At 71.5% G+C, this 57,671-nt stretch carries 43 protein-coding genes and 1 other RNA gene (2 of these 44 running past the window's edge); 21 read left to right on the forward strand and 23 right to left on the reverse strand.

From position 1 onward, the window contains the following. From SY2F82_RS05155 to SY2F82_RS05170, 4 genes are all read right to left on the reverse strand, one after another. A protein-coding gene (locus tag SY2F82_RS05155; protein ID WP_200417687.1) for an acyltransferase crosses the window boundary here: on the reverse strand, window positions 1-1,202 show its 5' portion. 97 nt of this gene lie to the left of the window's left edge; only the first 1,202 of its 1,299 coding nucleotides appear in the window; it begins with the start codon at window positions 1,200-1,202; its stop codon lies beyond the left edge, outside the window. Continuing rightward, complete coding sequence (locus SY2F82_RS05160; RefSeq protein WP_200417688.1) at window positions 1,199-3,391, reverse strand: glycosyltransferase; 2,193 nt, start codon at window positions 3,389-3,391, stop codon at window positions 1,199-1,201. Before SY2F82_RS05160 ends, SY2F82_RS05155 begins: the two co-directional genes overlap by 4 nt. Next, a complete protein-coding gene (locus tag SY2F82_RS05165) occupies window positions 3,391-4,557 on the reverse strand; it encodes a hypothetical protein (protein ID WP_200417689.1) in 1,167 nt (388 codons plus the stop codon). The genes SY2F82_RS05160 and SY2F82_RS05165 overlap by 1 nt, the downstream gene beginning before the upstream one ends. Window positions 4,558-4,807: 250 nt before the next feature. Further along, window positions 4,808-5,776 carry a LysR family transcriptional regulator gene (locus SY2F82_RS05170; RefSeq protein ID WP_200417690.1) on the reverse strand — a complete coding sequence of 323 codons (969 nt, stop codon included), beginning with the start codon at window positions 5,774-5,776 and terminating at the stop codon, window positions 4,808-4,810. Between the two features lie 84 nt (window positions 5,777-5,860). On the opposite strand from SY2F82_RS05170, the gene SY2F82_RS05175 reads away from it, so the two are divergent. The 7 genes from SY2F82_RS05175 to SY2F82_RS05205 all read left to right on the forward strand — a co-directional run bounded on the left by SY2F82_RS05175 (window position 5,861) and on the right by SY2F82_RS05205 (window position 16,696). After that, entirely contained in the window at window positions 5,861-7,171 is a 1,311-nt protein-coding gene (locus SY2F82_RS05175; protein ID WP_200417691.1) for an MFS transporter, read from the forward strand. Window positions 7,172-7,289: 118 nt separating this feature from the next. Further along, a complete protein-coding gene (locus SY2F82_RS05180) occupies window positions 7,290-8,585 on the forward strand; it encodes an ABC transporter substrate-binding protein (RefSeq protein ID WP_200417692.1) in 1,296 nt (431 codons plus the stop codon). Beyond that, window positions 8,582-9,550: a carbohydrate ABC transporter permease gene (locus SY2F82_RS05185; protein WP_200417693.1), complete on the forward strand. Its 969-nt coding sequence runs from the start codon at window positions 8,582-8,584 to the stop codon at window positions 9,548-9,550. The genes SY2F82_RS05180 and SY2F82_RS05185 overlap by 4 nt, the downstream gene beginning before the upstream one ends. Continuing rightward, the gene (locus tag SY2F82_RS05190; protein ID WP_200417694.1) at window positions 9,547-10,404 is read left to right on the forward strand and encodes a carbohydrate ABC transporter permease; all 858 of its coding nucleotides are present in this window, start codon (window positions 9,547-9,549) and stop codon (window positions 10,402-10,404) included. The genes SY2F82_RS05185 and SY2F82_RS05190 overlap by 4 nt, the downstream gene beginning before the upstream one ends. Before the next feature lie 9 nt (window positions 10,405-10,413). Then, window positions 10,414-12,672: an alpha-xylosidase gene (gene yicI / locus SY2F82_RS05195; RefSeq protein ID WP_200417695.1), complete on the forward strand. Its 2,259-nt coding sequence runs from the start codon at window positions 10,414-10,416 to the stop codon at window positions 12,670-12,672. Between the two features lie 31 nt (window positions 12,673-12,703). Beyond that, on the forward strand, window positions 12,704-13,714 hold the full coding sequence (locus SY2F82_RS05200) for a LacI family DNA-binding transcriptional regulator (RefSeq protein ID WP_200417696.1): 1,011 nt from the start codon (window positions 12,704-12,706) through the stop codon (window positions 13,712-13,714). Window positions 13,715-13,795: 81 nt separating this feature from the next. After that, complete coding sequence (locus SY2F82_RS05205; protein WP_200417697.1) at window positions 13,796-16,696, forward strand: glycoside hydrolase family 3 protein; 2,901 nt, start codon at window positions 13,796-13,798, stop codon at window positions 16,694-16,696. Window positions 16,697-16,746: 50 nt separating this feature from the next. Here SY2F82_RS05205 and SY2F82_RS05210 read toward each other — a convergent pair whose 3' ends face one another. From SY2F82_RS05210 to SY2F82_RS39655, 4 genes are all read right to left on the reverse strand, one after another. Beyond that, entirely contained in the window at window positions 16,747-17,967 is a 1,221-nt protein-coding gene (locus SY2F82_RS05210) for a hypothetical protein (RefSeq protein WP_200417698.1), read from the reverse strand. Between the two features lie 263 nt (window positions 17,968-18,230). After that, window positions 18,231-18,431 carry a DUF397 domain-containing protein gene (locus tag SY2F82_RS05215; protein ID WP_200417699.1) on the reverse strand — a complete coding sequence of 67 codons (201 nt, stop codon included), beginning with the start codon at window positions 18,429-18,431 and terminating at the stop codon, window positions 18,231-18,233. Continuing rightward, window positions 18,428-18,838 (reverse strand): Scr1 family TA system antitoxin-like transcriptional regulator, encoded by a 411-nt coding sequence (locus tag SY2F82_RS39650; protein ID WP_308437745.1) that lies wholly within the window; start codon window positions 18,836-18,838, stop codon window positions 18,428-18,430. Before SY2F82_RS39650 ends, SY2F82_RS05215 begins: the two co-directional genes overlap by 4 nt. Then, window positions 18,753-19,229 (reverse strand): Scr1 family TA system antitoxin-like transcriptional regulator, encoded by a 477-nt coding sequence (locus SY2F82_RS39655; RefSeq protein ID WP_308437746.1) that lies wholly within the window; start codon window positions 19,227-19,229, stop codon window positions 18,753-18,755. Before SY2F82_RS39655 ends, SY2F82_RS39650 begins: the two co-directional genes overlap by 86 nt. A 141-nt stretch (window positions 19,230-19,370) precedes the next feature. Here SY2F82_RS39655 and SY2F82_RS05225 point away from each other — a divergent pair, with 141 nt between their 5' ends. After that, window positions 19,371-19,814 (forward strand): ATP-binding protein, encoded by a 444-nt coding sequence (locus SY2F82_RS05225; protein WP_200417700.1) that lies wholly within the window; start codon window positions 19,371-19,373, stop codon window positions 19,812-19,814. Here the strand turns inward: SY2F82_RS05225 and SY2F82_RS05230 are convergent. The 6 genes from SY2F82_RS05230 to ftsE all read right to left on the reverse strand — a co-directional run bounded on the left by SY2F82_RS05230 (window position 19,781) and on the right by ftsE (window position 25,117). Next, window positions 19,781-20,761, reverse strand: a complete 981-nt coding sequence (locus SY2F82_RS05230; protein WP_200417701.1) for a PHB depolymerase family esterase — start codon at window positions 20,759-20,761, stop codon at window positions 19,781-19,783. The two genes, SY2F82_RS05225 and SY2F82_RS05230, sit on opposite strands and share 34 nt — an antisense overlap. Before the next feature lie 342 nt (window positions 20,762-21,103). Then, window positions 21,104-21,503, reverse strand: a transfer-messenger RNA (tmRNA) gene (ssrA, locus tag SY2F82_RS05235). Window positions 21,504-21,704: 201 nt separating this feature from the next. Beyond that, window positions 21,705-22,184, reverse strand: coding sequence for an SsrA-binding protein SmpB (gene smpB, locus SY2F82_RS05240; protein WP_200417702.1), 480 nt, complete (start codon window positions 22,182-22,184; stop codon window positions 21,705-21,707). 69 nt (window positions 22,185-22,253) lie between these two features. Beyond that, on the reverse strand, window positions 22,254-23,414 hold the full coding sequence (locus SY2F82_RS05245; RefSeq protein ID WP_200417703.1) for a S41 family peptidase: 1,161 nt from the start codon (window positions 23,412-23,414) through the stop codon (window positions 22,254-22,256). A gap of 67 nt (window positions 23,415-23,481) precedes the next feature. Then, window positions 23,482-24,399, reverse strand: a complete 918-nt coding sequence (ftsX, locus tag SY2F82_RS05250; RefSeq protein WP_200417704.1) for a permease-like cell division protein FtsX — start codon at window positions 24,397-24,399, stop codon at window positions 23,482-23,484. Window positions 24,400-24,427: 28 nt separating this feature from the next. Continuing rightward, window positions 24,428-25,117: a cell division ATP-binding protein FtsE gene (gene ftsE / locus SY2F82_RS05255; protein WP_103841080.1), complete on the reverse strand. Its 690-nt coding sequence runs from the start codon at window positions 25,115-25,117 to the stop codon at window positions 24,428-24,430. A 264-nt stretch (window positions 25,118-25,381) separates the two neighbouring features. On the opposite strand from ftsE, the gene SY2F82_RS05260 reads away from it, so the two are divergent. Beyond that, complete coding sequence (locus SY2F82_RS05260; protein WP_200417705.1) at window positions 25,382-25,573, forward strand: hypothetical protein; 192 nt, start codon at window positions 25,382-25,384, stop codon at window positions 25,571-25,573. Between the two features lie 104 nt (window positions 25,574-25,677). Here the strand turns inward: SY2F82_RS05260 and SY2F82_RS05265 are convergent, their stop codons facing one another. From SY2F82_RS05265 to SY2F82_RS05280, 4 genes are all read right to left on the reverse strand, one after another. After that, window positions 25,678-26,343 carry a hypothetical protein gene (locus SY2F82_RS05265; RefSeq protein ID WP_200417706.1) on the reverse strand — a complete coding sequence of 222 codons (666 nt, stop codon included), beginning with the start codon at window positions 26,341-26,343 and terminating at the stop codon, window positions 25,678-25,680. 345 nt (window positions 26,344-26,688) lie between these two features. Then, window positions 26,689-27,795, reverse strand: coding sequence for a peptide chain release factor 2 (gene prfB, locus SY2F82_RS05270; protein WP_103841086.1), 1,107 nt, complete (start codon window positions 27,793-27,795; stop codon window positions 26,689-26,691). Window positions 27,796-28,272: 477 nt separating this feature from the next. Then, the gene (locus SY2F82_RS05275; RefSeq protein WP_200417707.1) at window positions 28,273-29,502 is read right to left on the reverse strand and encodes a serine/threonine-protein kinase; all 1,230 of its coding nucleotides are present in this window, start codon (window positions 29,500-29,502) and stop codon (window positions 28,273-28,275) included. 160 nt (window positions 29,503-29,662) lie between these two features. Beyond that, window positions 29,663-31,321, reverse strand: coding sequence for a serine/threonine-protein kinase (locus SY2F82_RS05280; protein ID WP_200417708.1), 1,659 nt, complete (start codon window positions 31,319-31,321; stop codon window positions 29,663-29,665). A gap of 559 nt (window positions 31,322-31,880) precedes the next feature. On the opposite strand from SY2F82_RS05280, the gene SY2F82_RS05285 reads away from it, so the two are divergent. The 7 genes from SY2F82_RS05285 to SY2F82_RS05315 all read left to right on the forward strand — a co-directional run bounded on the left by SY2F82_RS05285 (window position 31,881) and on the right by SY2F82_RS05315 (window position 45,885). Beyond that, window positions 31,881-35,144, forward strand: coding sequence for an FtsK/SpoIIIE domain-containing protein (locus tag SY2F82_RS05285; protein WP_200417709.1), 3,264 nt, complete (start codon window positions 31,881-31,883; stop codon window positions 35,142-35,144). Window positions 35,145-35,331: 187 nt separating this feature from the next. Then, a complete protein-coding gene (locus tag SY2F82_RS05290) occupies window positions 35,332-36,723 on the forward strand; it encodes an ABC transporter substrate-binding protein (RefSeq protein ID WP_200417710.1) in 1,392 nt (463 codons plus the stop codon). Window positions 36,724-36,730: 7 nt separating this feature from the next. Next, window positions 36,731-38,074 carry a carbohydrate ABC transporter permease gene (locus SY2F82_RS05295; RefSeq protein WP_200417711.1) on the forward strand — a complete coding sequence of 448 codons (1,344 nt, stop codon included), beginning with the start codon at window positions 36,731-36,733 and terminating at the stop codon, window positions 38,072-38,074. Next, a complete protein-coding gene (locus SY2F82_RS05300; RefSeq protein ID WP_200417712.1) occupies window positions 38,071-38,979 on the forward strand; it encodes a carbohydrate ABC transporter permease in 909 nt (302 codons plus the stop codon). The genes SY2F82_RS05295 and SY2F82_RS05300 overlap by 4 nt, the downstream gene beginning before the upstream one ends. Before the next feature lie 167 nt (window positions 38,980-39,146). Next, a complete protein-coding gene (locus tag SY2F82_RS05305; RefSeq protein WP_200417713.1) occupies window positions 39,147-41,402 on the forward strand; it encodes a bifunctional glycosyltransferase family 2 protein/CDP-glycerol:glycerophosphate glycerophosphotransferase in 2,256 nt (751 codons plus the stop codon). Window positions 41,403-41,479: 77 nt separating this feature from the next. Further along, on the forward strand, window positions 41,480-43,672 hold the full coding sequence (locus tag SY2F82_RS05310; RefSeq protein ID WP_200417714.1) for a bifunctional glycosyltransferase family 2 protein/CDP-glycerol:glycerophosphate glycerophosphotransferase: 2,193 nt from the start codon (window positions 41,480-41,482) through the stop codon (window positions 43,670-43,672). Window positions 43,673-43,677: 5 nt separating this feature from the next. Beyond that, the gene (locus SY2F82_RS05315) at window positions 43,678-45,885 is read left to right on the forward strand and encodes a bifunctional glycosyltransferase family 2 protein/CDP-glycerol:glycerophosphate glycerophosphotransferase (protein ID WP_200417715.1); all 2,208 of its coding nucleotides are present in this window, start codon (window positions 43,678-43,680) and stop codon (window positions 45,883-45,885) included. Between the two features lie 57 nt (window positions 45,886-45,942). Here SY2F82_RS05315 and SY2F82_RS05320 read toward each other — a convergent pair whose 3' ends face one another. Next, window positions 45,943-46,356: an organic hydroperoxide resistance protein gene (locus SY2F82_RS05320; RefSeq protein WP_200417716.1), complete on the reverse strand. Its 414-nt coding sequence runs from the start codon at window positions 46,354-46,356 to the stop codon at window positions 45,943-45,945. 130 nt (window positions 46,357-46,486) lie between these two features. Between SY2F82_RS05320 and SY2F82_RS05325 the strand changes: the two genes are divergently transcribed. Then, entirely contained in the window at window positions 46,487-46,987 is a 501-nt protein-coding gene (locus SY2F82_RS05325; RefSeq protein ID WP_200417717.1) for a MarR family winged helix-turn-helix transcriptional regulator, read from the forward strand. A 77-nt stretch (window positions 46,988-47,064) separates the two neighbouring features. On the opposite strand, the gene SY2F82_RS05330 is transcribed toward SY2F82_RS05325, so the two are convergent. After that, window positions 47,065-48,582 (reverse strand): glycosyltransferase family 39 protein, encoded by a 1,518-nt coding sequence (locus tag SY2F82_RS05330; RefSeq protein ID WP_236041148.1) that lies wholly within the window; start codon window positions 48,580-48,582, stop codon window positions 47,065-47,067. A 106-nt stretch (window positions 48,583-48,688) separates the two neighbouring features. Here SY2F82_RS05330 and SY2F82_RS05335 point away from each other — a divergent pair, with 106 nt between their 5' ends. From SY2F82_RS05335 to galE, 3 genes are all read left to right on the forward strand, one after another. Continuing rightward, the gene (locus SY2F82_RS05335) at window positions 48,689-50,020 is read left to right on the forward strand and encodes a glycosyltransferase family 87 protein (RefSeq protein ID WP_200417718.1); all 1,332 of its coding nucleotides are present in this window, start codon (window positions 48,689-48,691) and stop codon (window positions 50,018-50,020) included. A 53-nt stretch (window positions 50,021-50,073) separates the two neighbouring features. Further along, window positions 50,074-51,678, forward strand: coding sequence for a glycosyltransferase family A protein (locus tag SY2F82_RS05340; protein WP_200417819.1), 1,605 nt, complete (start codon window positions 50,074-50,076; stop codon window positions 51,676-51,678). 82 nt (window positions 51,679-51,760) lie between these two features. Then, a complete protein-coding gene (galE, locus tag SY2F82_RS05345; RefSeq protein WP_200417719.1) occupies window positions 51,761-52,741 on the forward strand; it encodes a UDP-glucose 4-epimerase GalE in 981 nt (326 codons plus the stop codon). Window positions 52,742-52,786: 45 nt separating this feature from the next. On the opposite strand, the gene SY2F82_RS05350 is transcribed toward galE, so the two are convergent. After that, window positions 52,787-53,719 carry an oxidoreductase gene (locus SY2F82_RS05350; RefSeq protein WP_200417720.1) on the reverse strand — a complete coding sequence of 311 codons (933 nt, stop codon included), beginning with the start codon at window positions 53,717-53,719 and terminating at the stop codon, window positions 52,787-52,789. Between the two features lie 82 nt (window positions 53,720-53,801). Here SY2F82_RS05350 and SY2F82_RS05355 point away from each other — a divergent pair, with 82 nt between their 5' ends. Then, window positions 53,802-54,398, forward strand: a complete 597-nt coding sequence (locus SY2F82_RS05355) for a TetR/AcrR family transcriptional regulator (RefSeq protein ID WP_200417721.1) — start codon at window positions 53,802-53,804, stop codon at window positions 54,396-54,398. A 137-nt stretch (window positions 54,399-54,535) separates the two neighbouring features. Here the strand turns inward: SY2F82_RS05355 and SY2F82_RS05360 are convergent, their stop codons facing one another. Together SY2F82_RS05360 and SY2F82_RS05365 are read right to left on the reverse strand one after the other, a co-directional pair. Next, window positions 54,536-57,331, reverse strand: a complete 2,796-nt coding sequence (locus tag SY2F82_RS05360; protein ID WP_236041150.1) for an N-acetylmuramoyl-L-alanine amidase — start codon at window positions 57,329-57,331, stop codon at window positions 54,536-54,538. 283 nt (window positions 57,332-57,614) lie between these two features. Beyond that, window positions 57,615-57,671, reverse strand: the 3' end of a protein-coding gene (locus SY2F82_RS05365; protein WP_374707122.1) for a TetR/AcrR family transcriptional regulator. Its footprint extends 570 nt past the window's final position; only the last 57 of its 627 coding nucleotides appear in the window; the start codon falls outside the window, past its right edge; its stop codon occupies window positions 57,615-57,617.

A 57,671-nucleotide genomic window follows, 5' to 3' on the forward strand; every position in this document is an offset into this window, starting at 1 on the left:
AGCCTCGGGCTCCGCTTGGCCGCCCAGTCCTCGATCCAGCCGAACGCCACGATCGCCAGGCCGATCAGCGGCCAGATCAGGACGAACGTCCAGAGCGTGTACGTCGCGTCCAGCTCCGCCACCGCGCTGTCGCCCTTCAGGAAAGGGAGCTCGTAGAGCTGGTCCAGGATCGGGACGGCGGCCGTGATCAGCATGTTGTGCCACAGGTAGATCGTGACCGCCCGGTTGTTGGACAGGGTCACCAGCTTGTCCCAGCGGCGCAGCCGGCCCGGGAGTTCCCGCCAGGACGGGGAGTACTGGAGGAGGATGACGACGAACCCGAAGGACCAGGTCGCCTGGGCCAGCGGGATGTCGTTCAGATCCCAGCCGTCGGGGCCCTGGTGGCCCGACGCCCACCACAGGCCGAACGCCATGAGCAGGGCCGAGCAGGAGACGGCGACATGGCGGGGGACGCGGGCCAGAAGACCCTGGTGGTGGGCGAAGCCGAGGACCCAGCAGCCGCCGTAGACCGCGAAGTCCGTCACCGCGTTGCCCGTCTCGCCGGGGATCGTGACCAGCCCCGTGCCGACGACCGCCGTCAGGCCCAGCGGTGCCAGCAGCGTCGGCCAGGGCGCCCGCCGGAACGCCCACAGGAGCAGCGGCGAGGCCACCACGAACCACAGGTAGGCGCGCAGGTACCACAACGGCTCCGCCGCCTGCACCGCCCAGGTGTCCTCCAGCAGGCCGGACTCGGCGCCCAGGTGCGAGGGAAAGGGCGGGGCGCCGACCGGGATCACATAGTCGACCAGGCCGAGCAGGCCCCAGATGCCGCCGCCGTCCCGGTCCTTCAGCGGGTTCCAGCCGCCCGCGAACATCAGCGTCAGGACCACCGCGCTGAACGCCCACAGCGGCGGCAGCAGCCTGCGCACCCGGCTCCTGATCACGCTCGGCGCCGGGCGGCTCAGGGAGCGGGCCATCAGGGAGCCCGCCAGGGCGAACATCACGCCCATCGACGGGAAGAGCACGGTCAGCCAGGCCCAGCCGAAGAGGTGGTAGACCACGACCCGGACCAGGGCCAGGGAACGCAGCAGGTCCAGGTAGCGGTCGCGGCCCGGTGTGCGGGCTTCGGGGCTCTTCTTCTCCGCCTCCCGCCGCCGCGGGATCCCGTACGTCGACGTCGGCTCCGGGCCCGCGCCCGTGCCGGTGGTGTGGCCGCGGGTCATGCCACGGGCCTCCGTTCACTGTGCGGCCGCGGGTGCGGCACGGGGCCGCCCGGCGCCTCCACGACACCGGTGCGCCGCAGCTTCTGCCAGCGCAGCCGGCCGCCGGTGAGCGCCGTGATCCAGGACTGGAGCAGCACGACGTACATGAGCTGGCGGTAGAGGATCTGCTGCAGGGGCAGCGAGAGCAGGTGGGTCATGCGTTCGCGGTCGAGACGGAAGGCGTACGCCGCGCAGGTGGCCTGGATCGCCAGGACGCCCAGCCACGCCGCGACCGTCTTCTGCGTCGGGCCGAACACCACGCCGTACAGCAGGAAGACGTCGATGAGCGGGGCCAGCAGCGGGGCCACCACCATGAACAGGGAGACCAGGGGAAGGCCCACACGGCCGAAGCGCCCGGACGGGCCGCGCTCCAGCAACGCCCCCCGGTGCTTCCAGATCGCCTGCATGGTGCCGTACGACCAGCGGTAGCGCTGGGACCACAGCTGCTGGACCGTCTCCGGGGCCTCCGTCCAGGCTCGGGCGTTCTCGGCGTACACCACCCGCCAGCCGTCGCGGTGCAGCGCCATGGTGATGTCGGTGTCCTCGGCGAGCGTGTCGTCGCTCATGCCGCCCACCCGTTCCAGCGCGGACCTGCGGAACGCCCCGACCGCGCCGGGGATCGTCGGCATGCAGCGCAGGATGTCGTACATGCGGCGGTCGAGGTTGAAGCCCATCACGTACTCGATGTGCTGCCAGGCGCCGATGAGGGAGTTCTTGTTGCCGACCTTCGCGTTGCCCGCCACCGCGCCGACGCGCGGGTCGGCGAAGGGCTGGACCAGTTCCCGGACGGTCGCCGGTTCGAAGACCGTGTCGCCGTCCATCATGACGACCAAGTCGTAACGGGCGTTGGCCACACCGCGGTTGAGGGCGGCCGGCTTGCCCGCGTTGAGCTGCCGCACGACACGCACGTCGGGCAGGCCCATCGCCTCCACGATCCGGGCCGTGCCGTCGGTCGAGCCGTCGTCGACGACGACCACCTCGATGGGGTGCTCGCTCGCCGTCAGGGAGCGGACGGTGTTCTCGATGCACTTGGCCTCGTTGTACGCGGGCACCAGCACCGACACCGGTTCGGTGACCGGCGGGCCCCAGCGGAAGCCACGGCGGCGCACCCGGCGCGCGTGGACGCCGGAGAGCAGGAGCATCAGCACGAAGCGGCCGATGACGAGGCTGCCGACCACCGCGAGGCAGACCACCAGGACGTCGGTGACCTTCTCCGAGGCCTGGACCAGGAAGATCCACGCCTTGCCCTTCCACGCGTCGACGCCGGTGACCGGCGTCAGCGCGCTGGGCGCGCCGAGCGCCTCGGTGAGGTTCTGGAACCGGTAGCCCTCGGCCTGGAGTCCGGGCAGGAACCGGTCCAGCGCCTGCACCGTCTGGTGGCGGTCGCCGCCGGAGTCGTGCATCAGAACGATCGCGCCCTTGCCGCCGTGCGGGGTGGCACGGCGGATGATCTCGGCGACGCCGGGCTTCTGCCAGTCCTCGCTGTCGGTGTCGTTGACGACGGTGATGTAGCCGCGGCCGCCGATGTACTCGGTCACCGGCCAGGACTTGTCGTCCATGGCGTCGGCGAAGGAGGAGTACGGCGGCCGGAAGAGGGAGGTGCGCACACCGGCCGCGCCGCTGATCGCGAGCTGGTTCGTGGACAGCTCCCAGTCGATGCGGCGCTTCGACTGGTAGGACAGGTCGGGGTGGTTGAAGGTGTGCAGGCCCACCTCGTGACCCTCCGCCACCATGCGGGCGACGAGGTCGGGGTAGCGCGAGGCCATGGTGCCGGTGACGAAGAAGACCGCGTGCGCGTGGTGCTTCTTCAGCACGTCGAGGACCTTGGGCGTCCAGGTGGGGTCGGGGCCGTCGTCGAAGGTCAGGACGAGGCGGTGGTCCGGCAGACGCATGGTGCTGGTGCGGCCGCTGCGGGTGTCGATGACCGGGCCGCCGTCCAGGATCTTCTCCGGGACGTGGCCGGTGGCCGCCTCGGGCCGGATGCGGTGGTCGGCGAGGATCTCGCTGTGCACGAAGCCGCGCAGCATCAGCATCGTCACCAGGGCGACGAGGAGGAGCGTGGGCAGCAGCAGGCGCATGGGCACGCGGCGGCGCCGGGCGCCGTCGCGGGCGCCGGTCGCGGCGCCGGGACGGCGGGTGCGGGATGCCATCAGAGGACGTACTCCGGGGAGCGGAAGGGCGAGGAGGAGCCGGCGGCGTCCTCGGCGACGGGCATGGGCGTGCGCCGGCCCTCGGCCACCGGCATCGGCGTGCCCGGGCCGTGGGCGACGCTGCCCGTGCCCGGGCCCGTGCTGCCGCCGTCCGGGCTCGGCGACGGGTCGGGCGAGGGGTTGCCGCCCGCCGGGGGGCTCGCGGCCGGCGGGATGGAGACGGGCACCGACGGGCGCAGGCTCGGTCGGGTCACGCCGGACCCCGGGTTCCCGGCGGTGCGCGTCGCGGACGGCCCGGGATCGGCGGAGGTGCCCGGCCGTCGGGGGCTCGCGGAGGCATCGGGCGCGCCGGTGCTGAGGCCCGGCGACGGTGTCGTGGCGTCGCTCGCCGACGCGGTCACGCCCGGGGCGGGGCTGCCCGACACGGACGGCTGCGCGGACCGGGAGGGCAGCGGCGAGCTGTCGACCTCGCTCGCCGGCGCGTCCTCCTGCTCCCTCGGCACCGGCAGCCAGGGCGCGGCGGAGCTGCCGGACAGGAGGGTGGCGACGATGACGGCGGCGTAGGCGGCGCAGGCGACACCGATGGCGATGCCGATACGGCGCAGCCGGCGCCCGCGCCGTCCGGACTCGTCCACGAAGACCGGGCCCTCGGAGCCGTCCCGGCCGCCGGGCTCCCCGCGCTGCCCGGGTCCGGCCCCGAGTCGCCAACCGGTGCTGTCGAGCTGGACGGTCACCTCGTGCGGGTCGTGGGCGTGCTCGGTGTCGGCCGAGCCGTGCCAGGCGTCCCGGCGGGCGGCACCGCCGCGCTGTGCGGGAATGCCCTGGGCCCCGGCCGCGTCCGACAGGCCCGCGCGACCGGCGGCCCCGGGAGGAAACCCGCTCCGGCCGACGCCCGGAAGACGCACGTCGGCACCGGCCTTGAGAAAGGCCTCGGCTTCGGTGACGCCCGGGCGTCCCGCGTGCCTCGCGGCCCTGGGCAGAACCTCGGTCTCGGTGACCTCCGGCAGGCCCGCGCGCCGCACGGCCCTCGGAAGGAGTTCCGTCTCGGTGAGGTCCGGCAGGCCCGCGCCCGCGCCCGCACCGGATCGCGGCAGGACCTCGGTCGCGTCCATGCCCGTCAGGCCCGCACCCGCGCGCAGCGTCCCCGTTCCACCGAACTCCGCCAAGGAACGGATGTCATTCCCGCCGACTGGGACTTCTCGGGTCGCCGATGCGGCATCGGGCCATTCCGGTTGGGCGCCTTCCCGCCACTTTTCCACGCGCGCACATCCCCCCACGGGACAGTTCCGGGCGCGCCCACGACCCGGGCCCCCGTCGACCGGACCAGGCCCCCGACCTGGTCCGAGCGCCCCCTTTACCAAGTCCTTGCCCGGGCCATGAATGTAGCGCATGTGGGGGATGTGTGGTTCCGATGCGCTAATTCCGGGTACTCATGGCCTCCGCGTCATTGGCTGGAATCCATCCATCCATGGGCCGCCGCAGCCATCCCTCCGCGGCGGCGACCTCGGCCGAGGCCTGTCGAAGCGCATCGAGCCCCGGATGTGTCAGCCCTTGTCGCCACACCAGCGAGACGGGCGAGAGCGGTACGGGATCGACGAGCGGACGCCGCACCGTCCCGGGCAGCGCGGGGAAGTCCACCACGGCGAGAATCGGATGGCCCGTCCTCGCCATGATCCGCTGGAACTCCTCGTCCCCGACGGCCAGCGGGATCGGAGGCGCGACCCGGATGTCCCGCCCGTCGAACAGGCGGTGCGCGAGGTCGGTCCACTCCGGCGTGCGCGGGTTCCCGGCGCCCGCGTACACCGTCTCCCCGGCAAGCGCGGCCAGCGGCACCGCCTCCAGCGACACCAGACGGTGGTCCTCGGGCAGGACGACCGCCATCGGCTCGTACCGCACGGGCTGCTGGTCGAGCCCGGCCCGCAGCGCCGGGGGAAGGCCCGCGAACCGGCCGAACGACGCGTCCAGCCGGCCCGCCAACACTTCGGCCGCGGCATGCGTGAGACCGCTCTCGTAGCGGGCCATCAACTCCAGGTCGGGGACGAGCGCACGGGCCCGGTGCAGCACCCGGCGCCCGGTGACCAGCCCCGGGGAGTTCAGGTCCACCAGCAGCGGCCGTGCCTGCCCGAAGGCGGCGAGGAGGTCGTCCTGCGCGTCCAGCACCCGGCGCGCGTACGGCAGCAGGCGCTCGCCGTCGGGGGTCAGCGTGACCTGCCGTGTCGTACGCACGAACAGTTCGGTGCCCAACTCCCGCTCCAGCCTGCGGATGTCCCGGCTCAACGCCTGCTGGGCGACGTACAGGCGGGTCGCGGCGCGGGTGAAGTGCAGTTCCTCCGCGACGGCGAGGAACGCGCGGAGCAGGCGGGGGTCGACGGCGGCAGCGGGCATCCGGCGAACTTACAACCCGGGTGCGTCAATCGCCACGGAGTAAGTGTTGGACCGCAGGTCACGGGCCGGGCGACGCTTCCCTGCATGCCGCAGCCCTCCTCCCGCAGACCGCCCCTGCTCACCGTCACCCAGGACACCCTGGTCGCCGCCGACTTCACCCCGCGCACCGCCGGCCGGGCACCCGCCCCGCGCAACCCCTACCGCCGGCTGTTCACCCACCCCGGCACCCGCGCCTTCACGATCGGGAACCTCATCGCCCGGCTCCCCATCGGCATGTTCAGCGTGAGCTCGGTCATCATGATCGCCGGCTCGCGGGGCTCGTACGCCCTCGCCGGTGCGGTCACCGCCACCGGCCTCGTGGCCACGGCCGCGGTCGCGCCCTGGGTGGCACGCCTCGTCGACCGTCACGGCCAGGCCCGGGTCGCCCTGCCCGCCACGCTGTTCGCGCTGCTCGGGAGCCTCGCACTGGTCCTGTGCGTGCACTACGACGCCCCCGACTGGACCCTGCTCGCCGCCCAGGCGGCCACCGCCACCACCCCGAACATCGGCGGCCTGTCCCGCGCCCGCTGGGCCCACCTGTTCCGGAACGCCCCGGACGCCCTGCACACGGCGAACTCGTTCGAACAGGCCGCCGACGAGCTGTGCTACCTGCTCGGCCCGGTGCTCGCCGCCTTCCTCTGCACCCGGCTCTTCCCGGAGGCCGGCACTCTGGCCGGCGTCTTCCTGCTGCTCACCGGCATGTTGATCTTCACCAGCCGGCGCGCCACTGAACCGCCGCCGAGCCGCCGCCCGGGCACCCGGCCCCCGCTGCGCGCCCCCGGCATGCCCCCGCTCCTGCTCGGCCTGCTGGCCACCGGCGCGGTCTTCGGCGCGATGGAGGTCGTCACGGTGGCGTTCGCGGACGCACAGGGTCACAAGGCGGCTGCCGGCCCGGTCCTCGCCCTGCAGGCCGCCGGTTCGTGCGCCGCCGGACTGCTCTACGGCGCGCTGCGGCCCGCCGGTCCCGCCGACCGCCGCTACGCGTGGTGCCTCGCGGCGATGACGGCCCTCATGACCCTGCCCCTGCTCGCGGCGCGCACCACCGATTCCCTCGTCGCCCTCGCGCCCGCCCTGCTGCTCGCGGGCATGGCCACCGCCCCGACGATGGTCACGGCGATGGTGCTGGTCCAGCGGCGCACCCCCGAGGGCCGTTCGAACGAGGGCATGACCCTCGCCGTGACGGCTCTGCTCGGGGGCGTGGCCTGCGGTTCCGCCATCGGCGGCTGGGCGGTGGAACACCTGTCTCCGACCGCCGGTTTCGCCCTCCCCACGACCGCCTCGGGCCTCGCCCTGGCGATCGCCCTCGGACAGAGGGCGGTCGAAGGAATCCGCACCGATTCGTGCGCCCCCCATTGACGCGCTCCCGACGCCCACATAGCTTCCCCCGTCGAAGCGCTTCGACATCCCTCGTCGAAACGCTTCGATGAACCCTGTGTGAGGCTCCGATACCCATCCGACTCCCCGGAGGCACTGGATGTTGACAGCACGACGGCGTGTGGTGGCGGCGGCTGCGGTGGTCCTGTCCGGATCCCTGCTCCTGGCCTCCTGCGGTGGCTCGGACAGCGGCTCTTCCGACGGCAAGACGCTGAAACTGTGGCACTACGAGGGCCCGGACAGCGCGATGGGCGCCGCCTGGAACGAGGCCATCAAGGAGTTCGAGGCCAAGCACCCGGGTGTGAAGGTGAAGTTCGAGGAGAAGGGCTTCGAGCAGATCCAGAAGACCGCGCCCATGGTGCTCAACTCCTCCGACGCACCCGACATCATGGAGTACAACAAGGGCAACGCGACGGCGGGCCTGCTGTCCAAGCAGGGACTTCTCACCGATCTGACCGCCGAGGTCACCAAGCGCGGCTGGGACAAGAAGCTCAGCGCGGGCGTGAAGACCACGAGCCAGTACGACGCCAACGGCGTCATGGGCTCCGGCAAATGGTACGGAGTGCCCAATTACGCCGAGTACACCATGGTCTTCTACAACAAGGACCTGCTCAAGAAGTACGGGATCGCCGAGCCGAAGACGTTCGACGACCTGACCGCCGCGATGGACAAGTTCGTCGCCAAGGGCATCACCCCGCTCGCCAACTCCGGCGCCGAGTACATGGCCCAGCAGTACCTCTACCAACTCGCGCTGTCGAAGGCCGACCGCTCCTGGGTCGACAGTTACGAGCTGTACAAGGGCAAGACCGACTTCCACGACGCGGCCTGGACGTACGGCGCGACCACCTTCGCCGACTGGGTGAAGAAGGGCTACATCAGCAAGACGTCCAGCGGTACCAAGGCCGAGGACGCGGGTGTCGCCTTCATCCAGGGCAAGAACCCGATCCTGTTCAGCGGAAGCTGGTGGTACGGCCGCTTCAAGACGGAGAACAAGTTCGACTGGGGCACCATGCTCTGGCCCGGCTCCAACCTCACCCTCGGGTCCGGCGGCAACCTCTGGGTCGTGCCCAAGGGCGCCAAGAACAAGGACCTCGCCTACGACTTCATCGACATCACCATGTCGCCGAAGATCCAGAACCTGCTGGGCAACAAGGGCGGCGTCCCGCTCGCGGCCGACCCGAACGCCATCACCGACCCGCAGTCCAAGACCCTCATCGCGAACTTCAACACGCTCTCCCAGCGCGACGGCCTCGCCTTCTACCCCGACTGGCCCGTCCCCGGCTTCTACGACACCCTCGTCTCCGAGACGCAGAAGCTGATCACGGGCAGCGAGCAGCCGGACGCCTATCTCAGCGCGCTGCAGAAGGCGTACGACCAGGGCGCGCCGAAGCAATGACGATCACCGTCGAACGGGGCGCGCAGGCCGTCGGCGAGCGCCCGCACACCGGCCCCCGCCGCCCCCGCTCCCAGACCTCCTACGCGCTCTTCCTGCTCCCCGGCGTGCTCGCCTTCCTCGCCGTGATCATCGTCCCGTTCCTGATGAACACGGGCGTCAGCTTCACCGAGTGGAGCGGCATCGGCTCGCCGAAGTGGACCGGGCTCGACAACTACCGCCGACTGCTGGACGACAGCGAGTTCTGGGCGTCGTTCCGGCACAGCCTGTTCATGGTCGTCGCCATGGCGGTCGTCCCGACGATGATCGGACTGGTCCTCGCGGCCGCGCTGTTCGACTACATCGGCAAGCACTTCGGCAGCAAGCCGGCCGCCGTGCTGCGCGCCTGCTTCTACCTACCGCAGGTACTGCCGATCGCGGTGGCGGGCATCGTCTGGAGCTGGATCCTCGCCCCCGACAACGGCTCCCTGAACGCGCTGCTGAAGGCGGTCGGTCTCGGCTCCTGGCAGCAGGACTGGCTCGGCGACCCGGACATCGCCCTCTACAGCGTCATGGGGGTGATGGTGTGGGTGCAGCTCGGTTTCCCGCTGGTGGTCTTCATGGCGGGGCTCCAGCGCGTCGACCCGCAGTTGTACGAGGCGGCCGAACTGGACGGCGCCGGCTGGTGGCGCCGCTTCTGGCACATCACACTGCCGCAGATCAGGCCGGAGATCTATGTGGTGCTCACCTGGTGCACGGTCGCGGCGCTGAAGGTGTTCGGGGCGGTGTACGTGCTGACGAAGGGCGGCCCCGGCGGGGCGACCGACGTCCCGTCCTACTTCTCCTTCACCACCTTCTTCGAGAAGACGCAGGCCGGGTACGGCGCCGCGATCTCCACCGTCCTCACCGTGATCATCCTGCTCCTCGCCATGGTGGGCCTGAAGCTCCAGACCCGCGCCGAGGACGCCGAGGAAGGGGCCCGCGCATGACCGCCGTACGCACCGAGGTCCGCACGCGGCCCCGCACGGCCCTCAGCCGCTACCCCGTCCTCGTCGCCCTGTGCATCGCGGCCCTGTTCATGGTGCTGCCGTTCCTGATCGTCGCCGTCAACGCCGTGAAGTCCCCCGCCGAGTACTCCCAGCACGGCCCGCTGAGCCTGCCGAAGGGCCTGTACCTGGACGGTCTGAAGGACTTCTGGGAGCGCGTCGACTACGGCCGGAAGCTCCTCAACTCCGTCCTCATCAGCGGCTCGGTGGCCGTCCTGGCGGCGGTCCTGTCCGTGCTGAACGCGTACGCGATCGGCATCGGCCGCATCAAGGGACGCACCTGGGTGCTGGCCTTCTTCGTGCTCGCCAACGTGCTGCCGCAGGAGGCGCTGGTCTACCCGCTGTACTACCTGAGCAAGCAGGCCGGCCTCTACGACACCCGGCTGAGCGTGATCATCGTCTTCACGGTGATCCAGGCCGCCTTCGGCACCTATCTGCTCTCCTCGGTCCTCGGGCAGTTCCCGCGCGAGATCATCGAGGCCGCCCGGATCGACGGGGCGAACAAGTGGCAGGTGCTGTGGCGGATCGTGGTCCCGGTGAGCCGGCCCACGATCGGGGTGCTGCTCGTCTTCTTCTTCATCTGGACGTGGAACGAGTTCCTGCTGCCCCTGGTCATGCTGATCTCCAACGACAACCAGACGGTGTCGGTGGCGCTCGGCGTCCTGCAGGGCCAGCGCCTGATGGACGCCACGATGACCAACGCGGCCGCCCTGTTGGGCGTGTTGCCCGCCATCGTCTTCTTCCTCGTCTTCCAGCGGACTCTCACCCGCGGCATCGCCGTGGGTGCCGTCAAGTAGGGGGCACGCTTGAAGTTCACCGACGGCTACTGGCTGCTGCGCGAAGGCGTCACCGCAGCCCACCCGGTGCAGGTCCTGGACGTGACCACGCCCCCGGGAGCCCTGGAGATCCACGCCCCGACCCAGCCCATCCGCCACCGCGGCGACCTGCTGAAGGGACCGGTCGTGACGATCAGCGCGCACGCGCCGATGCCGGACGTCATCGGCCTCACCTTCACGCACTTCGAGGGCGAGCAGCCCCGGGGGCCGAGGTTCGAGATCCGGCATGACGAGGACTTCGTGCCGCACGCCGAGTACGACGAGGAGACCGCCACTCTCACCGCGGGTGCCCTGTCCGTCCGGGTCGCCCGCACCGGCCCCTGGCACGTCGACTTCCTCGCCCACGGCCGCACCCTCACCACCAGCGGCCCCAAGAACATGGGCATCATGCGCGACGCCTCCGGCGCCCACTACCTGCGCGAACAGCTGGGCCTCGGGGTCGGCACGTCGGTCTACGGCCTCGGTGAACGCTTCGGGCCGCTGGTGAAGAACGGCCAGGTCGTCGACATCTGGAACGCGGACGGCGGCACCGCCACCGAACAGGCCTACAAGAACGTCCCGTTCTTCCTGACGGACGCGGGCTTCGGCGTCTTCGTCGACCACCCGGGCAAGGTGTCCTTCGAGGTCGGCTCGGAGGCGGTGTCACGGGTCCAGTTCAGCGTGGAGAGCCAGCAGTTGACGTACTACGTCATCTACGGGCCGACCCCGAAGGACATCCTGCGCAAGTACACCGCCCTCACCGGCCGCCCGGCCCTGCCGCCCGCCTGGTCGTTCGGCCTGTGGCTGTCGACCTCCTTCACCACCTCCTACGACGAGGACACCGTCACCTCCTTCATCGACGGCATGAAGGAACGCGAACTGCCGCTGTCGGTCTTCCACTTCGACTGCTTCTGGATGCGCGAGTTCAACTGGTGCGACTTCCAGTGGGACCCGCGGGTCTTCCCCGACCCGGAGGGCATGCTGTCCCGCCTGAAGGAGCGCGGGCTGCGGGTGTGCGTGTGGATCAACCCCTACATCGCGCAGCGCTCCCCCCTCTTCGCGGAGGGCAAGGCCCTGGGCCATCTGCTGAAGAAGCCGGACGGCAGCGTGTGGCAGTGGGACCTGTGGCAGCCCGGGATGGCGCTGGTCGACTTCACCAGCCCGGACGCCCGCGACTGGTACGCCGCCAAGCTGGAGGCGCTGCTCGCCCAGGGCGTCGACTGCTTCAAGACCGACTTCGGGGAGCGCATCCCGGTCGACGTGGCCTACGCGGACGGCTCGGACCCGGAGCGGATGCACAACTACTACACGTACCTCTACAACCGGACCGTCTTCGAGGTGCTGCGCAAGCACCGCGGTGAGCAGGAGGCCGTGGTCTTCGCCCGCTCGGCGACCGCGGGCAGCCAGAAGTTCCCCGTGCACTGGGGCGGCGACTGCGAGGCCACGTACGAGTCGATGGCCGAGTCGCTGCGCGGCGGGCTCAGCCTCGGTCTGTCGGGCTTCGGGTTCTGGAGCCATGACATCGGCGGCTTCGAGGGCACGCCGACCCCGGCGCTGTTCAAGCGGTGGCTGGCCTTCGGGCTGCTGTCCTCGCACAGCCGGCTGCACGGCAGTTCCTCCTACCGGGTGCCGTGGCTGTTCGACGAGGAGTCCGTGGACGTGCTGCGGCACTTCACCCGGCTCAAGCTGCGCCTGATGCCGTATCTGTACGAGGCCGCGCGCACCGCCCAAGCCGAAGGCGTGCCGGTGATGCGGGCGATGGTGCTGGAGTTCCCGGACGACCCCGGCTGCGCGCACCTGGAACGGCAGTACATGCTCGGCCCGGACCTGCTGGTCGCGCCGGTCTTCAGCGACGAGGGGGACGTCTCCTACTACGTGCCCGAGGGCACGTGGACCGACTACCTGACCGGGAGGACGGTGACCGGGCCGCGCTGGGTGCGGGAGCGGCACGGGTTCTCCAGCGTTCCGCTGCTGGTCAGGCCGGGTGCGGTGATCCCGGTCGGCGCGGTGGAGGACCGCCCCGACTATCCGTACGCCGACGGGGTCACCCTGCGCGCGTTCCGGCTGGAGCAGGGCGCGCAGGTGACGGTGCCGGTCGGGGACGTGACCTTCACCGTCGTACGCGAGGGGAAGACGCTGCGGGCCTCCTGCAGTGATCCCCGGACGCCCTGGGCCCTGGCGAGCGGGAAGCGGACCGCCCGTGCGGCGGCGGGCACCGGGTTCCTCTCGCTGGAGCTGGAGTCGGAGTGATGGTTCCTCCCCCCACAGGAGCTGGACTGACATGGTGAAGATCACGGACGTGGCCCGGCACGCGGGGGTCTCCCCCAGCACCGTCTCCTACGCCCTCAGCGGCAAGCGCCCCATCTCCGAGGAGACCCGGCTGCGCATCGAGGAGGCCATCCGCGAGCTGGGCTACCGACCGCACGCCGGCGCCCGCGCGCTGGCCAGCAGCCGGTCCAACGTGCTGGCGCTGGTGATGCCGCTGCGCTCCGGGATCAACGTCCCGGTGGTCATGCAGTTCGCGGTGTCCGTCGTCACGGCCGCGCGCCGGCACGACCACGACGTGCTGCTGCTCACCCAGGAGGAGGGCGAGGACGGGCTGCGGCGCGTGGCGGACACGGCGCTGGTGGACGCGCTGATCGTGATGGACGTCCAGTTGCACGATCCGCGGCTGCCGCTGCTGCGGGCCCTGGACCGGCCGTCCGTACTGATCGGGTTCCCTGCCTCCGCACAGGGGCTGACCTGCATCGACCTCGACTTCATGGCGGCGGGCGAACTGTGCGTGGAGCACCTGGCGGGACTCGGGCACCGGGTGGTCGCGCTGGTCGGGTCGCCGCCGGAGGTGTACGTGCGGGGGACCGGGTTCGCGCAGCGGGTGGTGCAGGGGTTCACTGCGGCGGCCGACCGGCACCGGCTGGTGTCGTCGGTGCACCCCTGCGAGGCCGTGCCGGCCGCCGCGCGCGGGGTAGCCGAGCGGCTGCTGCGCGAGCAACCCGCGCTGACGGGGGTGGTCGTGCACAACGAGGCGGTGCTCGAGCCGCTGATCGACGCCTTCGAGTCGCTCGGCCTGCGCGTACCCGGCGATCTCTCCGTCACCGCGATCTGCCCGGAGGAGCAGGCCGCCGGCGCCCGGGTGCCGGTCACGTCCGTCGCCGTCCCGTCCGCCGAGGTGGGTGAGCGGGCGGTGGAGCTGCTGATGAAGAAGCTGGGCGGGTCGGCCGTTCCGGAAGCCACCCTGCTCGTCCCGCACCTCACGCTCCGCGCGAGCACCGCACCGCGCTCAGCACCCTGAATCCCGGAACGCGCGAAGCCGCGAAGCCCCGAGTCGACCGTATTCGTCCCGTTGCAAGGCCCTGACCGAAGGAGCCGTGGCATGCAAGGCACGCGAGGAAGACGCAGAACCACCCTGGCCGTGGCGCTCGCCCTGATCGCGGGGCTCGGCGCCACCGTCCCCGCCCAGGCCGACGACCCCGCCCACCCCTTCCGCAATCCGAACCTCCCGGTCGAGAAGCGCGTGGACGACCTCCTCTCCCGCCTCACCCTCGACGAGAAGATCTCCCTCCTCCACCAGTACGAACCCGCGATCCCCCGCCTCGGCATCCAGTCCTTCCGCACCGGCACCGAGGCCCTCCACGGCGTGGCCTGGCTCGGCAGGACGACGGTCTTCCCCCAGGCGATCGGGCTCGCCTCCACCTGGGACCCGTCGCTGATCCGCCAGGTCGGCTCGGCGGTCGGCGACGAGGCCCGCGGCTTCCAGCAGCAGCGCCCGGCCGGCTGGGGCCTCAACCTGTGGGCGCCCGTGGCCAACCTGCTGCGGGACCCGCGCTGGGGCCGCAACGAGGAGGGCTACTCCGAGGACCCGTACCTCACCGGCTCGATCTCCACGGCCTACGGCACGGGCCTGACGGGCGGCGACCCGAACCACCTGAAGACAGCACCCACGATCAAGCACTTCCTCGCCAACAACAACGAGGAGCACCGCGACACCACGTCCTCCGAACTTCGCCCGCGCGTGCTGAAGGAGTACGACGAGCAGGCGTTCAAGCCGGCGATCGAGGCGGACGCGGCGACGGGCGTCATGTCCTCGTACAACCTCGTCAACGGCCGCCCCAACACGGTGAACCCGGCCCTGAACGACCCCGTGCGCACGTGGACCTCGCAGGACCTGCTGAACGTCACGGACGCCTACGCGCCCGGCAACCTCGTCGGCAGCCAGAAGTACTACGGCACCCGGACCGAGGCGGACGCGGCGGCGCTGAAGGCGGGCATCGACAGCTTCACCGACAACGACACGGACTCGGGGCCGACGACGGCGGCGATCAAGTCGGCCCTGTCCTCCGGCGTGTTGAAGGAGTCGGACGTCGACACCGCCGCACGCCATGTCCTGAGCATCCGTGTCCGGCTCGGCGAGTTCGACCCGGGCGGCGGCAAGTACGGCTCCATCGACGCGTCCGTCATCGACAGCCCGGCCCACCGGGCGCTGGCGCGCAAGGCGGCGACCGAGGCGGCGGTGCTGCTGAAGAACGACGGCGCGCTGCCGCTGAGGAAGTCGGGGAGCGCGGCGGTGGTCGGCCCGCTCGCCGACACGCTCTACACGGACTGGTACTCGGGCAGTCTGCCGTACGCGGTGACGCCGAAGGACGGCATCGAGGCCAAGCTCGGCGCGTCCGTGGCGGGCAGCGAGGGCGTGGACCGGATCGCGCTCAAGGACACGGCGACCGGTAAATACGTGACCGCCGGTACGGGGGATGCGGGAGCGCCGCTGAAGGAGACGACGGAGAACGGCGCCGGTGCGCAGTTCGACGTGTTCGACTGGGGCTCGGGCGTCGTCACCCTCCGTTCGGCCGCGAACGGGAAGTACGTCGGCTACAACTGGTCGAACTTCGTCAACGACCAGACGCAGCCGAACGGCTGGTATGTGCAGCAGCAGTTCAAGCTGGAGCGGCAGGACGACGGGACGTATCTCCTGCGGTACGCGGGCTACGAGACCGGCGAGTCGTGGTGGTCGAACCCGGTGTACCTGGGCCCGGTGGACGCCGACGGCACGCTCGGCCTGGTGGCCAAGGACAAGGCCGCGCACTACGCGAAGGACGTGGTCCGCAGCGGCGTCGACGAGGCGGTCGCCGCGGTGAAGGGCAAGGACACGGCCGTGGTGGTGGTCGGCTCGATGCCGGCGATCAACGGGCGTGAGGCGCACGACCGTACGGACATGGGCCTGGCCCCGTCGCAGGAGGCGCTGGTCGAGGCGGTCCGCAAGGCCAACCCGAAGACGGTGGTCGTGGTCGAGAACAGCTACCCCACCACGCTGGGCGCGCTGCAGAAGGAGGTCCCGGCCCTGCTGTGGACCACGCACGCCGGCCAGGAGACGGGCAACGCGCTGGCCGACCTGCTGTACGGCGACGCCAACCCGGCCGGCCGCCTGACCCAGACGTGGTACCGCTCGGAGTCCGACCTGCCCTCGATCCTGGACTACGACATCATCAAGTCGAACCGGACGTACCTGTACTACAAGGGGCAGCCGCTCTACCCCTTCGGCTACGGACTGTCGTACACGACGTTCCGCTACGGCGGGCTGAAGCGGGTCTTGGACGGCTACGAGGTGACGGTCACCAACACGGGCCGCCGGGCCGGTGACGAGGTGGTCCAGCTGTACGTCCACCAGAGGGAATCCCGCGACAAGCAGCCGCTGAAGCAGCTGAAGGCGTACGAACGGGTGTCGCTGAAGCCGGGCGAGACGAAGACGGTGCGTCTGAAACTGCGGGATTCGGACCTGGCGCACTGGGACGTCACGCGCTCGAAGTGGGTCGTGGAGACGGGGACGTACGACGTGATGATCGGCGCGTCGTCGACGGACATCCGCACACGAACGTCACTGAAGGTACGAGGGGAGACGATCCCGCTCCGGGACCTCTCAGGGGTGACGCGGGCGGAGAACTTCGACGACTACAGCGCGGTCAGCCTGGTCGACGAGTCGAAGGCGAGCGGGACGGCGGTGTCGGCCACGGCGGACGGGGCGTGGCTGAAGTTCACGGACACGCGGCTGGGGTCGGGAGCTTCGACGCTGACGGCGCGGCTGGCGGGCGCGGCCGGAACACTGGAGGTCCGGCTGGGCTCACCGACGGGCCGACTGCTGGGCACGGCACACGTCGACGGGACGTCGTCGCCCTACACGTACGCCACGGTGACGGCTGCGCTGACAGGAGCGAGCGGCCGTGCGGATGTGTACCTGGTGCTGAGCAAGGGGCTTCGGCTTTCGACGTTCACGCTCCGCTGACGCACCGGACCGCGTACCGGCTCACCCGAGCCGGTACGCGGCACACCGGTTCACCCGGCGCCCGGATCCTCGAGGAACCGGAGCAGCACAGCGGCCTCCGCTCTCAGCTGCGCGGCTCGGTCGGCATGCCCAGGAGCGGTCAACTGGTCCGCGGCCTCCAGTCGCTCGGTTGCCTCGGCCCGCACGATGTCCGCCACGCTGCGCTCGCTCAGCTCACGGCGCTGTGCCTCCGCGACGCCGACGCCGACCGGCGACTCCTCAAGGGCTGTGCCGCGCAGCTCGGCTTCGCCCACCGGCACCGCCTCGGCATTGTCCAACGCGGCGAGCGTGGCGCGCAGGGCACTCACCGCGACTTTGTCGCGGGCGCGCATCGCTTCCGGGAGGGCTTGTCGCATGCGAAGACGTAAGGTCATGCCGCTGACCGTATGACCTGGCTCCTGGGCCGACAACGGCATATCCACGAGCGGGATCGCATGCGCACTGCCGTCCCCGCCACGGCAGGCGCGGCAGAGACCGCCGAGCAGGGCCTCCGGGCGGCCGGGGACACCGCAGTCGGTGCACTCCATGAGGGTGCGGGGCGTGCGGGACGGTGTGGTGGGGCGCTCGGGCGGCATCTTGTCGATCAGTCTGCGCTGGACGAACGCCCGGGGTGAGTACACCTGCTCGGGCAGGCCAGCGAGCAGGACCTGCGCGAGGTACTCCGGGGTCGTGCCGCGAGCCAGCCAGTCCTCGGCCAACTGTTCCAGGTCGGAGCAGTCGCCGGAGGACAGGGCGAGGCGGGGGTCGCGGAGACCGAGTCCGGCGAGAGCGGCGTAGGCGGCGCTGGGCCGACCCACCGTCTGCGGGTGCGACAGTTCCGGCTGGAGTGTTGCAGTGGGGGTGACCCCGGGTTCGGGGGTCCTCTGGGGCACCGGGTCACCGTCGAGGAACCGGGCCCACCATGCGTCGTCACGTGCGGTGCGTGACCAGTAGGTGTGGAAGACCCAGCGTGTGCCGGTGGCGGCGTCCCCTTCGCCGCCGGGCTCGACCCGACGGCGCACGCGGCGCAGGTGCCCGGCCTTGCTGAGCTCGTTGAGCGCGGATCGGACGGCCTGTTGCCCGTAGAGGGGCTGAGACTTGGCGATGGTCTTGGCGTCCATGGCCGCGTTCACGGGGAGCCGGTCGAGGAGACTCGCGAGGTACGCCTCACGGGCCGGGAGGTGATCGAAGTCCCCGGCTCGGGACGGCAACTGGTCGGGCGCGGACCGCTTGCCGTAGCCGGGCTTGGCCATGGGATGCGCTGCGGGCGCGCGCAGGGCAGCGCTAGAGTTTTCGTAAGCCACGAGATCGCCCTCTATCGATCTTGGGGTGAGACCCCGGCGGGTGTTGGTAGCACCCGGCCGGGGTTGTTTGTTGCTGCGCACGCTAGAGGGTGGCGACAGCGAGTCGCAACCTGCTCACGAAAAGTGACACGGCCTGGTATGGGTGGGTGGGTGAGCCTTACCGCCCATTCCTTGGAAAAGGGGCTCGGACCCCGAGACCCGAAGCCCGGGGCTCAGGCCTCGCGGGCGGCGTAGTCGAGGAACGCGTTCCAGACGTCGGCGGGCACCGCGAAGCGGGGGCTTCGAGCTCCGAGCTTCGAGTCACGGACGTGGACGGTACGGCGGAACTCTTCGGAGGAATGGGCGACTTCGAGGCATTCGCCACCGCCACTGTTGCTGTAGCTGGACTTGAACCAGGTCAACTCAGTGCTCACAGCTCCTCCGCCAACTTCAAGATGAACCGGGCCGACTCCTCAGGACTGAGAGCCTGCCGGAGGATCATGGCATGCCGCTGAACGATGGCGCTGACCTTATCGGGGTCGGCGTAAAGCCTCCCTGTCTCATGCCCTTCTTCGTAGACCAGCAGCTCATGTTCGGCGGTTTCCAGTAACACAAAGGGGCCGTCCACCCCCGGTCCGGCGCCGACGAACGGTAGTGCCTGGATGGTCACGTTACGCGCTTCGCCAGCTGCAACCAGGCGGAGCAGTTGCCGCCTGTGCGGCTCGGCGCCTCCAACCGGGTTGCGCAACGCGGCCTCACCGATCAGCCCTGGTTCGCTTGTCCAGCAGCACCTGCCGTCCCAGTCGGCCCGCGACTCGTTCCTCCATCGTCTCGTCGTCAAGCGGGGGCAGGTATGCGTTGAGCAACGCCCGGACGGTCTCCTCGGTTTGGAGCAGGCCAGGGATGTGCAAGGGCTGATAGGAGCCCACCGAGATCGCCTCGGACTCGTACCGCACGTAATCCTCGGCGTACGAGAGGAACCTCTCCGGCTTCAGGTACTCGTGGGCAGCGACCAGCTTCCCCCGCGCCCCGCACATCTGATCCGCAACCTGCAACAACCGCAGCGTCGGCCGCCGCCTCCCGCACTCCATGGACTTGACGTACTCGTAGTCGTAGCCGGCCTCTTCGGCGAGCGCCTGGCGGCTGATCCCGGCTTCCTCCCGCCACAACTTGACCTGCCCACCGCAGTACCGCCAGTTCTGCTGCGCCTGCTGGGACTCCCCCGAAGCCACGACACCCCCACCGGTCTCCCGCCGACACACCGTGTACAGCCACGCGGTGTACCCACTCCGCCACTCCCGGAGGCTACGCGTCAACCACCAGCCTGGCCTGGCGAACTGACGGCGCATCACACGCAAGGGACCCCCTACCGCATGTCTGGCTCCCCCTCCGCAGTACCGAAGGACATCGAATGGCGCCTCCCCCGCCACGCACGCAGCGTCAGCCGGGCCCGTACCCTCCTCCGCGAACAGGCCACCTCCTGGAAGCTCCCCGACGAGGTGACGGAAACGGCCGTACTCCTGCTCAGCGAGCTGATGACGAACGCGTACCGCCACGCGAAGGTCCCCGCGGGCCGCGAGATCCGGGCCCGCTGCGTCCTGAAGGCGAACCGCCTCCACATCTCGGTGACGGACGCGAACGACACCCTGCCCACACCCCGCGACGCGTCACCGGACGACGAGTCCGGCCGGGGCCTGGCCCTGGTGGCGTCACTGGCGGACGCCTGGGGCGCAGAACCCCGCCCCGGCGGTATCGGCAAGACGGTCTGGTTCGAACTCCCGGCTCAGCCGAGCCCCCACGCCCGCCCGAGCCGGTAGGCGGCGCACAGGTTCACGTCGAGGAAGTAGGAGCCGACCGCCCCGCACTGCTCGCTCCCGGTCCCGGGGTCGACGGGCTGGCCGTGCCCCATGCCGGTGATGCTGTACGTCTCCACGACGGTGTTCCCGGCCGGGTCCCGGAAGACCTGGTGGGGATACCCGGCGACGGTGTCGCTGACGTCGGCCGTCTGGTCGGCGCCGTGCACATCGGTCCACTGCTTCATCAGATCGTTCATGTTGACGGGCTTCACGGTGTAGTCGGCCGTCCCCTGGAAGACCGTGAGCGTCGGCCAGGGTCCGCCGTACCCCGGGCGGGCGGCCCGCACCCGGTCGCCCCACTGCTTGGGGGTCTGGGTGGCCCCGACGTACATGCAGACGTACGGCGACCCGGCGGCCTGCGCGCATCCGTACGGCAGCCCCGCGACGATCCCGCCCGCGGCGAACTTCTCCGGGTACGTCGCCATCATCACGGCGGTCATGCCGCCGCCCGCCGACAGCCCGGTGACGTACACGCGCCCGGCGTCACCGGAGACGTCGGCGAGCTGCCGGTCGACCATCTGCGCGATCGACGCGGCCTCGCCCTGGCCGCGCTCGATGTCACCGCTCTGGAACCAGTCGAAGCAGTTCGAGGGGTTGTTGCTGCTCTGCTGCTGCGGCAGGACCACGGAGAACCCCCACCGGTCGGCGAGCTGGATCCACCCACTGCCGGTGCCGTACCCGGCGGCGTCCTGGGTGCACCCGTGCAACGCGACGACGACGGGCCGCCCGGCGGGAAGCCCACCCGGGACATACCGGAACATGCGCAGCGCACCGGGGTTCGACCCGAATCCGGTGACCTCCACGAGGGAGGCCGCCGAGGCTGTGCCCGGTGTGAGGAAGGCGGCGAGGAGGGCGACCAGAAGACTCGCCAGGACGAAGAAGCGACGTGCGGCTCTGGTGTGCGTCATGCCGGGACCGTAGGAACGGAGACGACCCGCCGATATGGGATGGGACACCACAACAGGCGCACCGCTTGTGTGCGGACGTTCTGCTCGTCAGTCGTGCGAAACCAGGTACTCCACCTGGGTGACGTGGTATTCGCCGTACCCGAACCGCCGGCCGATTGCCTCTACAGTTGCCGGTCGCCCCGCCAGGTGACCGACGTCGGCGCGGCCAGACTTCACCGTGCGGTGACGCTCATCCCGCGTTGGCCAGAACGCGTCACCCGCATCCGCGCACGGCAAAGGCCCCGCCGCTCGAAAGCGACGGGGCCTCGCCCACATGGGGTTCAGGAGGCCGGGGCCTCCCGATCGTGGAGATGGCGGGAATCGAACCCGCGTCCAACGGTGAAGAATCAGGGCTTCTCCGTGTGCAGTCCGCTGTGCTTTTCTCGGCCCCGGAGATCACGCGGACAAGTCTCCGACGGGCTCAGTCACTGTGTGGTTTCCCTCTTCACCCCGTGACCGGGATCGAGGTTTAGTTCCCTAGCTGATGCCAGGATCCGGGTCGGGAACATCCCCGGGCTGACACTCCCTTAGTAGGGCAGCTGAGGCTCGCTACCTGATCAGGCAGCGAGGGCCAGCTGGCCCTGGGAGAGATCGCGCTTGGAATTGGCGATTATTTTTTTCGGCCTGTGGTTTACGAGATCATGGCCGCTTCCTCGACACGCTTCCCCTGCTTCGACAGCCGCTGTCGAAACCGATCATCCCCATGTTGATTTTTCAATCGGCGCCCCTCGCCAGGAGGGACTCGCACCGACCGAGCGGTGCGATGCCATCGTACGGGATCAACGCATCCCGTCGCCAGCGTATTCCCGGCGGTCACCCCGCCGTGGTACCCGGTTCAACACCAACGGGTGCCCGGTTCTTCCCGGCTCACGCCGGTGTCCCCGCTCGGCGCCGCTGTTCCCGCTCACGCCCGCTGCCGGCGGCGCACCGCCGACATCGCCCGCTCCGCCTCGCGGCGGTCCTGCTTCTCGCGGAGCGTCTGCCGCTTGTCGTACTCCTTCTTGCCCTTCGCCAGCGCGATCTCGATCTTGGCGCGGCCGTCCTTGAAGTACAGGGACAGGGGCACGATCGTGTGACCCGTCTCCTGCGCCTTGGACTCCAGCTTGTCGATCTCGTCGCGGTGCAGCAGCAGCTTCCGCTTGCGGCGGGCGCTGTGGTTGGTCCAGGTGCCCTGGCTGTACTCCGGCACGTGCACGTTGTACAGCCACGCCTCGTGCCCGTCGAGCTGCACGAAGCCGTCGACCAGCGACGCCCGCCCCTGGCGCAGCGACTTCACCTCGGTGCCCATGAGGACGAGACCGGCCTCGTAGGTGTCGAGGATGTGGTAGTCGTGCCGCGCCTTCTTGTTCTGCGCGATCAGCTTGCGCCCTTTTTCCTTAGCCATAGTGCCGTCCATTTTCGCACTACAGGGGGGTGTGCGGGGAAGTCGATTACATGGCGTCGCGGCCCGTGGCTACGAGGCGTCGCCCAGGCCGCCGAGCACCGTCTCGGCCCGCTGGAGCGCCCCGTCGTCGGCCTCCAGGTCGGGGGTGATGCCGCGGCCGTCGACACTGCGGCCCGCGGGGGTGCGGTAGTGGCCGACGGTCAGCTCGGCGACGGAGCCGTCAGGAAGGCGCCTCGGCATCTGGATGGAGCCCTTGCCGAAGGTGCGGGTGCCCACCACCACGGCCCGGCCGCGGTCCTGGAGGGCACCGGTGAGCAGTTCGGCCGCGCTCATGGTGCCGCCGTCGACGAGCGCGACCAGGGGTCTGGTGGTGTCGCCGCCGGGCTCGGCGTGCAGGACGCGCTGGTCACCGTCGACGTCGTAGGTGCCCACCAGCCCGCCGTCGAGGAAGGCGGACGCGGCGGTGACGGCCTCGGCGACGAATCCCCCGGAGTTGCCGCGCAGGTCGAGCACGATTCCGCCGCCCTTGGGCGCCCGGTCGACGGCGTCCCGTACGCGGTCCCCGGAGCCCTTGGTGAACGCGGTGACCTTGATCAGGGTGATGCCCCGGGCGAGCCGGCGCACGGTCACCGAGTCCGTGGACAGCCGGGCCCGGCGCAGCAGCTCGCTCCAGGTGTGCGTGCCGCGCTGCAGTCCGAGCCGCACCCGGGAGCCGGCCCCCGCGTCGTCGGCGTCGCCGCGCAGCAGGGAGACGACCTCGGTGACGGGCCTGCCGGTGACGTCCTCGCCGTCCACACGGCGCAGCAGGTCGCCCTTGCGGATCCCGGCGCGGGCCGCGGGCGAGCCGGGCTGCACCCGGGTCACCTCGATCCGCCCGTCGCTCTCCCGCCGGGCCGACAGCCCCACGCCGGTGTACTGGCCGTCGAGGGCCTCCTCCAGCTCCTCGTACTCGCCCTGGGAGTAGACGGCGCTCCACCGGTCGCCGCTGCGGCTGACCGCGCGCTCGGCGGCCTCCATCGGGGACTTGCCGTCGGCCATCGCCCGCTCGGCGGCCTCGGTGACGTCGTCGTGGCCGGCCGGGACCACCGACCCCGTGGAGGGCTGTTTCGCGTCGCTTCCGCCGAACGAGCCGGTCGCGGCGCCGGCGACGAGGACGCTCGCGAAGACCAACGTCAGGGCCGCCCCGTGGCGGATGCGACGGGGCTGACAGAACAGGTCACGGCCTGACATGCCGGTGAGTCTAGGACAACGCAAGGGGGCGTACGGGCGGTTGCCCGTACGCCCCCATTGGCATGCGTCACACCTTGAGGTACTTGCGCAACGCGAAGAACGCGGCCAGCGCGGGCATCAGCAGGCTCGTGGCGAGTATCAGCGGCAGCTTGGTCAGGACGGCGTCCCAGCCGATGAAGTTGATCAGGTTGAGCTTGTGGGACAGGTCCAGGCCGTGGTCGATGATGAAGTACCGCGCGATCAGCAGGAATCCGCAGGCGACCGTGCCGCCGATGAGCCCGGCGACCGCGGCCTCCATGATGAACGGCGCCTGGATGTAGAAGCCGGAGGCGCCGACCAGCCGCATGATGCCGGTCTCCCGGCGACGGCTGAAGGCGGAGACGCGCACCGTGTTGACGATCAGCATCAGCGCGACGACCAGCATCATCGCCATGACCGCGCGCGCGGCCCAGTTCATGCCGTTGAGCAGGCCGAAGAGGTTGTCCAGGATGCCCTTCTGGTCCTGCACCGACTGCACGCCGTCGCGGCCGTTGAAGGCGGACGCGATGACCTGGTACTGCTCCGGGTTCTTCAGCTTGATGCGGTACGACTCCTGCATCTGGTCCGGGGTGAGCGAACTGGCCAGCGGGGAGTCGCCGAACTGCTCCTTGTAGTGCTTGTAGGCCTCGTCCTGGGACTCGTAGGTGACCTTCTCGACGACCGACATCTTCTTCAGGTCGGAGAGGATCTGGTCCTTCTGCTCCTGGGTGACCGCGCCCTTGGAGCAGTTGGGGTCGGACTCCGCGTCGCTCTTGTTGCACAGGAAGATCGAGACGTTGACCTTGTCGTACCAGTAGCCCTTCATCTGGTTGACCTGATCGCTCATCAGCAGCGAGCCGCCGAACAGCGCCAGGGAGAGGGCGACCGAGACGATCACCGCGAAGGTCATCGTCAGATTGCGGCGGAGACCGACACCGATCTCCGACAGAACGAACTGCGCGCGCATGGCGTCTGCTCAAGCCTTTCCGTGGAACTCAGTGCTGGTAGCCGTAGACGCCGCGCGCCTGGTCGCGGACGAGGCGGCCCTTCTCCAGCTCGATGACGCGCTTGCGCATCTGGTCCACGATGTTCTGGTCGTGGGTCGCCATCACCACGGTCGTGCCCGTCCGGTTGATCCGGTCGAGCAGCTTCATGATGCCGACGGAGGTCTGCGGGTCGAGGTTGCCGGTGGGCTCGTCGGCGATCAGCAGCTTGGGCCGGTTGACGAAGGCCCGCGCGATGGCCACGCGCTGCTGCTCACCGCCGGAGAGCTCGCCGGGCATCCGGTCCTCCTTGCCGCCGAGCCCGACGAGGTCGAGCACCTGGGGCACGGACTTGCGGATCTCGCCGCGCGACTTGCCGATGACCTCCTGCGCGAAGGCCACGTTCTCGGCGACCGTCTTGTTGGGCAGGAGGCGGAAGTCCTGGAAGACCGTCCCCAGCTGGCGGCGCATCTGCGGCACCTTCCAGTTGGAGAGGCGGGCGAGGTCCTTGCCCAGGACGTGCACCTGCCCGGTGCTGCACCGCTCCTCGCGGAGGATGAGCCGCAGGAAGGTGGACTTTCCGGAGCCGGAGGACCCCACGAGGAAGACGAACTCGCCCTTCTCCACCTCCAGGGAGACATCCCTGAGTGCGGGGCGGGTCTGCTTGGGGTAGACCTTGGAGACGTTGTCGAATCGGATCACGGATGCACCACGGGCCGTCGGGGGTATGTGAGCGTGACCATACGCGAACCGAGTACAGGAGTGCAGTCGCCGGTCGTGGTTACGGGAGAGTTGCGCGTTTTGTCATAGCCCCGTGGGGTACGGGGGCGCGCTGTGATGCCCTCGACGACCACAGGACTGGCGGAGCCCGCGCAGTGGCTCCCGGAACCTGGCACAGTGGAGTGGGAACTGTCGCGTTCCCGAAAGCGTTGTGTACCTGTAAGCGGCACGAGGAGGGCGAGGCGCATGACGTACGACCGATTGGTGTGCGCGAACTGCGCGGCGCCCGTCAGCGAGGGCCGCTGTCCCGTGTGCCGCGCCAGCCGGGAGCGCCTTCAGCAGGAGAATCCCTGGTCGGGGCTGACACCGGCGGCGCTGATCGCCCTGGTGGCCGTGCTGATCGCGGCGGTGGCGCTGCTGGCACACCAGACGGCGTAGCGGAGCGGGGAAAAGACGGTGTACGGGAAGGGCCCGGGGCGATGCCGCCCCGGGCCCTTCTCCTGCAGTTCTCACACCTGCGGGTGAGGCTGTGCGCCCCTGACTCAGGCTGCGGCTCCGCCGCGGCCGTCGATCAGGCGCGGCATCACCCGGAAGCCGATACCGCCGGCGATCATCGTGGCGGCGCCGACCAGCAGGAACGCGGTCTGGCCGGCACCCGTCTCGGCCAGCTGCTTGCCGCTGCCCTGGGCGGAGGCGTCGGTGGTGCCGCTGTCGGAGCCCGTGTCGGTCAGGACCGAGGAGCCCTGACCCTGCTGGACGGGGCTGTTGCCGCCGCCGTCGGGGTTGGTGTTGTCGCCGCCACCGTTGTTGCCGTGGCCGTTCCCGTTGCCGTTGCCGTTTCCGTTGCCGCCGCCGTGGCCGTTGGAGGGGGGCGCCTCCGTCGGCTCGGTCGGGTTCCCGGTGGGCTGCTGCGGGTCGGTCGGCTCACCCGGGGTGGTGGGCGGGGTCACCGGAGGAGTGGTGGGCGGGGTCTCCGGGTCGGTGGGCGGGGTCACCGGAGGGGTGGTGGGCGGGGTCGCCGGGGCGGTCGGGATACCGGTCGGGGCGTCGTTGACGCTCACGCCGGCACCGATGCCGTTCTGGTCGACGCTCGCGCCGATCTTGATGTCGAGCGCCGAAGCGGCACCCGCGGCGGTCAGCGAAGCACCGGCTGCGATCACCGCACCGGCTGCTATCCGCGCCACCCGGATCCGCGTCTTCTTGGTCATCAGGCTGCTACCCCCAGTAGCTGATCGTCATTGGAGCAGCGTCCGGGGCGACGGCACTCGGGGGCGACTGTGCTTTGCAGCGAGCCCCCGGTTCACATGCGCCCCAGAGATACGCATGCCGCGCTTTACCCTTCCGAGTTTTCACAGCAACGTCAAGGTCGTTGCGGGCGCCATGTCCGATAACGCGTCTTTTACGGGAGAAGCAGGACTGTGAGTGTGATGTAAAACCCAGACATCCGGAGACAGACAAGGCAACTGCCCCTGAGCGAGGGGCAGTTGCCTTGTCGACAAAACGCTGTTTTCGCGGCCGGCTTTTCCGGCGGCGTCGGGCCGAGCGCGGCCGGTTTACTTCTCCTGCTGCTTGCGCCAGCGAATTCCGGCTTCGATGAAGCCGTCGATCTCGCCGTTGAAGACGGCCTCGGGGTTGCCGACCTCGTACTCGGTGCGCAGGTCCTTGACCATCTGGTACGGGTGCAGGACGTACGAACGCATCTGGTTGCCCCAGGAGTTGCCGCCGTCGCCCTTGAGGGCGTCCATCTTGGCCTGCTCCTCCTGGCGTCGTCGCTCGAGGAGCTTGGCCTGCAGGACGTTCATGGCGGTGGCCCGGTTCTGGATCTGGGACCGCTCGTTCTGGCAGGTGACGACGATGCCGGTGGGCAGGTGCGTGATGCGGACCGCCGAGTCCGTCGTGTTCACGCCCTGGCCGCCGGGCCCGGAGGAACGGAAGACGTCGACCCGGATCTCGGACTCGTCGATCTCGACGTGGTCGGACTGCTCCACGACCGGGAGGACCTCGACGCCGGCGAAGGAGGTCTGGCGCCGCCCCTGGTTGTCGTAGGGCGAGATGCGGACGAGCCGGTGGGTGCCCTGCTCGACGGAGAGGGTGCCGTAGGCGTACGGCGCCTGGACGGCGAGGGTCGTGGACTTGATGCCCGCCTCTTCGGCGTACGACGTCTCGTAGACCTCCGTCTTGTAGCCGTGCCGCTCGGCCCAGCGCAGGTACATGCGCTGGAGCTTCTCGGCGAAGTCGGCCGCGTCGACGCCGCCGGCCTCGGCGCGGATGTTGACGAGCGCCTCGCGGGCGTCGTACTCGCCGCTGAGGAGGGTCCGCACCTCCATCTCGTCCAGCGCCTTCTTGACCGCGGCGAGCTCGGCCTCGGCCTCGACGCGGGTGTCCGGGTCGTCCTCGGCCTCGGCGAGCTCGAAGAGCACACCGAGGTCGTCGATCCGGCCGCGCAGGGCCTCAGCCTTGCGCACCTCGGCCTGGAGGTGGGAGAGCCTGCTGGTGATTTTCTGCGCCTCGTCCGGGTTGTCCCAGAGGGACGGCGCGGCCGCCTGCTCCTCGAGCACGGCGATGTCTGCCCTCATCTTGTCGAGGTCCAGAACGGCCTCGATCGACTCCATGGTCGAGGAGAGGGACTTGAGCTCTTCGGATACATCGACGACTGCCACGCATCCAGCGTAACGGCTCCGCCAGGCGTGCCATGCCGGTGACCGCGCGGTTACCGGGCGCCCGACACCGGGTGCGGCCCCCGGGGGCTCCGCCCCGGACCCCGATCGGCCTGACGGCCGGGGTCCAGGGCCCGATCGGCCTGACCGCCGGGGTCCAGGCCCGATCGGCCTGACGGCCGGGGTCCGGGGGCCCCGGCCGGCCTGACGGCCGGCGACGCAGTCGCACCGCGGTGGCATCGGCGGATGCGCGCGTGCGGGCCGTCCGTGGCCGGTCGCGCAGTTCCCCGCGCCCCTTCAAAGACGCAGCCACCGCCCCTCCGGCCCCGGGCTCAGGGCGACGCCGGAGCCGAGCTCCCCGAGGTCGGAGGCGGAGCCCCGGTGGCATCGGCGGTTGCGCGCGTGCGGGCCGTCCGTGGCCGGTCGCGCAGTTCCCCGCGCCCCTTCAAAGACGCAGCCACCGCCTCTCCGGCCCCGGGCTCAGGGCGACGCCGGAGCCGAGCTCCCCGAGGTCGGAGGTGGCGCCCCGGTGTCGTCCCCGGAGGTCGCCCACCATGCGCCCACGCCGATCGCCGCCGCCAGTACCGCCGCCGCCACGCCCAGCGTGATCCGGCGGCGCCGGGCCGCCGCGCGGTGGCGGGCCGAGCCCGGGCGGGGGGCGCCCGGGGTGCGGGGGGCGCGGGCCGTGCCGCGGGCGCCGCCCGCCAGTTCGTCCGGACCCGGCACCCTCATGGAGGTGTGCGTGTCCCGGTTCGAGTCCGGTTTCGCGCCCGGCACCAGGGGCACCGCTCCTCGCCGCGCCCGTGTCACCACCGGCTCCCCGGGCGCCTCGTACGGCTCCTCCAGCGGCTCCGCGTCCGGTTCGTCCACGTCCAGCGGCGGCATCCCCGCCAGCAGCGGCAGCTGCTCCCGCAGCCGTGCCGCCAGCTCCGACGCCCGTAGTCGTGAGGCCGGCGCCTTCGCCAGGCACTGGACCATCAGCTGCCACAGCTCGTCCGGGATGCCGGGCAGGGGGACGACCGTCTCCGTGACGTGGCGGCGCAGGACCGCGCCCGGGTGGCCGCCGCCGAACGGCGTGAAGCCCGCGAGGAGCTCGTACAGCACCGTGGCCAGCGCGTAGATGTCCACCGCCGCCCTCGGCGGCAGGCCCTCCACTATCTCCGGCGCCAGATAGTCCGGTGTGCCGATGATCTTCGTGGCCTTGCTCCGCCGCGGCGAGTCAATCAGCTTCGCCACGCCGAAGTCCGTCAGCAGTGCCGGGTGCGCCCCGCCGGGGCCCAGTGGCCCCTGCATGTCGAGCAGGATGTTCTCCGGTTTCACGTCCCGGTGCACGATGCCGGCCGCGTGCGCCGCCGCCAGCCCCTCCGCCACGTCGGCCACGATCGCGACCGCCGCCTCTGGCGCCAGGCGCCGCTCCCGGTCCAGACGGGTGCGCAGATCCGTGCCGCGGACCAGGTCCATGACGAGGGCCAGGTCGTTGCCGTCGACCACCAGGTCCCGCACGGACACGACGTGCGGATGGTCCAGCCCCAGCAGCGCCGTGCGCTCCTGGACGAAGCGGCCCACGAGCTCCTGGTCGGACGCGAGGTCCTCCCGCAGCAGCTTGATGGCGACCGGCCCCTCCGGTCCCTCGCCCAGCCACACCGTGCCGGCGCTTCCCCGCCCCAGGATCTGGTTGGCGGTGTACCGGCTGCCGATCTTCCGTGCCAAGTCTGCTCCTACTGGGGACGCGTGTTGCCGACCCTGCGCCGGACCCCGATCGACAAAACTACGCGTCCGAAGGGGCAACCTTCACCGCCGAGCGGGAAATCACCCGTCGGATGTCGACAAATCCCCAAGCTCGGTGTGCACGAAGGCAATCCGGAGCCCGCTACTTGTTGCTCAGCTGCCCGATCCAGTCGGCCGCGGTGGAGAACCAGTCGCTCAACTGCTGCCAGTAGGACTTGGTCGTCCCGATCCACTCCTGCAGCGGGCTGAACTCCCACACCAGCCACCCGGCCACGAACAGGATGACGATCGTGAACAGGCACCCCTTGAGGCAGCCGAGCCCCGGGATCTTCATCGGGTTCGCGCTGCGCTGCCGCGGCGGCCGGGGCTCACGCGCCGGACGGGGCGCCGGCTGCTGGGGCGCGGGCGCGTACCGCTGGGGCTGCTGCGGGGCGGGCGCGTACTGCTGCCGCTGGGGCGCGTACTGCTGGGGCTGCCCCTGCGGACGGCCGTACCCCGGCCCGGGCTGCTGCCGCTGCGGCGGCCCCTGCTGCGGATGCTGCTGGGGCCGCGCCACCTGCCGCTGCGGGCGGCGGCGCAGCGGGTCCTCGCTGGGGTCGAGGTACGCCTGGACCTGCGTCTGCTCGTTGCGGTCGCGGGCCGCGCGCAGCTGGCTCTGCCAGGGGTGCGGCTCCTCCTGCCGGGGCTGCCCGCCGGGCCCGTGCGGCGGCATGGGCGGCATCACGGCCGTCGGGTCGGCGGCCCCGTTGGTGGGCAGGACGGCGGTGGGGTCGGCGGAGCCGGGCGGGGTGTGCGGCAGAACGCTGGTCGCCGCGTTCGGGTCGTACGAGGACGCCGAGCCCTGCGGCAGTACCTGCGTGGGGTCGGCGGAGCCGGGGACGGTCGCCGGGGCCGGGTCGGGGCCGAGCAGGGCGGCCACGCCCTCCGCGGCGGCGATCTGCGCGGAGTTCGCGTGCACGCCGACGCCCTCGGCGACCACCCGCAGCGCCCGCGCCAGGTTCTCGGCGCTCGGCCGGCCCTCCGGGTTCTTGCGCAGGCAGCGCTCTATCACCGTCCACAGCGGGTCGGGCACCGTGGAGGGGCGGCGCGGTTCGGCGCTCAGGTGCTGGTGGAGCACCTCGAGGGCCGAGCCGCCGGAGAACGGCGGACGTCCGGTGACCAGCTCGTACAGCAGGATGCCCGCGCCGTAGATGTCCACGGCGGAGGTCTGCGGGCGGCCCTCGGCCGACTCCGGGGCGACGTAGGCGGGCGTGCCCACGAACTCGCTCGTGCGCGTGAGGCCGGGCGAGTCGGCGAGCCGGGCGATGCCGAAGTCGGTCAGCATCGGGTGCATCTGCCCGTCCTGCTGCGCGAGCAGGACGTTCGCGGGCTTCAGATCGCGGTGCACGACGCCGTCGGCGTGGCTCGCGGCCAGCGCGTCGGCGATCTGGGCGGTGAGCAGGGCGGCGGCGACCGGCGTGAAGGGGCCGTTCTCGCGCAGGTAGCGGTGCAGGTCGGGGCCGTCGACGAGGTCCATGACCAGGGCCAGCAGATCGCCCTCGACCACCAGGTCGCGGACCCGCACGATGTTCGGGTGGGTCAGCCGGAGCAGGACGGACCGCTCCCGCAGGAACCGCATGACGACATCGGGGTCGCTCGCCAGCTCCTCCTTGAGGACCTTGATCGCCACGGTCTCGCCGGGCCGGCCCGCGACGGCCGCCTCGGCGCCCGCGGTCTCCCGCTGGCGGGCTCGCCAGACGGTGCCCGTGGCGCCGCGTCCCAGCGGCTCCTCAAGGAGGTACTTGCTCCCTACCGGCCGCACGTCATGCGCTCCCTGTTGCTTGCTCTTCCGGTCGTCCACCGCGCTACCGGTGTTCCGCCCACTGTAGTGCCGAGGTACCTGGCAGCGAGCTGTCGACGGCCTGTGGGTCACGTGCCCCGCATGGATGAGGTACGTATCCGGCTCCCGCACCTGTTCGATGACAAGACGCTCGCTTCGGTTCAGTTGGTTGCCCGATCCGGGCGTGACCGATCTCAAGCGGGCACCTGCCGGGCACTGGTCAGGCACTTTTACGGGCAGAGCCGACCAATCAAGATCATTTGACGGTGGAGGGCGGGCGCACTGTCAGTGGCAGGTGCGAGGATGCATCCCGTACTGGCCGATGTGCTCGTGTGCGGTGGGGGAGTCCGCGGTGGGGGACCGTGGAGCGGCTCCTTCCCCGTCCTCGGGCGCCCGCACGCGCGGGAGCCGAAGGGGCGCGTCGGTGTCGAGGGGGCGAGCGCGCGGGCCCGGCGGACCGGGCGCGGTCGCGGTCCCGACACCGGCTCGTGCGCCTCGTGGGCGACCGCGGACGCGCAGACAGAAGGGACCGCTGACGGCGATGCAGATCCGGCTGACCGTCGTAGCCCCACCGGCCCCGCCCACGGAGTCACGGGCCCGCGCCGCGGGCTGTGACGTACTGGTCACCGCGCCCGCCGGGACGGCGCTGGCCGCGGTGGCGTCGGGCCTGGCCTCGGCGGTCGGCGGGGAGGGGGGTCCTTCCCAGCCCGAGCGGAGCCGGGAGCCCGGGACCGGCCCGGTGGTGCTGTACGCGGGCACGGAGCGGCTCGACCCGCAGCGCTGCACGCTGGGCGAGCCACCGCTGCTGGACGGCGCGGTGCTGACCCTGGGCGCGCCGGCGGAGCCGGGCCCCGAGCCGGACGAGGGCGCGGCCCAGCTGCACGTGGTCGCGGGCCCGGACGCGGGCGGCGTCCATCTGCTGCACGGCGGGGTGATCCGGATCGGCCGTTCCGCCGACGCCGACGTCCCGCTGGACGACCCGGACGTCTCCCGGCTGCACTGCGCGGTCACGGTCACCCCGGACGGCCATGTCTCGGTCGCCGACCTCGGCTCCACCAACGGCACGGTGCTGGACGGCCACCGGGTGACCGACCGCCCGGTGCGCTTCACCCCCGGCGCGCTGCTGCGGCTCGGCGAGTCGGCCCTGCGGCTGGTCCCGCCCGGACAGGAGCGGTCCGTGGGGACGGCGCCGGACGGGGAGGGGCACGTACGGGTACGGCGGACGGAGGGCCCGGGAGAGCCCACGGACCCGACGCGGGCGGCGGCCGTGGGGCATGCGCGCGCCGGGAGCGCGGCCGCCGGGGACGGCCGCACGGGCGGCACCTCCCCGGACGGACAAGGCTCGGGTTCCGCCTCCCGGGACGGGCGGCTCTCCCCCGACAGCGACACGCACCACGGCTTCGGCGTCACCGGATGGGGCGCGTCCGGCGGGGTGATCCCCGGAGCGCAGGAACACGATTCCGCCGAGCCGCCCCTTCCGGCGCACGCGGGGCAGGTCACGCCGGACGAGAGCACGCGCAAGGGCACCCCGCTGCGCGGCACGGACGTTCCGCCCGGGCTGCGCAGGCGCGGCGGGCTCACGGCATGGGCACGCCGGCTGACCGGGGGCCGCGGCGAGCAGGGCGGTACCGGACGCGGTGCGTACGAGGAGGGCGGGGACGCCTCCGCGCTGCCCCTGGCCCGGGCGCCCGAGAGGTGGCCGGACCCGGCGGCGCTGCTGCTCACCGCGCTCGGCCCGGGCCCGCGGCTGTGGGAGCGCGGCCCGGGGCACCCGGAGGCGCTCACCGTGCGGCTGGGCACGGCGGACCGGGCGGCACCGGACGGTGCGGGCCTGCTGCCGGCGGTGCCGGTGACCGCGGGGTTGCGCGAGGTGGGCGCACTGGGTCTCGCGGGGCCGCGCGCCCGGCTGGCCGGGCTGACGCGCGCGGTGGTGGCGCAGCTCGCCGCGCTGCACTCGCCCGACCTGCTGGAGCTGGTCCTGATCAGCGCCGACCGCGCGCGCCCGCTGACGGAGCGCACCGCCGACTGGTCCTGGCTCGGCTGGCTCCCGCATCTCCGTCCGGCCCACGGCCAGGACTGCCGCCTGCTGCTGGCCTACGACCGCGAACAGGCGACGGCCCGCACGCAGGAGCTGCTGCGCCGCCTGGAGGACCAGCTGACGGACCAGGACGGTCCGCTGCCCGCCCCACCGGAGGACCCCTCGGCACGGGGGGCCACCCACCGCCCCTCCTGGGCGCGGGACGACGCCCACGCGGGGCCGTACTCCGTGGTCGTCGTGGACGGTGACCCCGGTGGCGCCGATGTGCGGGCGGCCGTGGCGCGGCTGGCCCGGGAGGGGGCGCGGGCCGGGATCCATGTCGTCTGTCTGGCCGAGGCGCCGGCCGCCTCGCCCGCGTCGCCGGTGGCGGAGACGTACGAGGCGGCGTGCGCGGCCTCCCCGGTGTTCCGGGAGTGCGGGGCCGTCGCGCTGCTGAGCGGCGATGTGGCCACAGCGCTGCGGCTGCTGCGGGTCGCGCCGGGGCAGGGTGCGGACGCCGCGCGCGCACCCGTGGGGCACGGCACGGTCGCCGCCGTGGACGCGGTGTCGGCGGCGTGGGCGGAGCGGTTCGCCCGGGCGCTCGCCCCGCTGCGGACGGACGGCGGCGGTGAGCGGCACCCGCGCGTGTCGGCCCCGTTGCCCCGGGCGGCGCGCCTGCTGGACGAGTTGGGGCTGGCCCGGGCCACCCCGGCGTCGCTGATGGCACGTTGGGCGGACGCGGCGGACGACACCACGTCACCGGGCGGGCGCGCCTGGGCGGTGCTCGGTGCCGGCCCGCGCGGTCCGGTGAGCGTGGACCTCGCCGCCGAGGGACCGCATCTGCTGGTCGAGGGACCGCCCGGCAGCGGTCGTACGGAACTGCTGCGCGCCCTCGCCGCCTCGCTGGCGTCGGCGGAGCGCCCGGACCGGCTGAGCATCGCACTCGTCGACGGCCGCGACTGCGCGGCGCACGGCGGTACGGGCGGGGACGGCCTGCGGGTCTGCACGGATCTGCCGCACGTCACGACGTATCTGGCGGTCAACGACCCGGTGCGCATGCGGGAGTTCGCGCAGTCGCTGAGCGCCGAGCTGAAGCGGCGGGCGGAACTGCTCGGGCAGCTCGGTTTCGCCGAGTGGCACACACGGCAGGAGGTGTCGAGGCGGATCGGGCCGCAGCGGTCGGGAGGTACGGAGTCGGGGGACCTCGACAGCCCGCCGAGTGTCACGCTGCGGCTGCGTCCGGCGGCGGCACGGCAGCGGGCGGAGGCGGGTCCGCCGTTGCCGCGGCTGGTGGTGCTGGTCGACGACCTGGACGCGCTGCTGTCCCCGGCGCTCGGCTCCCCGGGCCGCCCGGCGGCCGGGTCGGTCGTACGGGCGCTGGAGGCGGTGGCCCGGGACGGGGAACGGCTGGGTGTGCACCTGGTGGCCGCGTCGGGGCCCGGAGGGCGGACGGCTCAGTGGGAGCCGGCCCGGGCGGCCTCGTTGCGGATCGGCCTGGAGGCGGTGGCCGCGGGCACGGACGAACCGGGACCGGGGCGGGGGCGGTTGACGCGGGCCGACGGCAGGGGGACGCCCTTCCAGGGCGGGCGGATCACGGGGCGGATTCCCCGGACGGCGACCGTGCGGCCGACGGTCGTACCGCTGGAGTGGCACCGCATGGGCGACCCGCCGGCACGGCGTCCGGTGCGGGAACTGGGGAACGGGCCGACGGACCTGGCATTGCTGGCGAGCGCGCTGGAGCGGGCGGCGCGGTCGGTGTCGGCGGTGGAGGTGCCTTCGCTTTTGTGACGCCGTCTCCTCCGGCCCCGCCGACTGCCGAGCAGCACCGACAGCGCAGCTGACCATACGTCACAACGCGATCACAATCGGCCACTTGACGGTGCGGGCGCTCTTGCCGCCCCGAACCTCCCCGCGTAGACCAGAGCGCACGGACAGCAGCTCGAACGTTCGACGAGGGACGGAGAACGGGGCAGTCATGCGCAGCACGAGCAGCACCATCCGGACACTGAGGTCCGCCAGGACCGCGGTCGCGGTCATCGCGGGAGCGCTGGCGCTCACGCTCACCGCGTGCGGCGGAAGCAACGACGACAAGGGCAGCAGCGACAAGAGCAGCGGAAGCACGCAGACCGGTGGCGCGACCGTCACCCTCCCCAAGCTGGACGGGCAGCATCTGGAGGTCGCCGCCGTCTGGACCGGCGGCGAGCAGAAGAACTTCAAGACGGTGCTCGCCGAGTTCCAGAAGCGCACCGGCGCCAAGGTCACCTTCGTGCCCGCCCAGGACCCGATCATCAACTTCCTCGGTTCGAAGATCGCCGGTGGTCAGCCGCCGGACGTCGCGCTGCTCCCCCAGCCCGGCGCCATCAAGCAGGCCGTCGACAGGAAGTGGGCCAAGCCGCTCGGCGCCGAGGCCCAGGCGGAGCTCGCCAAGAACTACTCGCAGGGCTGGCAGGACATCGGCAAGGTCGGCGGCAAGCAGTACGGCGTCTACTACAAGGCCGCCAACAAGTCCCTGATCTGGTACAACGCGAAGGTCTTCGAGGGGGCGAACGGCCAGGAGCCCAAAACCTGGCAGGAACTGCTGACAGCGGCGCAGAACATCTACGACTCCGGTGTCACCCCGTTCTCCATCGGCGGCGCGGACGGCTGGACCCTCACCGACTGGTTCGAGAACGTCTATCTCTCGCAGGCGGGCCCGGAGAAGTACGACCAGCTCGCCCAGCACAAGATCAAGTGGACGGACCCGTCCGTCACACAGGCCCTGACCACGCTCGCCCAGATCTGGGGCAAGAAGGACTACATCGCGGGCGGCCCGAACGGCGCCCTGCAGACCGAGTTCCCGGCCTCCGTCACCCAGACCTTCACCGGCGGCGACCAGCCGAAGGCCGGCATGGTCTTCGAAGGCGACTTCGCCCAGGTCAACATCGGCGAGACCAAGGCGAAGATCGGCACGGACGCGAAGGTGTTCCCCTTCCCGGCCGTGGGCGCCCAGGCGCCCGTGGTCACCGGCGGTGACGCGGCCGTCATCCTCAAGGACTCCAAGGCGGCCCAGGCGCTGGTCACCTTCCTGGCCTCGCCGGACGCGGCCTCCATCCAGGCGAAGCTCGGCGGCTACCTCTCGCCGAACAAGAACGTCCCGGACTCCGCGTACCCGAACGCGGTCCAGCAGAAGATGGCCAAGGCGTTGCTCGCGGCCGGTGACAGCTTCCGCTTCGACATGTCGGACCAGGCCCCGCAGGCGTTCGGCGGCACGCCCGGCAAGGGCGAGTGGAAGGACCTCCAGGACTTCCTGAAGAACCCGACGGACGTCGCGGGGACGCAGGCGAAGCTGGAGAAGGACGCGGCGGCGGCGTACGGGAGCGGGAGCTGATCCGGCGATGACGTCGGCCACGGCGGCAGGGGCCCCGCCGGCCCCTGCCGCACCCAAGAGTCGCAAGAGCGTGACCGGCACCCGCAGGACCGTGGCAGCGCTGTTCCTGCTGCCCGCACTGGTGCTGCTCGGCGCGCTCGTGGTCTACCCGATCGGGTACTCGGTGATCCGCAGCTTCCTCGACCGCTCCGGTGACTCCTTCGCTGGATTCGACAACTACAAAGCCCTCTTCACGGATGACGGCATCCGCACCGCGCTGAAGAACAACATCATCTGGGTGGTGTTCGCGCCGACGGTGTCGACCGCGCTGGGGCTCATCTTCGCGGTGCTCACCGAACGGGTGCGCTGGGGTACGGCGTTCAAGCTGGTCGTCTTCATGCCGATGGCGATCTCGATGCTCGCGGCCGGGATCATCTTCCGGCTGGTGTACGACCAGGACCCGGACAAAGGCGTCGCGAACGCGGTGTGGGTGGGCATCCACGACACGTTCGCCCCGTCGTCGGCCTTCCCCAAGGCGCACCCCGGCCGCGAGTCGCCTTTGAAGCCGGACCAGGGCGGCTTCATCACCAGGACGACCGTGCACACGGGCGAGTCGGTCGCGCTCCCGCTGGTCGGTGTCGCGCCCGACCAGATGCCGAAGAGCGCGAAGCGGGCGGTGCGGGCCGAGGCCGAGCCGGGGAAGATCACCGGAACGGCCTGGCAGGACTTCACTCGCGGCAGGGGCGTGGGGAAGCTCGGCGCGGTGGACCCCTCCGAGCAGGGTTACGCGGGCATGCGGATCGAGGCGGTGAAGAACGGCAGGGTCGTCGCCTCCACCAAGGCGGCGGGCGACGGCACGTTCACGCTGCCCGCAGCCGCGGACGGAGCACAACTGCGCCTCCCCGCGAGCAACTTCACAGAGCCGTACAACGGCGTCGACTGGCTCGGCCCGGCGCTCGTCACCCCGGCGGTCATCGGGGCGTACGTGTGGATGTGGGCCGGTTTCGCGATGGTGCTGATCGCGGCGGGGCTCGCGGGCGTTCCGCGGGAGCTGCTGGAGGCGGCGCGCGTGGACGGCGCGAACGAGTGGCAGGTGTTCCGCCGGGTCACCGTGCCGCTGCTGGCGCCCGTGCTGGCGGTGGTCACCGTCACGCTGATGATCAACGTGCTGAAGATCTTCGACCTGGTCTTCATCATCCCGCCGGGCTCCTCGCAGGACGACGCCGACGTCCTGGCCCTGGAGCTGTACCGCAAGGGCTTCTCGGAGGACCAGCCGGGCGTCGCGAGCGCGATCGCGGTGTTCCTGCTGCTGCTCGTCATCCCGGTGATGCTGTTCAACATCCGTCGGCTGAGGCGGGAGGTACGGCGATGACCACGCAGGTCCAACGCCTGACCAAGGCGTCCCCGGTCACCGTCGTCAAGGCCAGGCGGTCCCTCGGGGCGCGGATCGCGGAGGGCGTCGGCGGGGGACTGCTGCGCGTCTTCCTCATCCTCGTCGGGCTGTTCTGGCTGGTGCCGACGATCGGTCTGCTGCTCGCCTCGCTGCGCAGGCCGGAGGACATGAACGCCTCCGGCTGGTGGACCGTCTTCAGCAAGCCCTCGCAACTGACGTTCGACAGCTACCAGAAGCTGCTGGAGAACAGCGACATCACCAACTCCCTGCTGAACACGGTCCTGATCACCGTCCCGGCGACGATCCTGGTCGTCGTCATCGGCTCCCTCGCGGGCTACGCCTTCGCCTGGATGGAGTTCCCGGGCCGCGACTGGTGGTTCCTGGGCGTGGTCGGCCTGCTGGTCGTGCCCGTACAGGTGGCTCTGATCCCGATCGCCGAACTGTTCGGCAAGATCGGCTTGTTCGGCACGGTGCTCGGAGTGATCCTCTTCCACACCGGCTTCGGCCTGCCCTTCGCGGTCTTCCTGCTGCGGAACTTCTTCGCGGAGATCCCCCGGGAACTGCTGGAGGCGGCCCGTCTGGACGGCGCCGGCGAGCTGCGGCTGTTCGCCCGGGTCGTGATGCCGCTCGGCGGCCCGGCGATCGCGAGCCTCGGCATCTTCCAGTTCCTGTGGGTGTGGAACGACATGCTGGTCGCGCTGGTGTTCACCAAGTCGGGCACGCAGCCGATCACGGTCGCGCTGCAGACACAGGTCCGCCAGTTCGGCAACAACATCGACGTCCTGGCACCCGGCGCGTTCATCTCGATGGTGATCCCGCTGGCCGTGTTCTTCGCCTTCCAGCGGCAGTTCGTGTCCGGCGTCATGGCGGGCGCCGTCAAGTAGGGCGATGCGTACGGCGGTTCGTGGGGTGGACCGGCAGCACGGTCCACCCTTCGCCGTTCACCGGGGGTTTTCCGCGGCGGTCCCCCACATGCCGCACGACGCGTAACCAAACCACTCCATCGGACGTTTTCGGGCAGGTTGTCCGCGCCGACCCCCATGGATGCCCTTTGCCCAGGTTCAGTGTCATCGTCCCCGCGTACAAGGTTCAGGCGTACCTGGAGGAATGCCTCACATCCGTGCTGGAGCAGTCGTTCACCGACGTCGAGGTGATCGCCGTCGACGACAGCTCGCCCGACGCCTGCGGGGCGATCATCGACGAGTTCGCCGCCCGTGACACCCGCGTCCGCCCCCTGCACCTGCCCCGCAACGTGGGCCCCGGGCCCGCCCGCAACGCGGGCCTGAAGGAGGCGAGGGGCGACTACCTGCTCTTCCTGGACGGCGACGACACCCTGACCCCGCACGCGCTGAGGGACATCGCCGACCGTCTGAAGGAGACCTCCGACCCGGACGTCCTGGTGTTCGACCACGCCCGCACGTACTGGACCGGGAAGACCGTCCGCAACCAGCTCGCCGGCCTGCTCACCGAACGGGGCCCGGCCCCCTTCCGCCTGGACGACCGCCCCGGTGTGCTGTCGCTGCCGACGGTGGCGTGGAACAAGGCGTACCGCCGGGAGTTCGTCGAGCGGCAGGGCTTCGCCTTCCCGCCCGGCTGCTACGAGGACACGCCGTGGACGTTCCCGGTGCTGCTGACCGCCGAGACGATCGCCACCCTCGACCGGGTCTGCGTCCACTGGCGCCGACGCCGCAGGGGCGGCACCCTCGGCACCACCAGCCGCGGGCACTTCGACGTCTTCGACCAGTACGACCGGGTCTTCGCGCACCTGGACGCGCACCCGGAGCTGGCCCGCTGGCGGCCGGTGCTGTTCCACCGCATGGCCGACCACCTGGCCGCGATCCTCGCCCGGCGCGGCCGGCTGCCGGGGACCTGCCGCGCCGAGTTCCTGCGCCTGGCCCGCGCCCACTACCGCCGCCATCGCGTCCCGGGCGCCCCGTTCCGACTGCGCCACCTGCTGATCCGCTTCGGCAGTCATCGCACCCACCGCGTGCTGTCCCTGGCCTCCCGCCTCGCGCGCGCGGTCCGGCGCACGGTCGCCAGGTCGAGCCGCCGCCTGGCAGCCGCCGCCCTCCAGGCGCACTACCGCATCCAGCTCCGCCTGCCCCTGCGTGCCGACCGGGCCGTCTTCACCCGGGACGCGGGCGGCCGCTACGGCTGCAACCCGGCCGCCCTGGAGTCCGCGTTCCGCAACCTGGTCCCGCAGATCCGCACCTCCTGGATCGCCCGCCCCGAGCACCACCACACCGTCCCGGTGGCCACCCGCCGGCTGCGGCCCGGCTCGGCCGCGTACTGGACGGCGCTGGCCCGGTCCAAGTACCTGGTCCACAACGCCGACTTCGACCCCCGCATGGTCAAGCGCCCGGGCCAGATCCTCGTCCAGACCCGGCAGGGCACCCCGCTCAAGCGCATGGGTCTGGACCTCCAGGACCGTCCGGCCGCCGCCCGCGACACGGATTTCGCCCGGATGCTGCGCACCGCCGACACCTGGGACTACGTCGTCTCCGGCAACCGCCACTCCACCCTCGTCTGGGAGCGCGTGTTCCCGTCCGGCTTCACCACGCTGGAGTACGGGCAGCCCCGCAACGACGTCTTCGCCCGGGCCACCTCCGCGGACGTGGCCCGGCTGCGGCAGACGTTCGGCATCCCCGAGGGCTCGGTGGCGATCCTGTACGCGCCGACGTACCGCGACTACCGCCGCGGCCACCGCCCCGGTCTCGACCCGGAGCGCCTGCTGCGCCGGCTCGGGCCGCGGTTCGTGCTGCTGACCCGCGCGCACCCCGCCTGCGGCGAGCCGCTGGCGCGGACAGTGAAAGGGCGGGTCATCGACGTCACCGGTCATCCGAGCGTGGAGTCGGTGTGCCTGGCCTCGGACGCCCTGGTCACCGACTTCTCCGCACTGATGTTCGACTACGCCAATCTGGACCGGCCGATCATCGTGTACGCGGACGACTGGGAGGCGTACGAGGCGGCGCGCGGCACCTACTTCGACGTCCGCGCCTTCCCCCCGGGCCCGGTCGCCCACGACGAGGACGATCTGATCGACATCTTCGCGACGGGCCACTGGTGCGGCTCACGCTCGGAGCAGCGACGGGCCGCGTTCCGCAAGCGGTTCTGCCCGTACGACGACGGACGCGCCGCCGAGCGGATCGTGCGCCGGGTGGTGCTCGGGGAGAACGCCTGGCAGCCGGCGGTCGTACCGCTGTCACACCGGCACCCGGTCCCGTCCGCCGCCGCGGCGCTGCCGGCCCCGCCGCTCACCTCGGTCCCGGTGCCCGGCCACGGCCTGCCCGTCACCGAACGCCTCTGATCCCCCGCTCTGACGCTGCCGCACACCCGACGCACCGGCCCCGTCGCAGAAAACCGGAGCACGAGAGAAAGAGCAGAATGCCCCGCTTCAGCATCATCGTCCCCGCCTCCGGTGTCGCCGGCCGTCTGTCCCAGGCGCTGGACTCGGTCCTCGCCCAGTCCTTCGGCGACTTCGAACTGATCCCGGTCTGCGACGCGCCCGACTCGCCCGCGGGGCTGGTCGCCGCCGCGTACGCCGAGCGGCACAGCAGGGTGGCCCCGCTCACCTCGCCGCCCTCCGGCGGCCCGGGCGTGGCCCGCACGGCCGGGACGGAGGTGGCCACGGGGACGTATCTGCTGTTCCTGGACGGCGCCGACGTCCTGCTGCCCGGCGCGCTGGCGGCGATCGATGCGCGTCTGAGGACGACCGGCGACGTGGACGTCCTCTACTTCGCCCACGAGCGGGCGCACTGGTGGGACCCCGAGACCTCCACACCGCCGCTCGGCCGGGCGCCGGACGGGGCGTTCACCCCTGGGCAGGCGCCGGAGCTGACCGGGGTGGCCGTGCCGGTGTGGAGTACCGCCTACCGGCGGGCGTTCGTCACCGGGCACCGGCTCGCGTTTCCGGCCGGCCACTTCGCCGACGTCGGCTGGGGCGGACTGGTCACCCTCGCCGCCGAGCGCCTGGCGGTGCTGCGCACGGCGTGCGTACGGCATCTGGTGCGCCGGCAGGGCAGCGGGCCGCACCCCCCCGGCGAGCACCAGTTCGATCTGCTGGACCAGGTGGAGCGGGTGCTCGTACGGGCCGCCGAACTCGGTCTGCCCGCCGACCGGGCGCGACCGCTGTTCGAGCAGCTGTTCTCCGCGGTGCTGCGGACGGCCGCGCATGCGGAGCTGCTGCCCGCGCACCGCCGCCGGGCGTTCTTCCGGCGGGCGGGCCGTCTCCACCGACGCCACCGCCCGGCCGGGTTCCGGCCGCCGGCGGGGAGCCTCGGCGTACAGCACCGGCTGCTCGCGTCCGGCGCCTACGGCACGTTCCGGGCGCTGCGGGCCGCCAACCAGAGCGTGGCGAAGGCCGCCAGGAAGGCACCCCTGCCGCACCTGCCGCGCACCCGTGCCCGCTACACACTCCAGCTGCACCGCCCGCTCGATGAGAACCTCGCCGTGTACTGCGCCTACTGGGGCCGCGGCTACGCCTGCAACCCGGCCGCGATCCACGCCCAGGCCCGCCGACTCGCCCCGCACATCCGCTCGGTGTTCCTGGTCGAGCCGGACGCGGTGGGCAGCGTGCCGAAGGACGTCGAGTACGCGGTGATCGGCTCCCGCGCCTACTGGGACGTGCTGGCCCGCGCCAAGTACCTGATCAACAACGCGAACTTCGCGGACGGCGTGGTCAAGCGCCCCGGCAGCGTGCACCTGCAGACCCAGCACGGCACCCCGCTGAAGAAGATGGGCGTCGACCAGTCGCCCTACCCCGTGGTGGCGGCGTCCACCGGCAGCTTCGCCAAGCTGCTCGCACGCATGGACCGCTGGGACTACAACCTCTCCGCCAACCGGCACTCCACCGAGACGTGGGAGCGCGCGTTCCCGGGCTCGTACGAGACGCTGGAGTACGGCTATCCGCGCAACGACGTCTACTACACGGCGACCGCCGACGACGTCGCCCGCGTCCGCCGCGAACTCGGCGTCCCGGAGGGAAAGACGGCCGTCCTCTACGCGCCGACGCACCGCGACCACAGCACCGGCTTCGCCGCGGGGCTCGACCTGGAGGCGTTCTGCGACGCGGTCGGCGACGACGTCGTGGTGCTGCTGCGCGCCCACTACTTCTACGACCGGGGCGCCGCCCGGGCCGCGGGCCGCGTCATCGACGTCACCCGGCACCGCTCCTCGGAGGACGTCTGCCTGGCCGCCGACGCACTGATCACCGACTACTCGTCGATCATGTTCGACTACGCCAACCTGGACCGCCCGATCGTCGTGTACGCCGACGACTGGGACGTGTACCGGGAGATCAGGGGCGTCTACTTCGACCTGATGGAGGCACCGCCGGGCCGGGTGGTGCGCACCTCGGAGGAGCTCGCGGCCGTCTTCCGCGACGGCTCGTTCGCGGACGCGGAGGCCAGGGCCGTGCGCGCCGCCTTCCGGCAGCGTTTCTGCCAGTTCGACGACGGGCGCGCCGCCGAACGCGTCGTGCGCCGGGTGCTGCTGGGCGAGCCGCCGGCGTCGATCCCGCCCGTGATCCCGCTCGCCGAGCGCATCCCGGCCCCGGCCCCTGCCCTGGTTTGGAGCTGACCGCCGTGCCCCGCTTCAGCATCGTCGTGCCCGTCTTCAAGGTGCAGGGCTTCCTGCGCGAGTGCCTGGACTCGGTGCTCGCGCAGTCGTACACCGACTTCGAGGTGATCGCGGTCGACGACCGCTCCCCCGACGGCTGCGGGGCGATCCTCGACGAGTACGCCGCCCGCGATCCGCGCGTGCGGGTGCTGCACCTGCCGGAGAACGTCGGCCTCGGCCGGGCCCGCAACGCCGGACTGCCGCACGCCGGCGGGGACTTCCTGCTCTTCCTCGACAGCGACGACACGCTCACCCCGGGCGCGCTGCGCGCGATCGCCGACCGGCTGGAGGAGACCGGAGACCCGGACGTGCTGGTCTTCGACTACGCCCGCACCTACTGGTGGGGCGCCACCCGCCGCAACGTGCTGGCCCGGATCCTCGCCGAGAGCGGCGAGGGCACCTTCACCGCGGCCGAGCGGCCCGAGATCCTGGAACTGCTGATGGTGGTGTGGAACAAGGCGTACCGCCGGGACTACGTCACCGAGCACGGCTTCGTCTTCCCGCCGGGCTACTACGAGGACACGCCCTGGACGTTCCCCGCCCTGCTCAGCGCGCGGCGGATCGCGACCCTCGACCGTATCTGCGTCAGCTACCGGCAGCGCCGCCAGGGCAACATCCTGTCCACCACCAGCCGCAAGCACTTCGACGTCCACGACCAGTACGAGCGGGTCTTCGCGTACGTCGACGCCCATCCGGAGCTGGCCTCCTGGCGGCCGTACCTGCACCGCAAGATGGGCGAGCACTGTCTGGACATCCTCGCCAAGCCGGACCGGCTGCCCGCCTGCGACAAGGGCGAGTTCTTCCGTCGTACCGCCGACCTCTTCCGCGCCCACGGCGCCGGGGAACCGGTCCCGGCCGAGCTGCGCGTGCTGGAGGGGAGTTACGCCGCCTACCTGCTCCGGCAGCGGGCCGCCACCGTGGGTGACGCGCTCGGCCGGCGCCGCCGGCAGGCCCGCGCGGTGGCGGCCCGGCGGGTCAAGCGCGGCTGGTCCTGGGCGTACGAGCGGCGGCCGCTGGATCCGAACCTGGCCGTCTACTCGGCGTTCTCGCACCGCGGCGTCCTCGGCGACCCGGCCGCGATCCACCGCGCGGCACGCGACCTCGCCCCCCACATCCGCGGTGTGTGGGTGGTGCGCCCGGACCAGGCGCAGCACATGCCGCCGGACATCGAGTACGTCCTGCCGGGCTCCCTCGGCTATCTGCGGGTCACCGCGCGGGCCACGTACTTCGTGAACAACGTCAACTGGCCCGGCACCCTGGCCAAACGCCCGGGAAGCGTCCACATCCACACCCACCGGGGCACCCCGCTGAAGTACATGGGGGCCGACCTGCGGGACAAGCCGGGGGCCCGGCTGGGGCTCGACGTGCCGCAGATGCTGCGGCGCGCCGACCGCTGGGACTACAGCCTGGTCGCCAACCGCCACTCCGAACTGGTGTGGGACCGCGCCTACCCCTGCGACTTCACCTCGGTGCGCAGCGGCAGCCCCCGCAACGACGTCCTCGTGGACGCCAAGCCCGGCGACGGGGCCGGGTTCCGGTTCCGGCACGGCATCCCCGAGGACCACACGGTGGTGCTGTACGCGCCGACCCGCCGCGACTACGTCCGCGGCGGTCACATCGACCGCTTCGACCCGGCCCGGTTCGCCGAGGACCTGGGCGAGGGCCACACCCTCGTCGTACGGCTGCACCCCTCGCTGGCGGACGGCTGGGCGCGCGGGACGGGCCTTGCCGAGCTGCACCGGCGGGGCGTGCTGGTCGACGCCACCGACGAGCCGCACGTCGAGGAGGTGATGCTCGCCTCGGACGCCCTGGTCACCGACTACTCGGCCCTGATGTTCGACTACGCCAACCTGGACCGGCCGATCGTCGTGCACGCCGACGACTGGGGTGCGTTCCGGGCGAGCCGGGGCGCCTACTTCGACATCACGCAGGACGCGCCGGGGCACGTCTCGCGCTCGTACCGGGAGCTGGCGTGGCTGTTCGCCTCCGGGTGCTGGCGGGACGAGGACTCGGCGCGCCTGCGGGCGGGGTTCCGGGCGCGGTTCTGCGCGTTCGACGACGGGCGCGCGGCCGAGCGCGTGGTGCGCACACTGATGCTGGGCGAGCCGGACGTCACGCCGTCGGTGCCGGCACCGGCGGCGGGCGACAGCGAGGCGCTGACGACGTCGCTGTGAACGCCCGCGGCCTCGTACGCGGGGAGGGTGCGTACGAGGCCGCAGGTCGGGCCGGTGTTACTCGATGACCAGCTCGACGGGGATGTTGCCGCGGGTGGCGTTGGAGTAGGGGCAGACCTGGTGGGCCTGCTCGACCAGCTTGCGGCCGGTCTCCTGGTCCACGGTGTCCGGCAGCTCGACGCGCAGGATGACCGCGAGCGCGAAGCCCTCGCCCTGCTTGCCGATGCCGACCTCGGCGGTCACGGCGGCGTCGCTGACGTCCACCTTGGCCGCCCGGCCGACGAGCCCGAGCGCGCTGCCGAAGCAGGCCGCGTAACCGGCGGCGAACAGCTGCTCCGGGTTGGTGCCCTCGCCGTTGCCGCCCAGCTCCACCGGCGGGGCCAGCTTGAGGTCGATCCTGCCGTCGGAGGAGACGGCGCGTCCGTCACGGCCGTGGGTGGCGGTGGCGACAGCGGTGTAGAGCGCGTCCATGGAAAACCATCCCTCTCGAAGTCACACGGCGGCCGGCCCCTTGCTGACCGCGGGCCGCCTTACGGAGATGAGTAGAGCACACAATTCAGTTGTGCACAACTAAATGACGGGCAGGAGCTACCCTGTCTGCATGACGACCACCCGGACCCCCCGTACGGAGGCGACCTCCGCGGCCGAGGAGTACCTGCGCCTCGACCGCCAGATCTGCTTCTCGCTGCACGCCGCGTCGCGCGCCTTCAACGGCGTCTACCGCGTCGTCCTGAAGGACCTGGGGCTCACGTACCCGCAGTACCTGGTGATGCTGGTGCTGTGGGAGCACGGGGAGCTGCCGGTGAAGAAGCTCGGCGAGCATCTGCGACTGGACTCCGGGACGCTCTCCCCGCTGCTGAAGCGGCTGGAGGCGGCGGGCCTGGTGCGGCGGGAGCGCAGCACGCGGGACGAGCGGTCCGTGCGCATCCACCTCACGGACGAGGGCACGGCGCTCAGGGAACGCGCGCTGCTGGTGCCACGCCGGATCGCCGCGGCGACGGGCTTCGACCTGACGGAGATCACCGAACTGCGCGACCGCCTCGACCAGTTGACCCGCACCCTGGACGCGGCGGCACTGGACGAGACGCCTGGCTGCGCCTAGGGTTTTTCGTTTGGATCAGGCCGGATCGGGGAGTGGTGCCAGGCCCCGCGAGCCCGGCGTGAGCCAAACGAGAGGCCCTAGGTCTGGCGCCCCGGCGGCACCTGGCGGCGTACATAGAGTCGAAGCGTGAGGTGCGGGCGCACGTACTCCTCGCGAGTGATGAAGTCGCGCTTCACGACCGCGAGTTTGGCGCGGTCCGTGGCGTTCCAGGGGGTCCAGGAGGAATCGAGCGCGTACGGCTCGGTGACCACCCAGACGTACCTGAGCGCCTCGAGCCGCCGCCGCAACTCCTCGGGACCGACCTCCCGCCCGTACAGCGTCCCGCTCTCGGCGGCCGGCGCGCCCAGCGCCACGTCCCGGACACCCCGGAACCCGGCCGGATAGGCGAGCGCCGACCGCCGCTCCAGCGAGGGCAGGAACAACACGGCATCCCCGGACCGCACCCGCCGCGCCACAGCCGCGGACACGGCCCCGAGATCATCGGGCCGGTGCGCGGCCCGCCGATCGTCCCGGAGCAGGGGCAGCTGCACGAGGAACACACAACAGACGGACACGACCCCGAGCAGGGCCACGCCATCGCCGTACAGCCGGCGGTCGACGTGCGCCCACCCACCGAGCCGCAGCCGCCGCACCAGCCCGGCCGCCCGATCCGCCCCGGCCGCCGCCAGCAACGGCACCCCGGCCAGCGAGTACAGCACATACCGGTCGTAGTACAACGGCCGGAGCTGCGACACCGCCATCAGCACCGCCGGCGGAACCACCAGCAGCGGCCCCGCGACCCCCACCAGGGAAACCCCCCGCGGCAAGGGCGCCAGAGCCCCCAGCACCGCCAGCCCCAGGCACGGCGCGAGCACCCGGCGCGACGGCCCGAAGAACTGCTCCACCAGCCCCTGCACGCTCCGCGCGTCAGGCGCCGTCAGCCACGCCACCTGCTCCGCCTGCCCCCAGGACACCAGCACCAGCGGCATCAGCACCACCACGGCGGCCCCGGCCGCGCTCCCCCACCGAAGCCACAGCCGCCCCGGCACCCGTGCCAACGCCAACGTGCAGGCGTGCGCCGCCAGCATCAGCGCCGCGAACTCGTGCAGTACACAGGTGACGGCGACGACCACCCCGTACGGCCACCACCTCCCGCCTTCCACGGCCCGCACGAGCAGCAGGGTCGCCCCCGCCACCCCGGCCGCGACCAGGGCGTAGGAACGCCCTTCCTGCGCGTAGCGCCCGACCATCGGCGTCACCGCGTAGAGCAGCCCCGCCCACAGCCCCACGCGCGGCCGCCCGAGCCGCACTCCCAGCCCGGCGACCAGACCCGCCGCCACGGCCGCCCCGCACACCGAGGGCAGCCGCAGCAGCACCTCGCCGGGGTGGACGGCCAGGACCGGGTGCATCAGCAGGTAGTACAGGCCGTGCACCGCGTCCACACTGCGCAGCAGATGCCAGATCTGCGGCAGTGAGCGGCGGGCCACCTGGAACGTGGCCGCCTCGTCACGCCACATGCCGTCACGGTCCAGCCCCCACAGCCCGAGCGTGAACATGACCGCAACGGGCACGAGGACAGCGATGCGCTCTCCGCGCCTCTTCGGTGACCGGCTCATGCCCGCATTCAACATGTACGGGTTTTGTACTATTGGATAACTTTTGCCCCGAGTTGACGCAGTATCCACCACATGCGCCATTCAGACGGCCTACCATCCGGGCTTGATGAGTGCCTTGAAGACTGCCCTGGAACGCCCGGCGACCAGACCGGCACCCTTCTTCCCGCCGCCTTTCTGGAAGAGGGTGCGCCGGACGCATCGGTTGCTTCTGCTCGCCGTCGGCTGGCTCGCCACCCGTGCCCTGATGCTCTGGCTGCTCGCCCACGACCAGTACCGGCTGCTCGGCAGGGGCGGGGTCGCGATGGAGGTCTGGAAGCTCTACTTCCACTGGTACGGCACCCTCCGGCACGGCGCCTTCCCCTCCGGTGACCACCTGTGGCAGTACCCGCCGGGGGCCGGCGCGGTGCTCCTGTCACCCGCGCTGCTGCCGGGACTGACGTACTTTCAGGCGTTCGTGGTCATCACGTTGTTCACGGACGCCGTGATCACACTCGTCCTCGCGTACGCGGGCACCCGCCGGGGCCGCTCACTGCGCGGCGCGGCGCTGTGGATCACCGGTCTGCCGCTGCTGCTGCACATCCCGCTCGCCCGGTACGACATCCAGGTCACCGCCTTCGCCGTCGTCGCGCTGCTCACGTCGGGGCGCTCCGCACGCCTGGGCGGCGCGTTCGCGGCCCTCGGTGCCCTGGTGAAGGTGTGGCCGGCGCTGGCGCTCATCGGCACGCCACGAAACCGCGGCACCCGCCAGGCGTGGACGACGGCGGCCGTCACCGTGGTGACGCTGCTCGCCGTGGTCGCGGTCCTGTTCCGCAACCCGTTCGACTTCCTGCGCCAGCAGGGCGGCCGGGGCGTGCAGATCGAGTCGCTGGGCGGCACGGTGCTGATGCTGGCGCGCCGGGCCGGCTGGTCGGGCACCACCCGCTACCAGTACGGCGCCGTGGAGTTCGTCGGCCCGCACGTGCGCGCGGTCGCCGACTGCTCGCTCGCGCTGACCGCGGTCGCCTTCGCCCTGCTGCTGCTGTGGCGGCTGCGCACCCGCCGCTGGACGCCGGCGACCCCGTACGACGCGGCACTGACGGCCGTACTGCTGTTCACGGTGACGAGCCGGGTGATCAGCCCCCAGTACATGATCTGGCTGGTCGGGCTCGCCGCCGTCTGCCTGACCACACGGCACACCACCCAACGCCCCGTGGCCCGGCTCATCCTGGCGGCGACCGCGATCAGCGCCGTGGTGTACCCAGCCTTCTACGGGGAAGTGATCCGCTCCACCTGGTGGGGTTGTCTGCTCATGCTGACCCGCAACGGGCTGCTGACCACCGCGGCGGCCATGTCGTTCGTCCGCCTGTGGCGCTCCGGGCGCGCGGTGCCGCAGCGAGAGAGTGCGGACGCCCCCGCGGGGAAGGACAGGGTTCCCGCCCTCTCTCCCACAGGGCGTTAAGGGCCGCTTAACAGATCATTACCGGCTGCCCGTATTCTCGGCTCGTGGAAGCCATGGGTCACCCTCACGATGCACAGGTCAGCGTCGTCGTCATCGGATACGACGACGCCGCCCATGTGGCGGACGCGGTCCGTTCGGCCCTCGCGCAGGGCGGGGTCGTCCGCGAAGTGATCGCGGTCGACGACTGCTCGTCGGACGGCAGCGCCGAGCTGCTGCACGCCCTGGCGGCCGAGGAGCCTCGCGTCAGGGTGATCAGCCGGACCACCAACAGCGGCGGCTGCGGCACCCCGCGCAACGACGGGATCGAGGCGGCGACCGCTCCCTACCTCATGTTCCTGGACAGCGACGACGTGCTGCCGCCGGGCGCGGTGGACGCGCTGCTCATGGCGGCCGTCGCGCACGGCACCCAGCTCGCCGCCGGGCTGTGCGTGCGCCGCGAGCTGCCCTCGGGCCGCGAGGTGCCCTGGCAGCCGGAGCTGTACGAGCGGGCCGCGGTGGTCTCCCATCCCTCCCAGCGCCCCCACCTGGCCCACGACACGCTCTGCGTCAACAAGCTGTACCGCACCGACTTCCTGCGCGAGCACGGCATCCGCTTTCCCGACGGCCGCTTCCACTACGAGGACTTCGTCTTCAGCGCGCGCGTGCTGGCCGCAGGCCCGAGCATCGCCGTGATCCCCGACACCGTGTACATCTGGCACGTGCGCCGCTCCGCCCAGCGCCTGTCCATCTCCCTCGCCCGCGCCGACATCGAGAACTGGAAGGCGCGCATGGAGGCGACCCGGCAGTCGCACGAGATCCTGCTGGGCGCCGGCGAGAAACAGCTGGCGCGGGCGGCCCGCACCACCTTCCTGGACCGGGGCTTGCGCATGTACACGCGGGAGCTGCCGCTGCGCGACGAGGAGTACCGCAAGGAGTGGTGGCGGCTCACGCGCGCGTACCTCGAGGAATTCGAGGCGGCCGACTTCGCGCAGGCGTCCGTGCCGGGGCGGGTCGTCGCGCAGGTGGTGCTCGCCTCGGGGCAGCCGCGCGACCTGCACCGGCTCAAGGAGCTCGCGGCCCGTCCGGCGCGGCTGACCCCGCGGTACGCGAGGACGGCGGACGGCACGCCCGTCTGGTCGGACGACCTGCCTCAGGTCCGGCTCGAGCACCTGCTGCAATGCCCCATGGAGCACCTGCCCGTCACCGTCGACGCGGAACTGCGCCCCGGCTCGCGCGCCGGCCGGCTGCGGCTGCGCCTGCACGAGCTGTACGGACGGGTGGAGAACGCGCGTCCGGCCCGGGTGGACGTGGAGTTCGTGCTCCGGGAGGACGAGAAGCGGGTGGGGCTGTCCACCACGGCCGAGCTGCGGAAGGACCCGGACTCCGCCGGCTGGACGGCCGAGGCACCGGTGGACCTGGGGGCGCTCGGCGCGGGAACCTGGGACCTGAAGCTGACGCTCCGCTTCGATGACGGAACGAGCCGTGACACCGCGCCGCACGCCGTCGCGGGCGCCGACCTGCTGCGCCGCCAGGCGGTGCCGAGCCTGAGGCACGGCGTGCTGCTGGTGCAGCCGTACGCTACGCACTCCGGAGCGCTGGCGCTGAGGGTCGCGTCGGGAGTCCGAGGTGTGACGTCGGTCGCGCGGCGCAGGCTCCGGCGCCTGCTTCACTTGAGGTGAACGACGGCAGGTGAACCCCACCTGCTTCACTGAAGTGGCAGCAAGAACACGACAGGCCAACGAGCAAGGAGACGGCCGCATCATGACCTGGCTGATCACCGGCGGTGCCGGTTACATCGGGGCGCACGTAGTCCGGGCGATGACCGAGGCGGGCGAGCGCGCCGTGGTGTACGACGACCTGTCCACGGGCATAGCCGAGCGCGTGCCCGCGGAGGTGCCGCTGGTGGAGGGCTCCACCCTGGACGGCGACCTGCTGCGCCGCACGCTGGCGGAGCACTCGGTGACGGGGGTCGTGCACCTGGCGGCGAAGAAGCAGGTGGGCGAGTCGGTGGAGCTGCCGCTGCACTACTACCGGGAGAACGTGGAGGGGCTGCGCGTCCTGCTGGAGGCAGTGACGGAGTCGCAGGTTCCGTCCTTCGTCTTCTCCTCGTCCGCCGCCGTGTACGGCATGCCGGACGTGGACCTGGTCACGGAGGAGACTCCGTGCGTCCCGATGTCGCCGTACGGCGAGACCAAGCTGGCCGGCGAGTGGCTGGTCCGGGCGACGGGAAGGGCGACCGGCCTGTCCACGGCGTCCCTGCGCTACTTCAACGTGGCGGGCGCGGCGAGCCCCGAGCTGGCGGACGTCGGCGTCTTCAACCTGATCCCGATGGTGTTCGAGAAGCTGACCGAGAACGCGGCACCGCGCATCTTCGGCGACGACTACGCCACACCCGACGGCACCTGCATCCGCGACTACATCCATGTGGCCGACCTGGCGGAGGCGCACGTCGCGGCCGCCCGCGCGCTCCAGGCCTCCCCCGGCACGGACCTCACCCTCAACATCGGCCGCGGGGAGGGCGTGTCGGTCCGCGAGATGATCGACCGCATCAACGCGATCACCGGCTACGACATCCCGCCGACGGTCACCCCGCGCCGCCCCGGCGACCCGGCCCGCGTCGTCGCCTCGGCCGACCGTATCGCCCGGGAACTGGGCTGGACGGCGAAGCGCGACGTTGAGGACATGATCACCTCGGCGTGGGAGGGCTGGGTGCGCAGGCATCCGGAGGCGGCGCGGCGGTAGAACGCTCGGTCCCGGGCCTCGCGAGGCGGCGCGGCGGCAGGACGCTCAGGTCCCCGGGGCCCGCGAGAGCTCGGGGAGCTGCGGAAAGGCGACGCCGGTCAGCTCCTCCGAGACCGTCCACAGACGGCGGGCCGCCTCCGGGTCGCTGGCCGCTCGGGAGCGGCCCACCAGGGTCGGCGCGCCGCGCATCTCGCTCAGGCCGTCGGGGCCGACGTAGCTCGCGCCGGGCAGGTCCTGGGTGGCGGCGTACAGGGTGGGCAGCGCGCCCGCCCTGTCGTCCTGGGCGAACAGGCGGTTGCCGACCCGCATCGCGATCCGGCGCAGGGTGCTGGCGTCGTGGCCCTGGAGGTTGGTCGCGGCCCAGCCCGGGTGTGCGGCCAGAGCCCGCACCCGTGAACCCGCCTCGGTCAGGCGGCGCTGCAACTCCAGGGTGAACAGCAGGTTGGCGAGCTTGGACTGGGCGTACGCCGCCATCGGGGAGTACTCGCCGGTCAGGTTCAGGTTCTCGAAGTGGATACGCGCACCCGGGTACCGGTGCATGCCCGAGGACACGGTGACCACGCGATCCCTGACCCGCGGCAGCAGCAGGCCGGTCAGCGCGAAGTGCCCCAGGTGGTTGGTGCCGAACTGGGTCTCGAAGCCGTCCTTGGTGGTTCCCTCGGGGACGTTCATGACCCCGGCGTTGTTGACGAGCACGTCGATGTCGCCCTGCCGGCCGCGGGCGAACTCCCGTACGGACTCCAGGTCGGCCAGGTCGAGTCGGTGCACCTCGAGGCGGCCCTTCGCGCCGCGCAGGGCTGCGGCCGCCGCCTCGCCGCGCCGGGGATCGCGCACGGCGAGCACCACATGGGCGCCGGCCCGGGCGAAGGCGTCGGCGGTGGCGAGGCCGAGGCCGCTGTTGGCGCCGGTGATGACGACGGTGCGGCCGGTCTGGCCGGTTATGTCGCCGGCATTCCACTTGTGCTGTGTCTTGGGCATGCCCTTCAAAGTAGGCGCCGACAACAATGCTGTCAATGACAACAATGTAGGCGCCGACCACTTGGCCGATACACTGACCGGTATGCACACTCGCCGTCGCTACCACCACGGAGACCTGCGCGCCGCGCTGCTCACCCGGGCGGAGGAGACCCTCCGGGAGAAGGGGCCGGCCGCGCTGTCCCTCCGCGAACTCGCGCGCGACCTGGGCGTGAGCCACGCCGCACCGAGCCGCCACTTCAAGGACAAGCAGGCGCTGCTGGACGCCCTGGCGCTGACCGGTTTCCACCGGCTCGCGCAGACGATGACGGCGGCCCTGGAGGGGACGGGCGAGTCGTTCGCCGAACGGCTGCGGGCCGGGGCCCACGCCTACGTGGAATTCGCCACCGCCAACGCCGAGTTGCTGGACCTGATGTACGCCATCAAGCACACCCCCGAAGCCTCCGAGGAGCTCGGCGCCGCGTCCCAGCGGTGGATCGCACAGATGGAGAACCTGATCGGCGAGGCCCAGCGCCGCGGCGAGGTGCGCGACGGCCCCCTGGAGAGCGTGGGCATCGGGGTCTTCTCCAGCCTGCACGGCTACGCCTCACTCGCGGCGGGCGACCACCTGCCGCCGGAGGTGCGCGCCCAGGGCCTGGACGACCTGGTCGCGTACATCCTGCGGGGCTGCGCCCCGGAGTAGCGGATACGCCCCAGGTAGCGGTCACAGCCCCGGGCCCTGCGCGCCGGGGCAGGTCGGGCACACACGGCCGACCCCCGTCCGCCCCGGCGGCGTACCGCGCGGTTCGAACGGGGGTCGGCAGGCCGGCTGCGAACCGGTCAGATGATGGTGTCGTAGATGTCCCACCCCGTGGCGATGCTGCTCCGCGAGCCGTACGGCGACGTCGGGCTGCCGGTGCCCGGGTAGAGGTACACGTTCCCGGAGGAGTCCCGGGCGACGAGGTCCGGCTTGCCGTCACCGGACACGTCACCGGGGCCGACCATGGTGTAGCCGCCCCAGCCCCAGCCGGCCTTGATGCGCGGACCGAAGGGCGACGTCGTGCTGCCCGTGCCGGGGTAGACGAACAGGTTCCCGGAGGAGTCCCGGGCGAGCAGGTCCGCCTTCCCGTCACCCGTGAGGTCGCCGCCGTTGACCATGGTGTAGCCGCCCCAGCCCCAGCCCGCCTTGATGCGCGGACCGAAGGGCGAGGTCGTGCTGCCCGTGCCGGGGTAGACGAACAGGTTCCCGGAGGAGTCCCGGGCGAGCAGGTCCGCCTTCCCGTCACCGGTCAGGTCCCCCATGCCGAGCATGGTGTAGCCGCCCCATCCGAAGCCGGCCTTCACACGCGCCTTGAAGGGTGCCGACGGGTTCCCGCTGGCCTGGTAGTACCAGAGGTTGCCGGAGCCGTCGCGAGCGACCAGGTCACCCGTGCCGTCGGCATGGAAGACCGACATCGGCGTCATGGCGTTGTAGCCGCCCCAGCCATAGCCGATCTTGTACCGCGACAGGAACGGCGACGACGCCACCCCCGTGCCCTGGTACTGCCACAGGTTGCCCGACGAGTCGCGGGCGATGAGGTTCTGCCGTGTCGAGGCGGCCGGCCCGGGCACCGCGGAGACCACCTTCACGTCCGCCGAACTCACGTACGCCAGACGGTGGTTGTAACGGATCGGGTAGTAGGTGGTGGTGCCGCTGATCACCGTTCGGTCGTACTGGGCACTGCCGTCGAACGTCGTCGAGCGGTAGTAGCCCGACGTCTCCTTGGCGTTGGCGACGTACGACTGCCCGGACGGGATGGAGTACTTGGTGAGCGGCGTCACCGGCTGCGGGGTGAGGCCGCTCGGGTACGCGCTCGCCTCCGGGTAGGCGCGGCCGTAGACCGGGATCGAGCCGACCCCGTCACGGGCTGTGACCAGCGTGACCGCCGAGGTGTCGGAGACCGGAACGGTGTACGCGCCGTGCGGGTTGTAGAACCACGCCTTGGCGCCGCCGTACCAGATCGCCGTCCAGTCGTCCTGCTGGTCGGCCACCACGAAGTCCTGACCGGCGACCGCCTTGTCGCTCCAGTCGGATGCGGCGGTCGTCCCGGAGGAGAAGTACGGATTCGTGATCAGCGACGCGCTGTTCGACGGCGAGGTGCGCAGGTACACGAAGTCGGCGGGCTGCGCCGACTGACCGCTGACGGGCGGTTCGTACGACGAGTCGAACGGCGGCGCGATGCGCACCACTTCGCCGGCGACGAGCGGCGAGCCGGCCGGGTTGCTGTTCGGCACGCCGAGCAGGGACATGTAGTGGTTCCAGTCCCAGTACGTGCCCGGGTCCCAGTGCATGCCGGAAACGTACGCGTCCAGCGGGCCCGTGATGTCGTCGTGGCCGATGATGTGTTCGCGGTCGAGCGGGATGTTGTAGTGGCCCGCGAGGTACTTCACCAGCGCGGCGGACGACTCGTACTCCGACTCGGTGTACCAGCTCCCGCCCTGGAGCGCGAAGCCCTCGTGCTCGATGCCGATGGCGTGCTGGTTCATGTACCAGTTGCCCGCGTGCCAGGCGACGTCCTTGTTGGCCACCATCTGCGTGACCAGCCCGTCCGAGGAGCGGATCAGGTAGTGGGCGCTGGCGCCGGCGGTCGGGTCCTGGAACTGGCTGAGCGCCGAGGAGTACTGGCCCTCGGTGTCGTGGATGACGATGTAGTTGATCGCGTCGCCGTCCGCGGGCCGGTTGGCGATGTCGTAGTTCCCGTACTGCGTCTTGTCGGTGGAACTGGTCTGCTGGTACGCGGCGGGTGCATAGTTGCACGTCAGGCCGGTCGGGCACTCCGGGGCCGGGGTGGTGGTCGCCGTGGCCGCCGTCGTGGTGGTGTAGCTCGCGTTTGTCGCGGTGGCGTAGCCGGTGTGCGTGCTGCCGGTGGTCGAGTAGGCGGCCGTGCTCGCCCGCGGCTTCAGCCCGGGCTGCGCCTCGAGCGTCACCCGCTGGCCGTCGGCGGTCACCCGGCTGATCCCCGAACGCATGTGGGCGTAGACGCGCTGCGCGAACTGGGCCGCGCCCCGGCTGTCCGGCGACTGGCTGTAACGTTCCACCGCCGCGTACCACTGCTCCGGGTCGGCCGGCAGCCCGCCGGCCGCCGCGCGCTCGTACTCGGCCAGCAGCGCCGCACCTCCGCGCACGCTCTGTCTCATGTCCGTGCGCAGTGACGTCGTCGACGTACCGATGAGCTTGGCCGCCCGGTCCAGCGTGTGCAGTGCGGGCGCGTCGGTCTGTACGGCGCCCACGTCGGCCAGCACCTGCTTCGACGGGTGGAAGGGCCGCCGGCCGTCCTCACCGCGCAGGTTCAACTCCCGCATGCGGTCGCTGACCGACGGCTTGGGCACGTCCGTCGAGGCCACCTGCGTGAGGCCCATCACGTTGTAATTGCCGGTCATGCTCGGCCGACCCGCGTGGGTGTCCCAGCGGCTCTGCTGGTACGCCACCGCCATCAGCACGCTCTGCGGCACGTGGAACTCCCGTGCTGCAGAAGCGAACTCATCCTGCAGGGCGGTGGGAGCGAGCGCCGTCGACGGCGGGCCACCCGGCTGGCTGGCCTGTGCCACGGCCGCGATTCCCGCCGCGACCAAGGCGAGTACGCCCCCGGCAGCCATCCCGACGCGGATCCTCGACCGGCGGTGTCTTCGCTGCTTGCGATTCAAAAGACCGTCACATCCTGTTCTGGCATGCCTAGGCCAACCGTGGGGGGCGGCACCCGGACGTTAGCAGGGGCGACGACCGTGCACACACTTGGTATGCCGGACAGAGGTCATGTGACGGTCCGGCCCCCGTCCGCTCGTCCTCTTCGCCGCCTTCTGGGCCGCGTTCGCCGAGCGACTGGAGGACTGATGGGCGGACGACCGCTGTCCGCGCGGGACCCGACAGACACAGCCGGGCTCACAAGGCCCTGAGCGCCCCCGCCGTGGCCCGGGCCAACCCCGCCAGATACCCCTT

The sequence above is a fragment of the Streptomyces sp. Y2F8-2 genome, assembly GCF_014905555.1.
In the GTDB taxonomy this organism is placed as follows: Bacteria; Actinomycetota; Actinomycetes; order Streptomycetales; family Streptomycetaceae; genus Streptomyces; species Streptomyces cynarae.

Bases quoted from the DNA above. Each gene is read 5' to 3' on its own strand.
- ftsX (WP_200417704.1), bottom strand. From the start codon at position 24,399: ATGCGCGCGCAGTTCGTTCTGTCGGAGATCGGTGTCGGTCTCCGCCGC.
- SY2F82_RS05335 (WP_200417718.1), top strand. From the start codon at position 48,689: ATGAGTGCCTTGAAGACTGCCCTGGAACGCCCGGCGACCAGACCGGCA.
- galE (WP_200417719.1), top strand. From the start codon at position 51,761: ATGACCTGGCTGATCACCGGCGGTGCCGGTTACATCGGGGCGCACGTA.
- SY2F82_RS05175 (WP_200417691.1), top strand. From the start codon at position 5,861: ATGCCGCAGCCCTCCTCCCGCAGACCGCCCCTGCTCACCGTCACCCAG.
- SY2F82_RS05200 (WP_200417696.1), top strand. From the start codon at position 12,704: ATGGTGAAGATCACGGACGTGGCCCGGCACGCGGGGGTCTCCCCCAGC.
- SY2F82_RS05295 (WP_200417711.1), top strand. From the start codon at position 36,731: ATGACGTCGGCCACGGCGGCAGGGGCCCCGCCGGCCCCTGCCGCACCC.
- SY2F82_RS05245 (WP_200417703.1), bottom strand. From the start codon at position 23,414: ATGTCAGGCCGTGACCTGTTCTGTCAGCCCCGTCGCATCCGCCACGGG.
- SY2F82_RS05320 (WP_200417716.1), bottom strand. From the start codon at position 46,356: ATGGACGCGCTCTACACCGCTGTCGCCACCGCCACCCACGGCCGTGAC.
- SY2F82_RS05230 (WP_200417701.1), bottom strand. From the start codon at position 20,761: ATGACGCACACCAGAGCCGCACGTCGCTTCTTCGTCCTGGCGAGTCTT.
- SY2F82_RS05260 (WP_200417705.1), top strand. From the start codon at position 25,382: ATGACGTACGACCGATTGGTGTGCGCGAACTGCGCGGCGCCCGTCAGC.
- smpB (WP_200417702.1), bottom strand. From the start codon at position 22,184: ATGGCTAAGGAAAAAGGGCGCAAGCTGATCGCGCAGAACAAGAAGGCG.
- SY2F82_RS05180 (WP_200417692.1), top strand. From the start codon at position 7,290: ATGTTGACAGCACGACGGCGTGTGGTGGCGGCGGCTGCGGTGGTCCTG.
- SY2F82_RS05350 (WP_200417720.1), bottom strand. From the start codon at position 53,719: ATGCCCAAGACACAGCACAAGTGGAATGCCGGCGACATAACCGGCCAG.
- SY2F82_RS05225 (WP_200417700.1), top strand. From the start codon at position 19,371: ATGTCTGGCTCCCCCTCCGCAGTACCGAAGGACATCGAATGGCGCCTC.
- SY2F82_RS05330 (WP_236041148.1), bottom strand. From the start codon at position 48,582: ATGAGCCGGTCACCGAAGAGGCGCGGAGAGCGCATCGCTGTCCTCGTG.
- SY2F82_RS05185 (WP_200417693.1), top strand. From the start codon at position 8,582: ATGACGATCACCGTCGAACGGGGCGCGCAGGCCGTCGGCGAGCGCCCG.
- SY2F82_RS05310 (WP_200417714.1), top strand. From the start codon at position 41,480: ATGCCCCGCTTCAGCATCATCGTCCCCGCCTCCGGTGTCGCCGGCCGT.
- SY2F82_RS05325 (WP_200417717.1), top strand. From the start codon at position 46,487: ATGACGACCACCCGGACCCCCCGTACGGAGGCGACCTCCGCGGCCGAG.
- SY2F82_RS05170 (WP_200417690.1), bottom strand. From the start codon at position 5,776: ATGCCCGCTGCCGCCGTCGACCCCCGCCTGCTCCGCGCGTTCCTCGCC.
- SY2F82_RS05360 (WP_236041150.1), bottom strand. From the start codon at position 57,331: ATGGCTGCCGGGGGCGTACTCGCCTTGGTCGCGGCGGGAATCGCGGCC.
- SY2F82_RS05205 (WP_200417697.1), top strand. From the start codon at position 13,796: ATGCAAGGCACGCGAGGAAGACGCAGAACCACCCTGGCCGTGGCGCTC.
- SY2F82_RS05285 (WP_200417709.1), top strand. From the start codon at position 31,881: ATGCAGATCCGGCTGACCGTCGTAGCCCCACCGGCCCCGCCCACGGAG.
- SY2F82_RS05300 (WP_200417712.1), top strand. From the start codon at position 38,071: ATGACCACGCAGGTCCAACGCCTGACCAAGGCGTCCCCGGTCACCGTC.
- SY2F82_RS05160 (WP_200417688.1), bottom strand. From the start codon at position 3,391: ATGGCATCCCGCACCCGCCGTCCCGGCGCCGCGACCGGCGCCCGCGAC.
- SY2F82_RS05355 (WP_200417721.1), top strand. From the start codon at position 53,802: ATGCACACTCGCCGTCGCTACCACCACGGAGACCTGCGCGCCGCGCTG.
- SY2F82_RS05340 (WP_200417819.1), top strand. From the start codon at position 50,074: ATGGGTCACCCTCACGATGCACAGGTCAGCGTCGTCGTCATCGGATAC.
- SY2F82_RS05190 (WP_200417694.1), top strand. From the start codon at position 9,547: ATGACCGCCGTACGCACCGAGGTCCGCACGCGGCCCCGCACGGCCCTC.
- SY2F82_RS05265 (WP_200417706.1), bottom strand. From the start codon at position 26,343: ATGACCAAGAAGACGCGGATCCGGGTGGCGCGGATAGCAGCCGGTGCG.
- SY2F82_RS05210 (WP_200417698.1), bottom strand. From the start codon at position 17,967: ATGGCCAAGCCCGGCTACGGCAAGCGGTCCGCGCCCGACCAGTTGCCG.
- SY2F82_RS05290 (WP_200417710.1), top strand. From the start codon at position 35,332: ATGCGCAGCACGAGCAGCACCATCCGGACACTGAGGTCCGCCAGGACC.